Origin of the sequence: Halomonas sp. 3A7M (assembly GCF_014897875.1) — a bacterium.
Classification (GTDB): Bacteria; Pseudomonadota; Gammaproteobacteria; order Pseudomonadales; family Halomonadaceae; genus Vreelandella.
The window spans coordinates 226822-284492 of the sequence record NZ_JABUZD010000162.1 but is presented as its reverse complement, the minus strand read 5'-3'; the positions used below and the strand labels follow the sequence as shown (position 1 = coordinate 284492).

Below are 57671 nucleotides of genomic sequence, written 5' to 3'. Positions count from 1 at the left end.
AACCAAGCATTTGTATTCAAACCCTACCAGAAAAACGCGCATTGTGAGCCAAAGGCACTTATGAATATCCGGTCTCAGCGAAGTCCGCTTTGGGTCGCAAGCCGACATTGCACGTGGAGCTATACACGAGCTCCCCTCTTCCCTGTAACGCGACTCAGCCTTTTACACAAAATCTTCTTAGCCTTAACGCTAGCAGATAATCCTTCTGCCCGTCATTAGTCATTAGCCGCGCATTGCGGTCTTCTGCCACGTCTAGAGCTTGTTCGCTCATAACGCCTTTTAGCTTCTTCTATCACCACAACAAAAAAGCCGATGCCGTGAAGCTGCTGCTCACCTCACCTTCATTTCCTAGTGCTGAACACGGTAAGCTTGGCGACAACACCGCTGTTAATGGCTAAAAATCAACGATGACTTCCCATTGGATACTTGGCCCTGGGGCCATTGGTCGCCTGTTGGCGCATTCGCTTTCCCCCTTCACTGACACCACTTTGATTGGCCGACGTGCGCTGCCTGAACAACAACACCTGACCACCCCTGAAGGTGAAGAGCGAACTCAGCGGCTGGCGAGCGCTACGGTTGCGGAACTAGCCTCTCATCCGCTTCCCGCGCCTGGGTTTGTACATATCACCACCAAAGCCATGGCCGCCGAGGCGGCACTTGCCAGTATTGCCGATGTGGTTGCGCCCACTACCCCACTGGTGCTGTGGCAGAACGGCTTTTTGGCACAACCGCGTATTACACAAACGTGGCCTGGGCCAGTGCTGTGCGCGACCACTACTCAGGGTGCTTATCTCACTGGGGATGATGGTGTGGTTCACGCGGGGCGCGGGCCTACGTTTATTGGTGATTTAGATAATCAGCACGCGGGATTGGCGGAGGCGTTAGCGGCGCTATTGAGTGAGTCAGGCTTTACCGCAACAGCGGTCGGTGATATACGCCAACGCCTGTGGCAAAAGCTGGCGGTGAATGCGGCGATCAACCCATTGGTGGCGCTAAATGGTGTGCGCAATGGTGAGCTGCGCGGTGACGCTTATGCAGGCCGTTTGGCAGCGGTGGTCAAAGAGGTCGCGGCGATTTTAAAGCAGGAAAACATTGCACCACCGAATGGTGACGAAGGTGAAGACGCGTGGTTGGCGCTGGTGTGGCAGGTGGTGGAGAACACCGCTAACAATAAGGCCTCGATGTTGCAGGATGTTGAGGCCAAGCGTCCCACCGAGCGCGGGGCGATTTTAGGGCCGTTGATTGATAGCGCCGAGCGCCATGGCTTGCCGTGTGGGGTGTTGAAGGAACTTAATAGCGAATTGGCTAAATTGGAGGCGAAGTTTTAGGGAACATTTAGTGGCTAAATCATCGCGCTAAAGCGACCTCCCACAATATAAATTGCCCTTATTTACTGTGCTGTCAAGGCTGTGCTGTTCCACTTACAACCGCTGCGCCAGGCTGCCATTGCGGGTGCGCTTCGCTTACCACGCACTACAAACCCCGTATGCTCCATCGCATAAATGCACAATAAAGCCCGTGTATTTAGCCGTTTAGCAAATTGTAGTGCGCTAGAGCGCCCTCCCGTCATCAGGGAGGGCTGCTTTCTACATCACGTAACAGGAATCATCACTACGTTCTGAAAGGCGGGGCGTTCTGCAATCTGTTGGTACCAGCGCTCCAGATTGGGGCGCCGCTGCCAGGTTAACCCAATGTTCCAAAGGTTATAGATAAACGGCGCTAAGGCGATGTCGCCGAGGCCAAACTCATCGCCGGAAAACCAGGGTTGGCTTTGGTTTGCCAGCGCGTTATCTAGCAGTTCGAATGACCTTTCACAGGCTAGCATTCCAGCATCAATAGCGGCGTTGTCGCGCTCTTCTGGCGGTGTTCTTACGAATCCCTGCAAAATAACGCGGTGCCTGGGCGAAAGCGTATTGTTCGCCCAATCCATCCATTTCTCTGCCTGGGCGCGCTTGGCGGGGTTATCTACCCATAAGCTACCTTGGCCATACTGCGCAGCCAAGTAGCGGATAATGGTGTTAGATTCCCATAACACGCTATCGGTCGCGTCGTCTTTAAGTAGCGGCACTAGCCCATTGGGGTTCATGGCCAAGTACGCTGAGGTATTGTTGACCCCGTGCTGCATTCCTGCCGGAATTTGTTCAAACGCCAAGCCGAGCTCTTCGAGCACCCAGCGCACTTTTTTGACGTTAGTGGAGTTATTGCGGCCCCAAAGCGTAATCATGGCAGTCCTTTTTCTGGGCATACATCTGAGAATAGTGAAGAAAATGAGTGTGCCCGCCTTTGAAGCAAGTGACAAGGGGCGGCTATGCCGCCCGCTCGCGGGTGCCTAGTGTTGCTCGTTCCGCGCAAAACTCGCTACCACGCGCGACACCACCACTTACCACTTACCACTTACCATTTTCCATTTTCCATTTTCCATTCACGCCTTACTCTCACTCCTTATCTTGATAAAACTGCAGCAGGCTGGAGAAATCGAGTTTGCCGTTGCCGCTGGCTTTATGCAGGGTGAATAACGAACGTGCGGCAGACCCCATGGGCACTGGTGAGGCGCTTTGCTGACTAACATCCATGGCGAGGCCCAGATCTTTAATCATCAGGTCTACCTGGAAGCCGCCTTGATAACCCTTCGAGGCGGGGGCATTTTCCATCACGCCGGGGTACGGGTTGTAAACGTTTAGCGCCCAGTTTCCCCCCGAGCTTTGTTTCATGATTTCGGAAAGCACCGCTGGATCCAGGCCATTTTTTACGCCCATGTTGATCGCTTCGCAGGTGCCCGCCATCAGAATGGAAAGCAGCATGTTGTTGCACACTTTGGCCACTTGGCCTGCACCGTGGTCGCCAGCGTGGAAGATATTCTTACCCATCACTTCTAGCACGGGCTTGGCCTGCTCAAATTGTGCCGCGCTACCGCCCACAATAAAGCTCAACGTGCCGGCCTGCGCGCCACCTACCCCGCCAGATACCGGCGCGTCGACAAAACCAACGCCTTTTTCAGCGCCAGCGGCCGCAACGCTGCGGGCGGTATCCGCATCAATCGTCGAGCAGTCAATCACTAGAGCGCTCTTTTTGATGACATCAAACAGCGGCTCGTCGCCATCCACATACAGCCCACGTACATGCTTGCCTGCGGGGAGCATGGAAATAATAAAGTCTGCATCGGTGGCCGCTGCTTTTGCAGAGACTGCTACTTCACAGCCTTGGGATTTAGCCGTTTCCAAGGCTTGTTCAGAAAGGTCGAACGCGCGAACGTTAAAGCCCGCTTTCGCCAAGTTGGCCGCCATGGGGCCACCCATATTACCTAAACCGATAAACGCGACAGTGGTCATCTTTATTGTCCTTATTCGAAAATTGACGGTGAATTGGGTTGGGGAAATGGTTTGAAGAAATAGCTTAGTGAAGATCCGCCAGAGGGCTCGTTTGCCACGGCGAAGCCAGCAGCTCATCGATAAAAGTTTGTTCGACGGACGCGACATCTGGGTATTTCCAGGCAGGCTTACCGTCTTTATCGACCAACAGCGCACGTACGCCTTCGGGGAATTCCTGATGACGGCAACACTGCACTGAAAGTGCCAGCTCAAACTGAAACACCTCAGCCAACGACATATGCTTGGCGCGCTTTAGCTGCTCATCAATCAGTTTCACTGATACGGGGCTGCCGTGGGAAAGCGTTTTCTGCGCTTTGCTGAACCATTTGTCATCACTACGAACCGCCAGCACGGCATCCACGGTTTGCTCAACCGTATCATGATCCATTAGCTCACGAATCAAGGCAGCGGATTTTTGAACCGGCGATTCCAGCTCGGCAAATACCTCTTGAGAGGCTTGTTCAAATTCGCGCAGCACGCGATTGACGATACCATGGGCGTCAGTTTGCTTTCCTTCTCCCCAGGTGGCATCCATCAGTTTTTGCGTCAGGTCCGCGCGGTAATGGCTAGCAATCGCACGATCGGCAAGGCCGAGATGAACGGCATCTGGGGCGTTTATTTGGCTGCCGGTCATGGCTAGAAAGCGTCCAGTACCATTTGGCAGGCGGTTTAAAAACCAGCTAGCGCCAACGTCCGGGTAAAGGCCAATCGTCACTTCTGGCATCGCCAGCCGAGAGGTTTCTGTCACAATTCGGTGGCTGCTACCGCTGAGCAGCCCCATTCCCCCCCCCATTACAATACCGCTGCCCCAGCAAATAACCGGTTTGGGATAGGTGTGAAGCAGGTAGTCCAGGCGGTACTCGTGTTCAAAGAAGCGCTCAGGAAAGTCTGGTTCGCCGTCACCTTTAATCGCTTTATACAGATTGACGACATCGCCCCCTGCGCAAAACGCTTTTTCACCGGCGCTGTCCAGCAGAACCGCGACAACTCGCTCGTCGGTTTGCCACGCTTTCAAGCGCGGCAGGATCTCTTCAATCATTTCTAACGTCAGGGCATTCAGCGAACGCTCGGCGTTAAGGGTGATCTCGCCGATAATATGGCCATCTTGGGTGGCGTGTTCAGCAAACAGTACGCTACTCATTCCATTGTCCTTGTGGTGGTTGGCTACAGCTCAGAGGCACCATCAGAGAGCACGCGGCGGGAAATAATCAGCCGCATGATTTCGTTGGTTCCTTCCAAAATACGATGTACACGGGAGTCACGTACATAGCGCTCCATTGGATACTCTTTAATGTAGCCGTTGCCACCATAGAGCTGCAGCGCTTCATCACACACTTTGAAGCCGACGTCAGTCGCAAAGCGCTTAGCCATCGCACAGTAGGTAGTCGCATCGGGGTGACCAGCATCCAGCTTAGTGGCTGCCATACGCACTAACTGACGAGCCGCGACAAGCTCGGTAACCATATCCGCCATACGGAACTGAAGCGCTTGGAAGTCTGCCAAACGCTTACCAAACTGCTTACGCTCCAGCATGTATTCACGGGCTTTGTTGATCGCCTGCTGGGCAGTGCCGATTGAGCAGGTAGCGATGTTGATACGCCCCCCATCCAGGCCCTTCATGGCAATTTTAAAGCCATCGCCTTCGTTGCCTAACAGGTGGTTGGCGGGAACACGCACATCTTCAAAGGTAATCATGCGGGTTGGCTGACTGTTCCAACCCATTTTGTCTTCTTTGCGGCCGTAACTAATGCCGCTTGCTTTGGCATCAACCGCAAAGGCAGAAACGCCGCTGGGACCTTCACCGCCGGTACGCGCCATCACCACCAAAAAGTCGGTGCTACCGGCGCCAGAGATAAACATCTTGCTACCGTTTAGCACGTAGTCATCGCCATCACGCTTGGCGGTGGTTTTAAGCGAGGCTGCATCAGAGCCTGCATTGGGTTCTGTTAAGCAGTAAGAACCCAGTAAATCGCCGGTGGCGAGCTTTTCGCCCCACTGTTCCACTGCTTCGGAGGTGCCGAAGTCAGCCAGCATCCAGGTCACCATGTTATGAATGGTGAGATAGGCGGTGGTTGAGGTACAGCCCATGGAAAGCTGTTCAAAAATAATGCTGGCATCCAGACGGGAAAGACCCAGCCCGCCAACGCGTTCTGGCGCGTAAAGTGAACAAAAACCTAACTCCCCCGCTTTGCGGATAACATCGACAGGAAAAAAGGCTTCGGCATCCCACTGCGCAGCGTTGGGTTCTAATTCATTCTGGGCGAATGCCCGGGCCATATCGGCAAAGGCGACCTGGTCTTCACTTAACTCAAAATTCATGGCGAATCTCCGCAGCATGCGTCGCTGAACAGCCTGTGAGCAGGCTGGGCAGCTTGGCGTTTGCTATTATCTTTATTAGCCGTTGGCGTTATTGGCAATTGTCTTTACTGGCAATTATCTTTACAGGCAACGTTGACGTTTACGTTAACTTATATTCTTACTCTGACAGGTGCAACCGGCTTAGCTCACTACCTTTGGCGTAGAGGCGTGAGTTGGGCAGAAAAAAGGGTGCCCTAGGGCACCCAATCATCGGACAGAAACGGTTATTTGAAGTTTTTGCGATACATTTTGGTGAGTTCACCCACAATGCCGCTGCGGAAGCTAAGTACGCAGACAACAAAGATAATCCCCAGAATGACGCTTACCCAGTTACCCAACGGCGACTGTGCCAAAATGTGCTGCAGACTAACCACAATGCCCGCGCCCATCAGGGGGCCAAGCAGTGTGCCTACCCCGCCCAGCAGCGTCATTAGGATAACTTCACCCGACATGTGCCAGTGTGCATCGGTTAACGACGCCAGTTGAAACACGACGGTTTTGGTAGACCCTGCCAACCCGGCCAGCGCCGCAGAAAGTACAAACGCCAGCAGCTTATAAGCATCAACGTTGTAGCCCAGCGAAATAGCACGCGGCTCATTTTCACGAATCGCTTTAAGCACCTGCCCAAAGGGGGAATGCACGGTGCGTTGGATCAGCGCAAAACCAAATATGAAGATGGCAAAAACGAAGTAATACATCGCTAAGTTGCTGCTTAGACTGATCACACCAAACAAGTCACCGCGTGGCACGCCGTGCAGACCATCCTCACCACCGGTAAACGATGACTGAACAAAGACGAAAAACATCAGCTGAGCAAGCGCCAACGTCACCATGGCAAAGTAAATGCCCTGACGCCGGATCGAAAGCACCCCGAACAGCAGCCCTAACAGGGTTGCCATAAAGGTGCCTGCAATAATCCCCATCTCTGGCGTTAGCCCTGGATAGCTTGCCAACAAGTAGCCGGTAACATAACCACCGGTGGCTAAAAAGGCCGCGTGCCCGAACGAGAGCAATCCCGCATAGCCCAGCAACAAATTAAATGCGCAGGCAAAAAGCGCGAAGCAAAGAATTTTCATTAGAAAAACGGGATAGGCCAAAAAAGGAGCGACTAACCCGATGGCCAAGAGCGCTATATAAAACATGTTACGGCGCATTTTGGCCCGCCTCTGCCGTTCTTGTACGGCTGATGGCGCATTGAGTGTTTGAGAGTCTGCCATGGTTATGCCTCCTTACCGAACAGCCCAGCGGGGCGTAACATGAGCACCAATATCATCACCAAGAAGATCACGGTATTGGAGGCTTCGGGGTAGTACACTTTGGTTAAGCCTTCGATGATCCCCATTCCCAGGCCAGTAAGAATCGCACCTAGAATAGATCCCATACCCCCAATAACGACCACCGCGAACACCACAATCAGCAGGCTTGACCCCATGGTCGGTGACACAGGATATAACGGCGCTGCCAACACCCCCGCAAAAGCGGCTAGCGCTACGCCGAAACCGTAAGTAAGCGTGATCAATAGCGGTACGTTTACTCCAAACGCTTGCATCAGCTGTGAGTTTTCCGTACCTGCACGCAGATAGGCCCCCAAGCGGGTGCGCTCAATCATAAACCAGGTAAATAGACACATGGCCAGTGCCGCTACCAATACCCAGGCCCGGTAGGTAGGCAGGAACATGAAGCCTAAATTCAGGCCGCCTTGCAGTGCTTCCGGAGTCGCGTACCGCGCACCCGAAACACCAAAGAAGTTAACCAGCGTGCCTTCAAAAATGAGTGCTAACCCGAAGGTAAGCAACAATCCATAAAGATGGTCTAAATGGGCAATGCGACGCAGCAAAAAGCGCTCTATTAGCATGCCGAAACTACCCACCACCAGTGGCACCAAAAACAGCGCTAGCCAATAGTTGATGCCTAAATAGCGAAAGCCTAGCAGTGCGGCGAAGGCTCCCAGCATGTATTGCGCCCCATGGGCAAAGTTGACGATCTTCAGTAGGCCGAAGATGACCGCCAGGCCCAAACTGAGCAGTGCGTAAAAGGCTCCATTCACAAGCCCAAGCGTAAGCTGGCCCATGAAAACGGCCAATGGCACGCCGAATATCATCGTCATTGTATGACTCTCCTCGCCGTCAAGCGGTTGGTGGCAAGTTGCCACCAACCAGTTCTAACGTCACTTGCGGTTGTTATTCGACTTAGTTTTGAACCAGTTTGCACTGGCTATCAGAGAGCGGACGGTAGGCTTCATCGGCAGGAATGGTGCTGAGGATTTCATAAAGATCCCACTCACCGGTAGACTCTTCCGGCGTTTTCACTTGGGCAAGGTACATGTCGTGAATCATGCGGCCATCTTCACGAATGGAGCCGTTACGCGCAAAGAAGTCTTCAATGGGCATATCAGCCATTTGGGCACGAACAACTTCAGGATCGTCGGTTCCCGCGGCTTCTACGGCTTTCAGGTAGTGCATGGTGCTTGAGTAGATACCTGCCTGAACCATGGTGGGCATACGACCAACTTCTTCAAAATAACGATCTGACCAAGCGCGAGCCTCTTCATCCATGTTCCAATACCAACCCGTGGTTAGCAGAAGGCCTTGAGTGGATTCCAAGCCTAGCGCGTGTACATCGTTGAGGAAGATCAGCAGGCCTGCTAGCTGCTGGCCACTCTGGGTCAGACCAAATTGGCTGGCAGTAGTGATCGCGTTAACAGTGTCGGCACCGGCGTTAGCCAAACCAACAATCTTCGCGCCAGACCCTTGGGCCTGGAGGATGTACGAGGAGAAGTCACTTGTCGGGAACGGGTGGCGTACGCCGCCGACAATCTCGCCTCCATTGGCTTCAACCACTTTGGTTACATCAGCTTCCAGCGCATGGCCGAACGCATAATCAGCCGTTAACAAGAACCAGCTGTCGCCGCCCTGCTCGACAACTGCTTTTGCAGTACCGTTCGCCAGTGGGTAAGTATCGTAAACCCAGTGAATGTGGTTGGGCGTGCAGTGTTCATTGGTAATGCTTGATGCCGCAGAGCCCGACACAATGCCCAGGCCATTGTTTTCTTCCAACACTTTGGTGACCGCAATAGACACCGAGGACGCCACTAGGCCACCCACCATGTCGACGTTACGCTGATCGATCCACTCACGCACTGTGTTAGCACCGACGTCAGCACTGTTACGATCATCAGCACTAAAAATTACAATGGGCGAGCCGTTAACACTGCCACCAAAATCAGCAATCGCCATTTCCATGGCTGTTTCGCCGCCTGGACCAGCTAAATCACGATAAGTCCCAGACATATCTGCCAAATAACCAATGCGCACCTCATTATCGCTAATTTCGGCGTGAGCGGTTGAGACTGCCATAGTAGAAGCGGCGGCAACGGCGATGCTGGCGGTCAGCGTTTTTTTCATAAAGGTCATGTTCGTCTCCTGGCCCTTGAGGCCTTTGTTGTTGTGTTACGACGTACGAATGAAATGCTTATAGAGCGTTTAGTGTTGTAGTGCACCTACTGCGAAGCTGATGCTGTGTTTATGATCTAGATTGGCGTTATACCCCCAGCATGGTGTTGAGATGGTCTCGACGTGACGGAAGCTGCTCAGCGCTTATCTCTTCAACAATTTGACCGTGGTCCATTACAAAATGGCGATCTGCCAGCGGCGCTGCAAAACGGAAGTTCTGCTCCACCAGAACAATGGTCATACCGCGCTCTTTCAGTTGAATAAGCACTTCGCCAAGTTTTTGCACAATAACGGGGGCTAAGCCTTCGGTAATTTCATCGAGCAGCAAAAGTCGCGCGCCGGTGCGTAGAATGCGTGCCATGGCAAGCATCTGCTGCTCACCGCCGGAAAGCCGCGTCCCCTGGCTTCTGCGGCGCTCGTAAAGGTTGGGAAACATGGCGTAGATTTCATCTAGGCTCATTCCGCCAGAGCGAACCGTGGGCGGAAGTAATAAATTTTCGTGCACATCCAGGCTGGCAAAAATACCGCGCTCTTCGGGGCAGTAGCCGACACCAAGCCTTGGAATATGGTGTGCCTTCATATTCAGTGTTTCGTTGCCATTAATCACAATCGAGCCGGTGCGACGCCCAACCATATTCATAATGGATTTTAGAGTAGTGCTGCGTCCCGCGCCGTTGCGGCCCAGCAGGGTAACCAACTCCCCACGCTTAACATCGAAGTTCACGCCATGAAGTATGTGCGATTCACCATAGAAGGCGTGCAAGTCTTGCACTCTCAGCATTTCTAGCGTTTGGGAATCGGCTAGTTCATTGGTTTCATAGGCCTCAGCGGTATTCATACGGCAGCCTCCTCTTCAGCAGCTTCACTGCCCATATATGCCTCGCGCACTAATGGATTGCGGGAAACCTCGTCATAATTACCTTCGGCCAACACCGCGCCGCGGGCTAATACCGTAATACGATCACAAAGCCTGCTTACCACGCTCAAATTGTGCTCCACCATTAAGACGGTGCGCCCTTTTGAGACACGCTTAATCAGCTCGACGATACGATCAACGTCCTCTGCCCCCATCCCCTGAGTCGGTTCATCCAACAGCATCATCTTAGGGTCAAGCGCCAGCGTGGTGGCAACTTCCAGGGCGCGCTTACGGCCGTAAGGCATTTCTACCGTTAGTGTATCGGCGTACTCACGCAGGCCAACCTCATCAAGCAGCTCTAACGCACGCTCATTAAGGTGATCTAGCGACTTTTCTGATTTCCAGAAGTGAAACGATGTGCCTAATTGACGCTGTAGCGCTACTCGGACGTTTTCCAGCGCCGTCATGTGCGCAAACACCGCTGAAATTTGAAATGAACGTACGAGACCCAGCTGTGCAATCTCATTGGATTTCTTGCTGGTAATGGGCTTACCGCGATAAAGGATTTCTCCACGTGTAGGCGGCAAAAACTTGGTTAGCAAGTTAAAAACGGTGGTCTTTCCAGCACCGTTGGGGCCAATCAGGGCGTGAATGTGCCCTTCTTGAACCTGAAGATTAACGTCATCCACGGCGGTAAAACCGCGGAATTCTTTGGTCAGCCCTCGTGTCTCGAGCACTGGCCCATTAAGAACATCGTCTTCACGCATGGAGTGGTAAGCCTCTTTTTGTTCTTGTGTTCGGGTGTTCTTGTATCCGGGTGTTGGGTGCTGACGTTTCACCAACCGATTCATCAAGTAAAACTCGTTAGCCGGCAACACACCCTTACCTGAACGTAAGGTGTAGGTGCAAACTAGCAATCACTTGAGGGGTATTACAATTACAACTTTGGTCTACGCTTCTTTAACGTTTCTTCACAGAAACAAGCAAAAAATCTATTTTTCAACAGCTTACAAAGAAACCAAGGAAATTACACAAGCGCAACTACTGCTTTACGTTAACGTAAACTTGTTTTAGCCTCATGGTCAGTGTTCCATAGGGACATTCCCCTATCGACGAGAACAATGATCATGAGCAAAACCTACACGATCAGTGAATTGGCCAGCGAGTTCGACGTTACCACTCGGAGTATTCGGTTCTATGAAGATCAGGAGCTACTCCATCCTGCTCGCCGCGGCCAAACACGCATCTACAGCAGCAAAGATCGCGTGCGACTAAAATTAACGCTACGCGGTAAACGGCTCGGATTTTCCTTAGCAGAAATTCGCGAACTTTTTGAGCTATGGGATGAAACCCGTAGCGGCAGCGAAAAGCAGTTGCATCTAATGCTAAGCAAAATCAGCGAGCGTAAAGCCGCTCTAGAACAGCAAATGAAAGATATCACGATGGTGCAGCTGGAACTTGAAAGCGCTGAAATTCGCTGCCGCCAGGCCCTTGAAGAACTCAATGAAAAACCTGCTTTAACGACGAAAAGCCCCCATTAACAATGACAAGGTGATTGACCATGTTTTCACACTATTCAGAACTCAATTTCGGCCTCGACGATGAACTGAACATGCTGCGCGAGCAGGTCAATGCCTTTGCCGCTAGCGAAATTGCCCCACGCGCCGCTGAAATCGACCGCAACAACGAATTCCCAAATGACCTGTGGAAGAAGTTTGGCGACATGGGGCTGTTGGGGATTACCGTATCTGAAGAAGATGGCGGTAGTGGTATGGGCTATCTTGCCCACTGTATTGCAATGGAAGAAATTTCCCGGGCAAGTGCCTCCGTCGCCCTCTCCTATGGGGCGCACTCGAACCTGTGCGTCAATCAGCTAAAGATCAACGCCAGCGCTGCACAAAAAGAGAAATACCTGCCCAAGCTGATCAGCGGCGACCACGTAGGTGCACTGGCAATGTCAGAGCCAGGAGCGGGGTCTGACGTCGTGTCAATGCAGCTACGTGCAAAGCTGGATGGTGATCATTACATCCTTAACGGCAACAAGATGTGGATCACCAACGGCCCTGACGCCGACGTATTAGTGGTGTACGCCAAGACCGACCCGGAAGCAGGCTCTAAAGGCATTACAGCGTTCATTATTGAAAAAGGCATGCCTGGCTTCACTACGGCACAGAAGCTCGACAAGCTGGGTATGCGCGGCTCTAACACCTGCGAACTGGTTTTCCAAGACTGCAAAGTACCGGTTGAAAACGTACTGGGCGAGGTCGGTAAAGGGGTTCGCGTGCTCATGAGCGGTTTGGATTATGAGCGCACCGTTCTGGCTGCTGGTCCTATTGGTATTATGCAGGCCGCCATGGACGTCGTGCTGCCCTATATCCACGAGCGCAAGCAGTTCAACCAGTCCATTGGCGAGTTTCAGTTGGTGCAAGGCAAAGTTGCGGATATGTACACCACGCTGAACGCTTGTCGCGCCTACTTATACGCCGTTGCCGGAGCCTGTGACCGCGGCCAGACCTCGCGCAAAGACGCAGCGGGCGTGATTCTTTACTGCGCAGAGAAAGCCACCCAAGTTGCCCTAGATGCCATTCAGCTGCTCGGCGGCAACGGCTATATCAACGAGTACCCCACCGGTCGCCTTCTGCGCGATGCCAAACTGTATGAAATTGGCGCGGGCACCAGCGAAATTCGCCGGATGCTGATTGGCCGCGAACTCTTCACCGAAACAAAGTAAGGGCCGCGCCATGAGCACACTCTCTACACAGATCAATCCCCGCAGCGATGTCTTTCAAAGCAACGCAGCATCCATGCTGGGGGAAGTTTCCAAGCTACGAGAATTAACCGCTGCCGTCGCCCAAGGCGGCGGCCCCAAGGCACGTGAACGCCACGAAAGCCGCGGCAAGCTATTTGTGCGTGATCGTATCGATCACTTAATTGACGAAGGCTCGCCATTTTTAGAGTTTTCCGCCCTGGCCGCCCATCACGTTTACGATAGCGACGTACCTGCGGCAGGCGTGGTAACGGGCATTGGTCGGGTATCTGGCGTTGAGTGCGTGATTGTGGCCAACGATGCCACGGTAAAAGGCGGCACTTATTTCCCGCTAACGGTGAAAAAACACCTGCGCGCCCAAGAAATCGCCCGCAAGCACCGTTTACCGTGCATCTATTTAGTCGATTCAGGCGGCGCTTTCTTGCCCCGCCAGGATGAAGTGTTCCCCGATCGCGATCACTTCGGACGCATCTTCTATAACCAAGCCACGATGTCGGCAGAGGGCATCCCGCAAATAGCAGTGGTCATGGGCTCCTGCACGGCTGGCGGTGCGTATGTACCTGCCATGGCGGATGAATCAATCATCGTTAAAGAACAGGGCACGATTTTCCTGGGCGGCCCACCGCTGGTAAAGGCAGCCACCGGCGAAAACATTAGTGCTGAAGACCTGGGCGGTGCCGATGTGCACGCCAAAATCAGCGGCGTAGCCGATCATTACGCTGAAAATGATGCCCATGCCCTGCAGTTGGCGCGCGCTTGTGTGTCACGCTTGAATTGGCAAAAGCGCGGCAAATTAGCCATGCAAGCGCCCCAACCTCCCAAACTCGACCCCAGCGAACTTTACGGCATTGTTGGCACCGACCTTAAAAAGCCATACGACGTTCGAGAAGTGATTGGTCGCATTGTCGATGGCTCTGACTTTGACGAGTTCAAGCGCTACTACGGCGACACCTTGGTAACCGGCTTTGCGCATATCCACGGCTATCCGGTTGGCATCGTGGCGAACAACGGCGTGCTGTTTTCAGAGAGCGCGGTAAAAGGCGCGCATTTTATCGAGCTTTGCGCTCAGCGCAAGATTCCGCTGGTGTTCCTGCAAAACATTACTGGCTTCATGGTCGGCTCCAAGTACGAGCATGAAGGCATCGCTAAGCACGGTGCGAAGTTAGTGACCGCCGTCGCCTGTGCCAAAGTACCCAAGTTCACCGTTTTGATTGGCGGCAGTTTCGGCGCAGGAAACTACGGAATGTGTGGTCGCGCCTATGACCCCAACCTACTGTTCATGTGGCCCAATGCGCGTATTTCGGTAATGGGCGGCGAGCAGGCGGCAGGCGTGCTCTCTCAGGTGAAACGTGAGCAGTATGAACGCGATGGCCGCGAGTGGACCAAAGAGGAAGAAGAGGCCTTTAAACAGCCCACTCGCGACCAGTATGAGCACCAGGGTCACCCCTATTATGCTAGCGCCCGCCTATGGGATGACGGCGTCATTGATCCACTTCAAACCCGCGACGTCTTGGGGCTTTCACTAGCCGCAGCAATGAATGCTGACGTCGAAGAGACACGCTTCGGCGTGTTCCGGATGTAAGGGCGAACACTATGGCTTACTCAACGCTACTGATCGAAGAAGGCGTGGCGCGCCTGACGTTAAACCGCCCAGAGGTGCATAACGCCTTTGACGACAGCCTGATCGCTGAACTAAACGCCCATCTAGACGAATTGCACGCGCTGGCCAACGCCGGTGACGTTCGGGTGGTGGTGCTTGGCTCTGAAGGTAAAAGTTTTTCTGCGGGCGCTGATCTCAACTGGATGAAGCGTATGGTCGATTACGGCCTGGAAGACAATCTAGCGGACTCACGCAAACTGTCAGCGCTGATGTTCGGGTTAGATACCCTGCCTTGCCCTACCGTTTGCCGAGTTCAGGGAGCGGCCTTTGGTGGCGCGGTGGGTCTAGCCGCCTGTTGCGATCTGGTCGTCGCTTCAGATAAAGCTAAGTTCTGCCTGTCGGAAGTCAAAATTGGCCTATCGCCCGCGGTGATTAGTCCCTATGTTCAGCGCGCGCTTGGCGAACGCCAAATGCGCCGTTACGCACTCACTGCTGAAGTGATGGATGCGCCAACGGCGATGGCGCTCGGCTTGGTTCACCAAGTGGTGGAGCAGGATGCTTTGGATAGCGCCATAGACGCTATGCTTGACACCCTGCTGGGCGGCTCCCCCCAAGCCCAACGGGCAACCAAAGCCCTGCTAGCAAGCGTGGCTCAGGCCCCCGGCAGTGACGCCACCCGAGAACACACCTGCCAGGTGATCTCCAAACTGCGGGTGAGCCAAGAGGGCCAAGAGGGTTTAGCGAGTTTTTTTGAAAAGCGCCGCCCTGCCTGGACGCAACCGTCTGGCCTTCAAGAACCCAACACTGCTGCGGAGCCACGCTCATGACGCTTGACCTTACTAAATTCGACACGTTGCTAGTGGCCAACCGCGGTGAAATTGCCTGCCGCGTAATGCGCACCGCCCGCCGCATGGGGCTGAAAACGGTTGCCGTTTATTCAGATGCCGATGCCACGGCTCGCCATGTACGCGAGGCTGATGAAGCCGTTCGCTTAGGCCCTGCCGCCGCCCGCGAAAGCTACCTTAATGTTGATGCGGTTATCGATGCCGCCAAACGCACCGGTACTGGTGCCATTCACCCCGGCTACGGCTTTCTTTCGGAAAACAGTGGGTTTGTTAAAGCCCTTGAGCAAGCGGGCATCATCTTTGTTGGTCCCCCTGCGTCGGCGATTGCCGCAATGGGCGATAAATCTGCCGCGAAAGCGCGTATGGCCAATGCGGGCGTACCGCTGGTGCCTGGGTATCATGGTGACGATCAGGATGATGCACTGCTGCGCAGCGAAGCCGACAAAATCGGTTATCCAGTGATGTTGAAAGCCAGCGCCGGTGGTGGTGGTAAAGGCATGCGCGTAGTTGAAAGCGGCGAAGGATTTAAAGCAGCGCTTGATGGCTGCCGACGTGAATCCAAAGCCGCTTTCGGCGACGACCGTATGCTGATTGAGAAATACCTGGTGCAGCCTCGTCACGTCGAAGTACAGGTATTCTGCGACCGCTACGGCAATGGCGTGTACCTATTCGAACGAGATTGCAGCGTTCAGCGCCGTCATCAGAAAGTCATAGAAGAAGCGCCCGCTCCTGGCATGACGCCCGAACTGCGCAGTGCGATGGGCGACGCTGCCGTTCGCGCGGCAAAAGAAATTGGCTATGTGGGCGCAGGTACTGTGGAGTTCCTGCTCGACGCCGACGGTTCGTTCTACTTTATGGAGATGAACACGCGCCTGCAGGTTGAGCATCCCGTTACTGAAATGATTACCGGCCAGGATTTGGTCGAATGGCAGCTGCGCGTTGCGATGGGCGAACCGCTCCCCTGCACACAAGACGAGCTCACCATCACCGGCCATAGCTTTGAAGCGCGCCTGTATGCCGAAGACCCGGAGCAAGACTTCCTACCGGCCACCGGTTTGTTGACTCGCTTCGCCTTGGACCTAGAAGGTGCCGACTTAGATAGCGATCAGGTGCGTTTAGACAGCGGCGTAGAAAGTGGCGATGTGGTTTCCATGCACTACGACCCTATGCTGGCCAAACTGATTGTTCACGGCGCTGACCGTGATGCAGCACTAGCCACTCTCAACCGCGCGTTGGCGGCGTTGGATGTCCAGGGCGTGGTGACGAACCGCGCCTTCCTGCAACGTTTGGCAAATCACCCAGGCTTTAAAAACGTCGAGCTCGACACGCGTTTTATCGAGCGCAACGAAGCCACCCTGTTTGCTCCGCGCAGCTACTCTACCGAGGCGTATGCAAGCGCCGCGCTGATCGGCCTGAACCAACTGGCCCAAGAGTGCGAGAGTGACTCCCCGTGGGATCGCCACGACGGTTTCCGCTTGAATGCTCCACATACCATTCGCATTGCGCTGTGTGACCCGGCAAGTGCCCAGGCAGCCGACAGCGACGAAGCGGTGGTGATTGTTGAAGGTAAGCGCGAAAGCGGCGAATCGCTGTGGAATCTGACCATCGGTGATCAAACGTTGACCGCTAGCCTACAATCGCTGACAGGTGATGCGGTAGCCGTCACGCTAAACGGCCACCGCCGCCGTCTACAGGCACGCCGCGATGGCCATATCGTGGTGATGGCTGAACCTAGTGGCGAAACACGCCTCTTCTGGCGACGCATTGATGCCATTGACCACGGTCACCATGAAGCCGAATCAACGCTGACTGCCCCCATGAATGGCACCGTTGTCGCGCTGCTGGTAGAGCCTGGCGCGGCGGTCGAGAAAGGCATGCCGTTGATGGTCATGGAAGCGATGAAGATGGAGCACACCATGACCGCGCCTGCCGACGGTAGCGTGGAGACGTTCCACTTCCAGTCGGGCGATACCGTGAGTCAAGGTGACGTGCTACTCGACTTTGCCCCCAACGAATAGGAGCTAACCGATGGCACTGCCGACCTCTATTAAACTGTTTGAAATGGCCCCCCGCGATGGCCTTCAAAACGAACCGGGCACCCTGGTGCCCACCGCCACTAAAATCGAACTGATCGAACGGCTGGCGAACGCTGGCCTCAGCCATATTGAGGCCGCCAGCTTTGTCTCGCCAAAATGGGTACCACAAATGGGCGATGCGAGCGAAGTAATGCGCGGTATTGCCCGCAAACCCGGCGTGGTTTATTCGGCGTTAACGCCTAACCTGAAAGGCTTGGAAGGCGCACTGGCAGCCGGCGTTGAGGAAGTCGCGGTATTTGGCGCCGCTTCTGAGGCGTTTTCCCAGAAAAACATCAACTGCTCGATTGCTGAGTCGCTGACGCGCTTTGAGCCCGTGCTTGCGCGAGCCAACGAAGCAGGTGTGCGGGTGCGTGGCTATGTGTCCTGCGTGCTGGGCTGCCCCTATGAAGGGGCTATTTCTCCGCAAAAAGTTGCCGAGGTCGCCAGCGCACTTTATGAGATGGGCTGCTATGAAATCTCTCTGGGTGACACCATCGGTGTCGGCACGCCGCTAGCCGCTAAGCGGATGATTGAGGCTGCCCGTCAGCAGGTGCCCATCGAGCATTTAGCGGCCCACTTCCATGATACCTATGGCATGGCGCTAGCTAACTTATATGCCGTAATGGAAGAAGGCGTGAGCGTGATTGACGCAGCGACCGCAGGGCTTGGTGGCTGCCCTTATGCCAAAGGTGCATCCGGCAATGTGGCCACGGAAGACGTACTTTACCTGCTAGAGGGGCTGGGCATTAACACGGGCATCGACCTCCAGGCAGTGATTGATACGGGCGTCTGGATCACTCAGCAGCTTGGTCGCAAGCCCAGTTCTAAAGTCGCGTTGGCCAAAAGCACGGTTAGCTAATAATAACTATAGAAGCCAACTGCTTTCTTCCCGTTGAGACAAAAAAAACAGTTCGGAGAGACATCCATGGCATCACCTGCACACACCCTACCTAGCTACACCAGCAGCACCGCAGATAAGCCGCTGCTGGGCATGACCATTGGCGATAAATTTGATCAGATCGCCGCACAGTATCCCGACAACGACGCGCTAATCGCCCTTCATCAGAACATTCACTGGAGCTACCGCCAGCTTCAGGAAGAAGTTAACCGCTGCGCCCGAGCGTTGCTGGCCATTGGGGTTAAAAAAGGCGACCGAGTTGCCATCTGGGCACCAAACTGCTGCGAATGGACCCTAACCCAATTTGCCACCGCCAAGATTGGCGCGATTTTAGTCAACATTAACCCCTCTTATCGTACTCATGAGCTGGACTACGCGCTGAATCAATCCGGTGCGCGCTTTTTAGTCACTGCCGATCAATTCAAAAGCTCTGATTACACCGCCATGCTGTTTGAGCTCGCGCCTGAACTAAATAGCAGCACAGAAGGTCAGCTAAAATCACAAAAGCTGCCTGATCTTGAGTGCATCATTAATCTGAGCACTGACAAGCATAGTGGTATGTGGCGCTGGGAAGACTTCATTAACGAAGCCAGCAAGGTCAGCCAGACGGATGTTGATGACCTGCAGGCCACGCTACAGTTTGATGACCCGATCAATATTCAGTACACCTCGGGCACAACGGGCTTTCCGAAAGGCGCGACGCTCTCTCACCATAACATCCTCAACAACGGCTTCTTTGTTGCCGAAAGCATGGGCTTTACCAGCGAAGACCGCTTGGTCATCCCCGTACCGCTCTACCACTGCTTCGGCATGGTGATGGGTAACCTGGGCTGCATGACCCATGGCGCGGCGATGATTTATCCGGATGAAGGGTTCGACCCCGGTAAAGTGCTAAAAGCGGTACACGAGCAAAAAGCCACCGCGCTTTACGGCGTACCCACTATGTTCATCGCCGAACTAGAGCACCCCGACTTTGCCACTACTGATTTTTCCACGCTGCGCACCGGCATTATGGCGGGGTCTATTTGTCCTGCAGAAATCATGAAGCAGGTCATCGAAAAGATGAACATGAAAGGCGTACAGATCGCCTATGGCATGACAGAAACCAGCCCAGTTTCCACCCAAACCGGCGCTAACGACACCATTGATAAGCGCGTTTCTACCGTCGGCCGCACCCAACCCCACCTAGAAAGCAAGATCGTCGATCCTGGCAACGGCGGCATTCTGCCCCGTGGTGAAATTGGTGAACTATGCACCCGTGGCTACAGTGTGATGCTCAAGTACTGGAACAATGACAAAGCCACGGCTGAAGCCATTGACGAAGCCGGCTGGATGCACACAGGCGACCTTGCCACGATGGACGAGGAAGGCTACATCCAGATCGTTGGCCGCATTAAAGACATGGTGATTCGCGGCGGTGAGAATGTATACCCTAAAGAGATCGAAGAGTTTTTATACGCCCACCCTGCGATTTCAGAAGTACAGGTCACCGGTGTTCCGGATAAGAAGTATGGCGAAGAATTAATTGCTTGGGTGAAGCTCAACAGCAGCGCAGGAGAAGTCACTGGAGAAGACCTGCGCGAGTACTGCAAAGGCAAAATCACTCACTTTAAGATTCCCCGCTACTTTAAATTTGTTGATGAGTTCCCGATGACGGTAACCGGTAAAATTCAGAAATTTAAAATGCGCGAAATTTCTATCCAAGAGCTTGGGCTTGAGGATCAAAAATAACCCTTTAATCAACGCCGGCCCGTGGTCGGCGTTGATTTTTGTATGACATTGAGACACCAACATGTCCACTCAACAGCGGCTAGCCGAGCACTACCACCAAGGGTTACGCGATGACGCTATCCTTAACCAAATTCGCACCCACTACCCTGATGGCCCAACGCTTCACCAACTTGCCCCGCTAGACCAGCTACATATCGGTGGTATTGCCGCCTCTAAAAAGCTGCTTAACCTACTTGATCCTTCACAACATACAAAGGTGCTTGATATAGGCTCAGGCTTAGGCGGGTTAATGCGCCAAGGGGCAGCGCTAGGTTTTCAACTTACCGGTTTAGATATCACCCACCGCTTTAACGTACTTAATCAGGCACTGACTAACTTATCGGCTTCTCCGGCAAATTCGTCACTTAGCTGGGTTACCGGAGATGCCTGTGAATTACCCTTTCCAGAGAGCACGTTTGATGCTGTGCTATTTCAGCACAGCCTGATGAACATGCCCGACCCCGCCCGCGTTATTGCCGAAAGCCGACGTGTGCTCCGCCCAGGCGGCAAGCTTGTCATGCATGAAGTCGTTAGTGGTAAAAACTTTGCCGAATTGTGCTACCCGGTTCCCTGGGCAGCATCGCCAGAGCATTCACACTTACTTTCGATGACAGAACTGACGGACTTGCTGGCAGCAAATGGCTTTCAGCTTCAGCACAGTGAAAATTGGAGCAGCACTGCGCTTGAGTGGCGTCAGCGGCAGCGCCAAAAAGAGCAAACTAACACCGTCGCTGTGCTCTCACCCCAATGGGTATTTGGCGAGCGCTTTTTGCAAATGGGTAAAAATCTGCTAGAAAACTTATCAAATAACGCAATTAATGTGGTAGAAATCAGCGCCCGTTGCTAGGCTGATTAAGATAACTTCCTTAGCCAGGGACACGAGGAACGCCAATGAAACGCTTGGCAAGCACCCTGTTGTGTAGTTTTGCTGGCTCCATGCTGCCATTGATGGGCTGTTTAGCCAGCGGCGGAGATACCGACCTCGCCTATGCGTCTCCCAACAGCGAGTTTATGGCTCTGCGCAACGGTGTCGTTTTAGAAGGCAGTGACTTAAGCAGCCTCGATAGCTACACAACAGGTTTCCGCTTTTCGGCAGGTTTTAGCCCATGGCAATTACCACAGCTGGATATTGGTGCTGAAATTGCCTATCGCGAAAGTGAAGAAGTTCCCATCACCTCCAGTGCTGACCCCCTCATCATGGATACTCTCAGCTTAGGCGGAGCGATCGTCGCAGGTGTGCGAATGGGCGCCTTCAGCGTTTACGCTAAGTCTGGCCTCACCGAGTGGCGTGGCGAAACCGATCAGCCACTGGCCGACGACGGCGGCACCGCCTTCCTGCAAGGCTTTGGCGCCACCATGACCATTAATCGTTTGGTAAGCCGCGTAGAGTACGAACGCATCGATGCCCCGACCCTCAGCCACCTCAATATGTTGAGCGCTTCCCTGCACTTACCGTTTTAGCGGTTTTCTGCGGATGCCTGCTCAGGCGGCGTCCATACGGGTTCTTCAGCTTGATTTGGCTCATCCCAGCCGTGCCGCATTGACTTACTCAGCGCTTCTTCCAGTTTCATAAACAGTTCGCCGTAACGCGGGCTAAAGCTAATACCCTCCTCAATCTCTTTCCAGGCTTCAAACAGCTCATCTTCATGGGCACTTTCGTGTTGCTCAAACGAGTCGATCATCTGCTTAGCACGCATAGGGTGTACGCCCATAGCCGTTAACGTATGGCCGCCAAGCTCTAGCGCAGAGTGATAAACCTCTCTGGTTACATCGTCAGCCCCTGCTTCGCGAAGCTGATATCCATGGCCACGGTCAAAGGCACGCGCCAATACCCAAACGTTGGGATGGTAATGTTTGACGTGCTTCACCATATCAACAGCGCGATCGCGATCATCAATCGCTACCACCATCACTCGCGCATGCGCAATACCCGCGGTTTCTAGAAGATCTGAACGACTGGCATCGCCAAAGTAGCTTTTAATCCGAATATGGCGGAGGAGTTCAATTTGCTCAATTTCGAGGTCCAAAGCCACGATGGGAATGTTATTGGCGCGCAACAAACGACATACAATCTGTCCAAAACGACCGACACCGGCGATGATCACTGGCGCTTGCTCTTCGATCTTATCGGCATCGCGCGTAGCGTTTTTAGCTGTTTGGTAGCGCGGCAGTACTAAGCGGTCGTAGGCAATAAACAACAGCGGAGTCGCAAACATGGAAAACGCGACAACCAGCGAAAGTAATTGCGACACATCAACAGGAATAACGTTGCTCTGCACGCTGTAAGTTAACAGCACAAAGCCAAATTCCCCTGCCTGCGCAAGGCTTAACGTAAACAACCAGCCATTGCTATTACGAACCCGGAACAACATGGCTAACCCGAACAGGATAGTGCCCTTTACGACAATAACGCCAAGCACTAATAGCAATACGGTTGGCCACTGCGACGCGAATACCTGAAAGTCGATGCCAGCCCCAACCGTGATAAAAAACAGTCCGAGCAAAAGCCCTTTAAACGGTTCGATATTGGCCTCGATTTCGTGCTTGAATTCGCTATTAGCGAGTACGATACCGGCTAGAAACGCGCCAAGCGCTGGAGATAAATTGACAACCCCCATCAGCGCTGCAATGCCAATAACCAGCATTAAAGCGGCAGCTGTAAACACCTCTCTCAAGCCAGAAGAAACCACGTAGCGAAACAGCATCGGTCCAAGGTAATGCCCACTAATAATGACGATCCCGATAGCCCCAACCACCACCAGCCCGTGGAGCCATCCAGGCATATCCTCGACAAGGCTAAGGCTGCTATGTTCAGCGTAACTACCACCTTCTCCCATTAGTTCGGGCAGCGCCAATAGTGGGATCAACGCCAACATCAGGATCACCGCGATGTCTTGAAATAGCAGCACCGAAAACGCGCTGCGTCCGCCTTCAGTTTTCGTGAGTCCTTTTTCGTTTAGGGTTTGCAGCACAATAGCCGTTGAGGAAAGCGCGAAAATCAAACCGACAGCCAAGGATGTTTGCCAGGCAAGTCCCAGCCACCAAGCAACAGCGGTACCTGCAGCGGCTGTTATCAGCACCTGTAAACCACCCATCCCTATCAAGCTTACCCGCATGGCCCACAGCCCTTTTGGGTCGAGCTCCATACCGACTAAAAACAGCATCATCACCACACCAAACTCGGCGAAGTGCTGAATCGTCGTAGTTTCCTGACCGACTAATCCCAGCATTGGGCCTATCACCACCCCAGCGACCAAATAACCGAGCACCGAACCAAGTCCAAACCGCTTGGCAAGGGGAACAGCGATTACCGCTGCAATGAGATAGATAAACGCTTGAATAAAATAGTCGGTCATCGGGCTTCCTCAAATTAACACGAAGGGCTTGACTTCATTACGCAATAGGATACCGTACTAGTACGCTAGTACAGCAACTTATTTCCTTACTTTTGTGGCAATACGGTGAACTCACTTTATGTCATTTGATGATGACCATCAGGCTGATTTAGTACGCTATTTACTTGCCATTGATTCGCCAGAAGCAATGGACGAGGCACTAGCCAGCCTGTTAACGCCCGCAGAGTACCAAGAAATCTGCAAACGCCTACAGATTTTTAAGCTTTTGCGTGAAGGAGTCCCCCATCGCAAAATCGCTGAAATCCTGGGCGTCGGTATTGCCACGGTATCCCGCGGTTCGCGCGCTTTAACCACGCTACCTTCTTCAACGTTACCTTCATCACTACCGTCACCCACTTCACGGACCGATTAATCATGACGACGATTACGCCTGCTTCATCAGGCCCACAGCCTTTTACGCTGTCGCGCAAGCCTCACTACGTCACCCTGGCAGCGGACTGTGACTTTTTTGCTCTGTTTCAAAAAATTGAACGCCAATTTGATACCTGTTACATGCTGGAATCACTCGGCGAAGATAGCCATATGGCGCGCCACTCGATTATTGGCTTTGACCCTGAGTACACGCTTTACGCCAATGGCAGCACGTTAACTATTGAAGATCGTGACGGTAATTCAAACCACTATCCAAGCGATAACCCTTATGAGCTGCTGCGCAGCTTGATTCCGCAAAATATTATTTCTCGTAAGTATGCGGGTGGGCTAAGTGGTTATCTTGGTTATGACGCCATGCAATACTTTGAGCCTTCGTTATCGTTGAAAGCTAGCGACGATTTCGACACGTTTCGATTTGGCCTTTATAAAGATGGTTTGATCCTCGACAAAATGACCGGGGAAGTCACCTATTTTTATTACGACAACAGTCGCTACGCGTTTCTGCAAACCTTGATCGACGCTGATGATATCTCCCCAGGCGAGCTGCATATTACTGCGCTGGGCGACACCATGAGCCGCGAAGAGCACGCCGAAGCGGTGGCCAAGGTGAAGCAGGACATCATCGACGGTAAGGTTTTCCAGTGCGAAGTCGGCTTTAAAAAACGCTTTAGCATTAAAGGCGATACGCTAGCGCTCTACGATCAGCTACGCACCATTAACCCATCGCCACAGATGTACTACGTGAAATTTGGCGAGCAGAAGCTGATTGGCGCAAGCCCCGAGCTTTTGTTCAGGCTCCGCCAGGGCGAGATGGAGACCTTCCCACTGGCAGGCACCACTACTCGTGGCAAAACCCCGCAAGAAGACACGCAGCTAGCTCGTGCGCTACTCAACGATCCCAAAGAGATTGCCGAGCACAATATGATTGTGGACCTACACCGCAACGATATTGGCCGAGTGGCGCAATTTGGCACGGTGAAAGTACGTAGCCTTATGGACATCAAACGCTTTAGCCACGTACAGCATATCTCCAGTGAAATTGTTGGCATTATTGCCGAAGGCGAAGACATGTTTACATCGCTTGCCAGCAACTTCCCTGCGGGTACGCTGACGGGCGCGCCAAAAATCGAAGCGATGAAAATTATCGATGACTTGGAAACTGACGGTCGCGGCCCTTACGGCGGCGCGGTTGGCCAGTTCTCATTTAACGGCGACTGCACCTTTGCGATTCCCATTCGCACCGTCTTTGTAAACGGTGAAAGTGCTTACGTGCAAACTTGTGGCGGCAACGTGTTTGATAGTAACGCCGAAGATGAGTACGAGGAAATACGCCGCAAATTTGCAGGCACCCGCAAAGCCCTTGCTCCTTTTATGAGCGCGGATATGGACATGGAGAGCCAAGCATGAAGGTGCTAATTATCGATAACTACGACTCCTTCACCTATAACCTGTATCAGTTTATTGGTGAGATTTTAACCACCGAGAAGAATCGCGGCGAACTGCCTCATTTCGAGATTATTGTTAAGCGCAACAATCAAATCGACTTTAAAGCGATAGAAGCCATGGCGCCTGATCGGATTATTATCTCGCCGGGCCCAGGCTCGCCGGATGATCCGCGTTACTTTGGCGTCTGTGCCGACGTTATCGAGAAACTCGGCAAAACCACGCCACTGTTGGGCGTGTGCCTGGGCATGCAGGGCATTGTTCACGTTTTTGGCGGCAAAGTGGTAAAAGCGCCTCTACCGATGCACGGCAAAATCAGTCCGATCAACCACAACAATCGCTCGGTATTTAATGGCGTGCCTGACCAGCTTGAGGTGATGCGCTATCACTCATTGATTGCCGACGCGTTCACCCTGCCTGACTGCCTGGAAGTAACCGCAACAGTGGGCGCGCTAGGTGCTGACAAGTTTGAGCAACGCAGCCACTGGCAAGCAGTAGGTGAGTTTGAATTGATGGGCGTAAAGCACCGTGATTACCCCATTCACGGCATTCAGTTTCACCCCGAATCGTTTGCCACAGAAGGTGGCAAAGAGCTCATTGCTAACTTCTTATTTGCCTGACCCATCAGGCTTAGCGTTGAGATAACTTAGCCACTAACGGCGGGCACTCAGAGCTGCCCGCCCTACTCTCTAACGCTTCCCTTTCGGGCGACCAACACGGCCTTTCCCCACCGGCTTGGCCCCTGCCTTGCTGTTTTTTCCTGCGCCAGCGGTTTTGCCCCTGGGCTGCGGTTTACCCGAAGCACTGGCTTTTGGGCCAGTTCTCACTTTACCGCTGGCGGTTCTTTTACCCTTGGGCGGCGGTTTATTGCCAACCGTTTTAGCACCCGGCTTAGCCGGTTTCTGGCGACCCTGTTTCTGCCGCTCCTTGGTGGCTGTTTTTTTCGGTTTGTTAGCGCCTGACCCCGAATTGTAATTCGGCCTTGCTGTCTGGCGCTTTTCAGGCACTGCCTCAGAGCTTTCTGTCAGCGCAACAATCGTATCAATCTCTTTAGGGGTTAGATCCCGCCAATCGCCCAGAGCCAACCCTTGCAGGGAAACATTCATTATCCGTGTGCGAACAAGCTGGGTGACCTCGTAGCCAAAGTACTCGCACATACGGCGAATCTGGCGGTTCAACCCTTGCACCAGCGTAATAGTGAACACAAACGTCGACGCTTTGGTCACTTTACACTTTTTAGTCACCTGCCCAAGGATCGGCACACCCTTTTGCATGCCGGCAACAAATTCATCGGTAATCGGCTTATTGACCGTCACCACATACTCTTTTTCATGATTATTATTAGCGCGCAGGATTTTATTAACCAAGTCGCCATTATTGGTTAGAAAGATCAGCCCCTGTGAGTCTTTATCCAGCCGCCCGATGGGAAAGATGCGCGTGCCGTGCTTCACGAATTCAACAATATTGTCTTTTTCGCTGGACTCGGTAGTACTGACAATCCCCACCGGCTTATTTAGCGCAATCAGCACTAAATCCTCTTCTTCCTGAGGCTCAATCTCTTGACCGTTGACCTTAACCCGATCACCCGGCACCACTTGGTCGCCTGTTGTTGCCCGACGCCCATTAATCCAAACGTTGCCTTGTTCAACATAGCGGTCAGCCTCTCGGCGAGAACACAAACCGCTTTCGCTGATGTATTTATTGATGCGGGTAGATTTTCGTAACGACATAAAACGCCATAGGCAAAAGTGTGGTGAAGTGATTAAGTAAAATTCAAACGCTAACGTCAAAAGCCTAACTAGAAGCCGGACCCAGGTTGTTTAAGAAACTCTATTTCGGCTGGCGTAGATACCCGGCCCAACACGTCGTTGCGGTGGGGATAACGACCAAAGCGGTCAATGATCGCTTTGTGACGAATCTCGAAATCCAGGTTGTTCTCTAACCCAGGCTGATCAAACAGCTGCATTGCCACCTCATGAATAGCGGCAGACTCACTGTGCATATAAGGCATGTATAAAAAACTACGCTCGACGGGAGCCAGTTCGTTATCCACCGCTAAAGCAACCGCTTCCTGTGCAAGCGCTAAGGCTAACGCGTCACTGGCGAAGGCTTGCGGGTGGTCACGGTAGATATTTCGCGAAAACTGGTCCAACACAATAATTTCGGCCAGCCTACCCTGGGCGGTACTGCGCCACTCATAACACTCACAGGCCGCCGCTTTGGTCAGCAGTGAGCTGAACCGCTGGGTAATCTGCTGATCCATCGATGTGTCTTTTTTAAACCACTGCACTGGCGTCAATTCATTGAACCAAAACGACAGTACTGACTGAGCATCCTGTATCATCGCGCCCCCCAATTCCTAGTAAGGTGATGACGGCGCCGCCACACGCAGTGGCGGCGCACGCTTTGTTAGCCTGTATTGCGTAACCCTGCTGCAATACCTGCCATGGTCACCATGAGCGCGCGAGAGAGATCTGCACTAATGGCGCCGTCGGCGTCCCGATTACGCTGCAGAAGCTCCGCTTGCAAGCCATGAAGCGGGTCGATGTAAGGGTTGCGCACATCAATTGCTTGGCGAATAAGCGGGGTGTTTTCAAGCAGCTTCTCTTGCTGAAGGATATCCAGCACGACGTTTTCAAGCCGTTCAAAACGCTCACGTAGCTTCTTGCCCAGCGCTTTCAGCGAAGGCTCATCGACTAGACGATGCTCATAGTAAGCTGCAATCGCTACGTCCGCTTTGGCCAGCAGCATCTCTAACATATCGAGATAAGTGCCAAAGAACGGCCACTGGCTGCGCATTTCTTGCAACACTTCCCGGCCACCTGGCTGTTCTAGGCGTCGCGAGAACGCCTCACCACTGCCCAACCAAGCGGGTAGCATCAAGCGAATCTGCGTCCAGGCAAAAATCCACGGAATCGCTCGTAAGGTTTCCACGCCACCATCCTGGCGACGCTTGGTTGGCCGCGAACCGAGCGGCAGCCTACCCAGCGCCCCTTCCGGCGTGACCGCACGGAAATACGGAACAAAATCGGGGTCTTCACGCACTACGCCAACATAGGCGGCATGGGCCACTTTCGCCAACTGGTCCATCTCTTCACGCCACTGAGGCTCCGGTGCGGGCGGTGGCAATAGCGTCGCTTCCATGACCGCACAAGCGTAAATTTCCATAGAGCGCAGCGCGATATCTGGCTGACCAAACTTAAAGCGAATCATCTCACCTTGTTCGGTCACCCGTAGGCTGCCATTCACCGAGCCCGGCGGCTGGGAGAGAATCGCCGCATGCGCAGGGCCGCCACCACGACCAACAGTGCCACCCCGGCCATGGAAAAGCGTCAAATCTACCCCATGTTTGTCACATACATCGACTAACGACTCTTGGGCACGGTACTGTGCCCAGGCAGCAGCAAGCTGTCCGGCGTCTTTAGCCGAGTCTGAATAGCCAATCATGACTTCTTGACGGTCTTTCGCCAGAGCGCGGTAACCCGGTAGCGCCAGCAATTGGTCGATGACATCGCCCGCATGGTCAAGGTCGTTGAGGGTTTCAAACAGCGGTGCGATAGGCAGCGTGACTTGGCCACCCACCTCTTTCATCAATAGCGCAACGGTTAATACGTCCGAAGGCTCGGCAGCCATTGAGATAATATAAGTACCCAACGCTTCGGCATGCTCTTGAGCAATCACTTTGAAGGTATCGAGCACTTCGCGGGATTCTGCCGAGCACTCCCAACGGCGTGGAATTAGCGGCCGACTTGATTCAAGCTCTGCGAGCAGGAACTCTTGACGCTGTGCTTCGTTCCAATCCTGGTAGTGTCCCAAGCCCAGTGCACTGGTGAGTTCTTCCATTACCTGGGCATGGCGGCTGGCCTCCTGGCGCAAGTCAAGTTTGGTCAGCGTGACGCCGAACACTGCCACGCGGCGCAAGGTATCAAGCAGCGCACCGTTTGCGATGGTGTCCAGCCCGACATCACACAGTGAGCGGTAACATGCCAGCAGCGGCGCGTAGAGCTGATCGCGGGTTTCAATAATTGGCCCGCCGTCATAGTTACGGCCATCTAGCTCTGCTTTTGCCCAGTCGCGTGTGGCTTCCATTTTATGCAGCAGACGCTTGAGCAGCTCGCGGTAAGGCTCAGCAACTTCTCCCACCTCTGCCTTCAGGGCGCTGTTGGCTTTCCACATGGAAAGCTCGGTTTTCAGCTGCTCAAGATCGCGCAAATAGAGATCGGCGGCCATCCATCGGCCCAATAACAGCACCTCTCGCGTCACCCGCGCGGTGACATTGGGATTGCCATCTCGGTCACCGCCCATCCAGGAAGCGTAGCGAATAGGCGCGGCATCTAGCGGCAAACGCTCTCCGGCAGTATCGAGTAATAAATTATCCAAATCGCGATGGAAGTCTGGCACTGCCTGCCATAAGGAGTTTTCGATAACCGCGAAGCCCCATTTGGCTTCATCAACAGGGGTTGGCCGCTCATGACGAATCTCATCGGTATGCCACGCTTGACTGATCAACTCTTCCAAGCGCCCCTGGGCGCGGGTTCCACGCTCTGGGTAGTCTTCAGAGCTTTCAATCGCGGTTAGGCACTCGTCGATAGCATCATATTTCTGAATCAACGTACGGCGAATAACTTCTGTGGGGTGGGCAGTCAGCACTAGCTCAACGCGCATACTGGCCAGGGTTTCTACTAACTTACGGGGCGAATTACCCGCCTGCTGTGCACGGCTTAGCAGTTCACCAAGCACTGGCTGGGTACCAGGCTTGTAGTCTTCCACCCGGCGAAAGCGCGCCCGGTAGTGCTGCTCAGCAATATTGGCAAGGTTCAAAAACTGGTTAAACGCGCGCGTCACTGGCAGCAGGTCGCGTTCGGGCAACTGGCGTAGATACTCAATAAGCTCACGCTGCTGCAATGAATCGCCCTGACGTCCCCGCTTGGCATGGGCACGAATCGTTTCAATTTTATCAACAAATGACTGGCCTAAATCATCGGCGATCGTACGGCCCAGGCTATCACCGAGAATACGTACGTTATCACGTAGCGATTCGTGTAGGTCGTGACTCATTGGCATGGCCTCCTTGCGGGGTCGCATTAGTTGTTAAGGGATAAGCGTTTTTTCTTGTGCTTTAGCGGCTTGCCAGTGTGCTTCCATTTCATCCAGCGAGGCATCGGTTAGCGGACGCGCAGCGGCGGCAAACTCGCGCTCTACGTAGCGAAAGCGGCGCTCAAATTTGGCATTCGTGGTACGCAAGCATTGTTCGGGGTCAGCACCCAGTGTGCGAGCTAAATTAGTCACTGCAAACAACAAATCGCCGACTTCTTCTTGAGCGTGCTGTTGGTTACCCTCGGCAAGGGCTTCTTCAACTTCAGCGAGCTCTTCACGGATTTTGTCCAGTACACCGCTGGCATCCGGCCAGTCGAACCCGACCCTGGCAGCACGCTTCGAGAGTTTAGCGGCACGACTGAGCGCTGGCAGCGTACGTGGAACATCGTCAAGTACAGAGGGCGTGCTTTGCTGCGAACGCTCAGCGCGCTCATCGGCCTTGAGCGCTTCCCAACGTGAATTAACGTGCTGGGTTTGTACGTCCTCGGCACTCACCCCAGGTGGACGTCGTGACGCTAGCGTGCCATCAGGAAATACATGCGGATGACGGCGCAACATCTTTACGGTCAACGTATCGACGATGTCGTGAAAGTCGAAGCGCTGCTCTTCGGCACCAAACTGGGCGTAGTAGATCACTTGGAACAGCAGGTCACCCAACTCGCCGGGCAATTCATCAAAAGCGCGCCGCTCAATAGCGTCAGCGACTTCGTAAGCTTCTTCCAGCGTATGGGGCACGATGCTGTCCCAATCTTGCTTAATATCCCAAGGACACCCCTGTTCCGCATTGCGAAGTACCGACATCAATGTCAGCAGATCCTCTACGCTATAACGCATCAGGCGCCTCCTCTACGGACGTTTTTCTCTGGGTCGGCATTGCGCAGGCGACGTACTTCCGTCACGTTGGGCAATTGCTGGATACGGGAAAACAAGCGGCCTAGCGCTTCAAGACCGTCGACTTCCAGCGTGATGCGCAGTCGCGCGATCCCCTCGTCAGTATCCGTCAGCGTATTAACAGCTAATACATTAACCTTCTCGTTGCCTAGTAGCCCGGTTACGTCGCGTAGTAAGCCGGAGCGATCCCAGGCTTGAATTTCAATCGTGACGGGATAACGGGTGTGGGCACGTTCGCCCCACTCTACTTCGATAATGCGCTGGGGCTCTTCCATGCGCAATTGAAGGATGTTGCTGCAATCCTGGCGATGGACGGTGACGCCGCGACCTTGGGTAATAAAGCCAACAATCGGTTCGCCGGGCACTGGCCGACAGCAATTCGCCATGCTGGTTTTTAAGTTACCGACACCCAGCACGGTGATGTCGCTTTTAGTTGCTTTGCTTGGCTGGCGGCGTGGCTTCGCCAGCAACCGATCTAACTGTTCTTGGTCGTCCGTTTCACCAAACAGCTGCTGGGCTTGATGAAGTACTTGACCGATACGCAGGTCGCCCGCGCCAAGCGCCGCATACATATCGTCGGCGTTTTGGTAGTTAACAGCAGCGGCAAGCTTAGCAAGGTCAAGCCCTTCAACATCCAAACGGCGCATCTCTCGCTCGAACAGCGCCCGTCCTTCGTCTAGGTTCTGGTCTCGTGCTTGGTACTTAAACCATGCCTGAATCTTCGCCCGCGCGCGTGAGGTGCGCACATAGCCCAAACTGGGGTTTAACCAGTCGCGGCTGGGGCCGCCTTTGGTGGCCGTTAAAATCTCGACTTGCTGGCCGGTTTTTAACTTATAGGTAAGCGGTACTATCCGGCCATTAATCTTGGCACCACGGCAGCGGTGACCAATTTCGGTATGCACGCGATAAGCGAAGTCGATGGGTGTGGCAATACGCGGCAGGTCAATGACATGACCATCGGGAGTGAACACATAGATACGGTCTGGCGCAACGTCGCTGGAAAGACCTTCACGCAGGTCGCCAAAGCCACCCACTTCATCCTGCCACTCAAGCACTTGGCGCAACCAGGCAATCTTTTCTTCATAGCTACGGCTTTTGGCGTTGGTATCATGCCCTTTATACCGCCAGTGTGCGCACACGCCTAATTCTGCTTCGTCATGCATAGCAAAGGTGCGAATCTGGATTTCCAGCACCTTATTTTCTGGCCCCATCACCGCGGTATGCAGTGACTGGTAACCGTTTTTCTTCGGGTTGGCGATATAGTCATCAAACTCGTTGGGTACATGGTGCCAACGCGAGTGAACAATTCCGAGTACGGTATAACAATCGGCCACATCAGGCACTAAGATGCGCACTGCGCGCACATCGTGCACCTGGGAAAAATCAATCCGTTTGCGCTTCATTTTGCGCCAGATTGAGTAAATGTGCTTGGCTCGCCCATCGACGTCGTAGTGGTGAATATTCTGGGCTTCCATCAAGCTCTTGATGGTTTCCACCACGTCATGAATATAGCGATCACGATCTAAGCGCTTTTCCGCCAGCAGCTTAGCAATCGCTTTGTACTCATCTTCATGCAGATAGCGAAACGATAGGTCTTCAAGTTCCCACTTGATTTGGCCTATCCCAAGCCGGTGAGCCAGCGGCGCATAAATATCAGCCACTTCACGCGCAACTTGTAAGCACTTTTCACGGGGCGCATCTTTTACTTGGCGCAAAGCGCAGGTGCGTTCAGCAATTTTGATCAGTGCAACGCGCACATCTCCGACCATGTTAACCAGCATTTTGCGCAGATTTTCCTGCTGATTATGCTGGCTCATACCATGGTTGGGCGCTAGTGGGTAGCTAATGGCTGCCATTTGCAAAACGCCATCAATCAGCTTAGCGACTTCTTCGCCAAACCGTTTGGTAACGGCGTCTATACTCAGCAGCCCTTCGCGAACCGCGCGATACAGCACGGCAGCCTCAAGGGTTGCTTGATCAAGCTTGAGTTCGGCCAGAATGTCGGCCATTTCCAGCCCCATTCGAAAACTTGAACCTGGCGAGAGCCACACACGGTGGGTTTGCGGCGCCTCTCGCTCCAACTGTTCAGCAAGCTCGCATGCTTGCAAAAGTCGTTCGGGGTCGCGTAGGCGCACATCCTCTTGAAGGCGCGCTAACCACTGCTGTATGTCCACCTTTCCGCTTTCGGTAAGCGGCTGGTCTTCACGCACTTTCACCATGACAATCATTCATCCTTTCAGGGTGACGGCTAGCCACTTTCCGTCACCGAGGCTTGATGCAATGGGCAGGCTAGCCCTCGTATTCAAATAGCATCAGCGTTTCCAGGTGAGCAGTGTGTAAAAACATATCGGCCACTGCTACTTGCTTGACGCGATAACCTGCATGCACAAGATGTGCCGCATCGCGAGCAAGCGTTGCCGGGTCACAAGAAATATAGGCCACCCGGGGTACATTGTAACTACCTAATACTTGGCAAACTGCTTCTGCGCCGCTGCGCGGCGGATCCAGCACAATCGCATCAATTTGCTGATGCTCGCTCAATAGCATTTGCACCTTTTTGGCATCACTTAAGTCTGCTTGCTGGGCATGCACATCCAATAGATTAGCATCAGCGTTAGCGGTAATTCGCTCCACCATCGCTGGATTGCCCTCTACAGCAAGCACCTTTGCTCCTGCGGCGGCTAACGGCAAACTGAAGTTACCAATCCCAGCAAAGAGATCTACGAGCTGTTGCCCTGGCGCTGGCTTTAACCATGCTACCACCTGAGCTACCATCTTTTGGTTAACCTCAGCATTTACCTGTAAAAAGTCACCTGGTGAAAAACGTAACGTCACTAGGCGGGATGCTTTATCACCCGGCAAACAGTGTTCACTTGTGGGTGAACTCGCTCTTTGAATTCCGAGTTCATCAAGATTAAGTACTTCTTGTAGAACGGGTGTAGCGCCACCATGTGCACCATTCCAGTGCAAAACAGGCGTTTCCCGCCCTAACCAAGTGCCGAGCGAGACCTGCTGCTGTTCCGCAAACTGCTGCCAGCGAGCCCTATCTTGATCATGGGCTTTTAACTGACGCACTAGCACTACTGTCGCCTCATCGGTCGCCAGTAATTCGACATGGCCAACGAGACGGGGCGAGGCTAATGTTGCCAGCAGTTGCCGTAACGGAAGAATCAATTTGTTCAGCGCTGGCACCAGCACATGGCACTGCTCAATATCAACTAATCGGTGGCTGTTGGGTGCTCGAAATCCCAGTAGAACATTCCCCTGACCATCTACCCTAACCCCCAAACGGGCGCGACGTCGGTAGTGCTCGCTACCACCATCTAACGCAGCAATAGGACCTAGCGTAAGGCCCTGACGCGCCATTAGCTCGGTGACAACGTCGCGCTTATGCTGGCGTTGTGCAGTAAGATTAAGATGCTGTAAATCACAGCCTCCACACTGCCCAAAGTAAGTACAGGGAGGCTCAACCCGCTGTTCTGAAGAGGTGAGCCGGTTTTTTATATGCGCTTCGTCATACCGCTTACGCGTCACGTGTATCGCGACATCGACATGTTCACCAGGAAGCGCTTGGTCAATAAAGACTGTTTTTCCCTCGACACTGTGCGCTACACCACGGCCATCATGAGCTAAACGCTCAACCACCAGCGTTGTCGAGGTATCATCTTTTGACTCAGTTTTACGGCTAGGTTGGCGAACTAGCCCTGAGTGTCCCGAGGCGGGGCGAGATGGCCGCCGCTTACCCAACATGGCCATCTATAACTCCGGGGCAAATAAGCCTGTGGAAAGGTAGCGATCGCCTCGGTCACAAACGATGAAGACAATGACCGCGTTCTCAGTTTGTTCTGCGATACGCAGTGCTCCAGCCAAGCTGCCACCTGACGACACCCCGGCAAAAATACCTTCTTCACGCGCCAGGCGGCGCATGTGGGCTTCTGCTTCTTGCTGAGAGATATCAAGGGTAATATCAACCCTTGGTGCTTCAAAAATCGACGGCAGGTACTCTTTTGGCCAACGACGAATCCCCGGTATGCTCGCACCATCCGCCGGTTGTAAACCGACAATTTGGATCGCTGGATTTTGTTCCTTGAGATAGCGAGACACCCCCATGATGGTGCCAGTTGTCCCCATTGAACTGACAAAATGCGTCACTTCACCGCCGGTTTGCTGCCACACTTCGGGCCCCGTTGTGCGATAGTGCGCAAGCGGGTTATCTGGATTGGCAAATTGGTTTAGCGGTTTACCTTCGCCTCTTGCAATCATCGCATCGGCAATATCTCGCGCCTCTTCCATCCCACCTTCTTTGCTCGCTGACACCAATGTGGCACCGTAAGCCGCCATAGCCTGCTTACGCTCTTCAGAAGCGTTTTCAGGCATGATTAGCGTCATTTTGTAGCCTTTGATAGCAGCGGCCATGGCCAAGGCAATACCCGTATTACCCGAGGTTGCTTCCACCAGCGTATCGCCTGGAACAATATCGCCCCGTGCTTCAGCTTCACTTAACATAGAGAGGGCCGGGCGATCTTTCACCGAACCAGCAGGGTTATTGCCTTCTAGCTTGGCTAGAAGCGTGTTATTACGACCAGCCGTTATGCGCTTTAAACGAACCAGTGGCGTATTGCCAACCACATCTTCGAGCGTCGGATAATTCATCGTACATTCCTTATCATCACCATTATGCTGCATTATATCGGCGCTGCCGTTAGCTTGACAGGCAACCTCATTGAATCAACGAGCTTCTCTCATGTCTTTAAACACGCGCTTACTCTTTGCGTTACTCGGGCTTCCACTTCTTGTCTATGCCGTCATGGCACTATTGCTGGTGGTGCAAAGCGAGACCACCGGCCGTGACATGCTAGAAGAGCGCTTAGTTAGCGCTGGTGAATTACTGGCACCAAGCCTGGGTAACGCCATGATAGATGGCGACTTGCCTCGTTTGGAAGCCATTGCCAGACAGCTTCTGGAGCACAAAGGGTTACGTGCGGTGACGCTTTTCGACGAGCAAGGGAGTCGCTTATTGGTACTGGGACATTCGATACCTCCCCCCCCTCGCCTAAATGTCCCCAATGCTACGACACTCACCATGGATGAAGCTATTTGGCGTTTACAGGTACCTCTAACCACGTCTTACGGCCAACCATTTAATCTCGCTAATACTGGCTGGCTTGAAGCCGAAATGGACATACGCACGCTTAAACTGGAGCGCTATAAGCTCATTGCTAGCCTCAGCTTAGGCGGCATGCTGCTTGGGCTGCTGCTTTTTTTAGTCGCGTTTGCGATCAGCCGCTACGCTACTCGCCCAATTGAAGATGCGAACCAAGCGCTTTACCGCCTATCCCGGGGGGACTACCGGCCTTATATGGCGGCTGCCCGCCCTACCGAGTTTCGGCAACTGGCAGAACATATCAATGGGTTAGCGGAACATTTTCGGCAAGCTCAGCATGATATGCAAAGCCAAATCGAGCAAGCGACCAGTGAACTGCAAGAGTCCATGGAGACGATTGAAGAGCAAAATATCAAACTCGACCTTGCTCATCGAAGCGCACTACGCGCGAATGCAGTGAAGTCCGAATTTTTGGCTAATATGAGCCACGAAATCCGCACCCCTTTAAATGGCATCATTGGTTTTTGCCGTTTATTAGGCCGCTCGTCTCTCGACGCTCGGCAGAAAGAATGGCTAGAACATGTGCACCGTGCGTGCGATAACCTGTTGATGCTAGTCAATGATGTGTTGGATTTCTCGAAACTAGAGGCCGACCGGCTGACGTTAGAAGAAGTCGATATCGATCTTGTGTCGCTGATGGATGAAGTTGTTGGCCTTCATGCACCTGAAGCTCAGCGCAAACGGCTGCATTTAGTGGCGATGGTTTATGACGATGTGCCGTCAACGCTTTGCGGCGACCCGCTACGCATCCATCAAGTCCTCAATAATTTGACCAGCAATGCCCTGAAATTTACCCAGAAGGGAGAAGTCATCATTCGTGTCATGCTGGACAGTCAGGAGGGCCAGCATGTTGTGCTGCGTATTAGCGTTAGTGACACAGGCATTGGCTTGAACGAACAACAACAAAAGCAGCTATTTAGCGCCTTTTCCCAGGCAGATCCTAGTCACTCCAGACAGTTTGGCGGCAGTGGTTTAGGGCTGACGATTTGCAGGCAATTAGTTCAACGAATGGGGGGAGAGATTTCTGTTGATAGTGAGCCTGGAGAAGGTGCAACCTTTTCATTTACGTTGCCACTACTTGCCGACATGAGCAAGGAACGGCCACAGGAACTCTCACTCGACGGCTCAATTATTCGTTTACATGAGCCCCATCTACCCACTCGCAATGTGTTGGAACACTTAATGGAACGCTGGGGCGCAACGGCCGTCTCTTTCATTGAATCTGGCAACGAGCAACTGCTACTGCTGAGCCTAGATCATGATGACTTCAGCGGTGAGCGAAAGACCTATTGGCAGTCAGTAATTGCTCAAGCGCCCTGCCCAACACTCATCCTTGCAAACGCCACTAGCTTTGAACTGCCTCACTGGGAGCTTCCTAATGGGGGGGATATACTGTGTAAACCATTTACCAGAACTCAATTGATAGCCACGTTCAAACAACTACTGGAACCTGTCACAGCCACTATTTCTGCCAACGCACAAACGGTTAAAGCGCTCCCTTCGTCAACATTCACGGTGCTGATCGTTGACGATAATGCGCCCAACCGCGAGCTATTAAAGGCTATGCTCGAAAATGAGCATATCAACATTGTATTGGCTGCCAGCGGCCAGGAAGCGTTGGATTACGCGCGTCAGAACGAAGCAGACATGGTGCTAATGGATATTCGTATGCCTGATATGGACGGCGTTCAAACCACCCAGGCTTTGCGGCGTATTAATAATAGCTGGGCGCGCTGCCCAATTATTGCCGTGACCGCACACGTGCTAAGCGATGAACGTCAGCAGTGGCTTGTGGAGGGTTTAGACGACGTATTAGTGAAGCCTATCAATGAAACTCAACTGCAACAGCAATTTCAACGCTTCTTGGGCATTACGCTGCCAATCAGTCCGCTGTTACAGACGTCCCCAAAAGCCCCTGCTCTTGGATATACACCTGCTGCGTTATCCGTCATTGATCTTGAGCTCGGCACGCGCCTAGCAGGCGGCAACCCCGAGTTCGCCAAACAGCAACTAAAGCGACTGATCGATAGCCTAAGTGAATGCGAACAGCAAATTCGCAGCGCTTTCGAAGAAAACAACCTGACGGCCTTGCTCGATCATGTTCATGCGCTCAATGGTGCCAGCCGTTACTGCGGAGCACCCGAGCTCGCGCTAACGGTCGAAACGTTGGAGACACGCTTACGCACCGGGGGCTTGGAACAGGCTGAAAATTTACTTGATAAGCTGTATGCCGCCATCAAACGCCTCAGGGAGCAGCGGAGCACGTTAAATCAGCGCTAGTCCGTTAGCGCTCAAGTACTAGCGTTCAAGTACTAGCGTTCAAGTACTAGCATTCAAGTACTAGCATTCAAGTACCACAAATGCCACCGCGTAATCTGCTTCATCACTGAGCGTTATATGAGTAGCCGAGGCGCCGCTAGCTTGAAATAGACGAAGCGCCTCACCACTTAGCTGCAGGCTTGGCTTGCCCAGCGAATCATTGAGGATCTGAATATCGCCCCATTGCATACCGTTTCGCAAACCAAGCCCAAGCGCTTTAACATACGCTTCTTTTGCTGCAAAACGCTTTGCCAAATAGCTAGCGGGATGACCTTTTGTCTGCCACACAGCTTGCTCTTCAGGGCCTAAAATTCGCTGGGCAAAGCGTGGCCCATGGCGTTTTACTGCCTTAGCAAAGCGCTCGACCCGGGCGATATCCGACCCAATTCCGACAATCATCTTAGTGGCTACAGCAACCGTCATGCTTGTGTTCGTGCTCATGTTCATGCTCATGAGCATCTAACGCCGCCATTAACCCAGCTTCCTGACCAGCAATGATCAAGCGTTTCATTTCTTGAATGGCGCCCTTCAAGCCGACAAAAAGAGCTCGAGCAATAATTGCGTGACCAATATTGAGCTCATTAACACCCGGCAGCGCAGCAATCGCCTCAACGTTGTGGTAGTGCAAGCCATGCCCAGCATTAACCACTAAGCCAGCAGAAACAGCGTGAATGGCCGCTGCACTCAGGCGTTCATATTCAGCAATAGCAGCCGCACTGCCAGGTTTTGCTTCTGCATAGGCACCTGTATGCAGCTCAATCGTTGGTGCCCCTGCACGAATGGCAGCGTCAATTTGCGCGTTATCAGGATCGATGAACAAAGACACGTCGCAACCGGCTGCGCTTAAGCGCTGACAGGCATTGGCAATAAGATCAAAACCACCCACAACGTCCAAGCCACCTTCGGTGGTTAGCTCTTCACGCTTTTCTGGTACTAAACACACGTGTGCCGGGCGTATTTCCTCAGCCAGCAGTAGCATTTCTTCAGTGACAGCCATCTCTAAATTCATGCGCGTATTAAGCATTTCTGCCAATAGGCGAACGTCTCTAGGCTGAATATGGCGACGATCTTCACGCAGGTGAACCGTGATGCCGTCAGCGCCCGCTTCTTCTGCTAATAGTGCCGCTTGAACGGGATCAGGGTAACGAGTACCACGCGCTTGGCGTAGCGTCGCAATGTGATCGATGTTAACGCCTAATAAAATCCGCGGAGGATGCATCGCGTGTCTCCAATAAGTGATATCAAAATGCCCACCTAGCGCTGTCGGCGGCGGGCCAAATCGAGCATTAGTTCTCGGGAACGTAAAGCAGTCGCGCCTAAATGAGGCGCAAGCGCTGCCCGCATCACCGCTTTTAATGCACTTGCTAAGCCAACGGGCTTCCAATCGCCTTGATCAATATAGCGCAGCGTGCGACCTTCGATGCCCTGCTCAGCAGGTACAAAAGCACGACTTGCTGCATCAAATCGATAACGCGTTTGGGGATCAAGCGCACCGCCATCGTAAGTACAAAAACGCGGCGTTGCCTCTAACGTCTCCAACAGCGCCCATTCAAAACGTCGCAGCGCCAAGGCGCGGTTCGCCGGTGTTGGCAATGCCTCTAACAGCGCGCTATAAAATGCAAAAACCTCTGGCGCTGCAAGCTCCAAAGGCAGTAGACGCGTGGCTATTTCATTCGCATATAAGCCGCAGAGCAACCCTTCTCCAGCTAGCAATGCCGTCTGGCCTCGCGACTCCATCAGCATTAATCGTTTTAGCTCACGCTCGCCGCGCCACGACACAAACAAAGGGGTAAAGGGTTGCAGCCGTTGACGCGACTTAGAACCTGGCCGCTGCCCTCCATGGGCAACGGCGCGGATACGACCATGGTTAAGGGTTAACAAATCCACCAGCGCACTGGTTTCACGGTAAGGCCTGCGATGCAGTAAAAACGCTGGCTCTGCCGACATGGAAGCACTCAATCGAGATCGTAACCCAAGCTCTTTAATGCCCGCTCATCATCAGACCAGCCGCGCTTCACTTTCACCCATAGATTGAGCATTACCTTGGTACCCAAGGCGCGCTCCATATCTAGGCGGGCTTCGCGACCAATGCTTTTAATACGCTCGCCATTCTCACCGATCAAGATAACCTTTTGCCCCTGACGTTCGACCAGGATTAAGGCACTGATATGGGTCACACGCTCGGTTTCACGGAACTCTTCGATTTCCACGGTCATTTGATACGGCAGCTCATCACCAAGCTGACGCATGACTTTTTCACGCACCAACTCAGCCGCCATGAAGCGCAAGCTCTTGTCAGTGATTTGATCTTCCGGGAAAAAGTGAACGCTCTCTGGCAAGTATTTGGCAACTTCCTGCTCGAGCGTATCAACTTGGGTGCCATGCTTGGCAGAAATAGGCACAACCGCAGCAAACTCACGGCGTGCACCTACTTCAGCTAACCAGGGTAACAAGTCACCTTTATCGTTTAAGCGATCTACCTTGTTGACCGCTAGAATCACTGGTGCTTTCACGTGCTCAAGCCGCTTTAGCACGGCTTGGTCTTCATCCGTCCAACGAGTGCGGTCAATAATAAACACCACACAGTCAACATCACGTAACGCCTGTGTTGCGGCTTGATTCATAAAGCGGTTGATCGCTTTATTGCGGTCTTTGGACATGATGTGCATGCCAGGCGTATCAACATAGATGAACTGTGTCTCTTCTACCGTCTTAATACCCATTACCTGATGCCGCGTGGTTTGAGGGCGACGCGAAGTAATAGAGATCTTTTGCCCTAGAATCCGGTTCATGAGGGTTGATTTGCCTACGTTGGGCCGCCCAACGATGGCCACGAAGCCGCAGGTTTGACTCATGACTTGTCTCCAGGTGTTTTTTCAAGGTGGAATAGCGCTTCTTCAGCTGCCTGTTGTTCAGCATGGCGGCGGCTGGGACCTTTACCAGTGGTATGCTCGGTTAGCAAATCAATGTAGCACTCCACGGTAAAGGTCTGGGCATGCGCCTCCCCCTTTACAGAGACTACTTCATAGCGTGGCAACGCTGCCTGACGCGATTGCAAAAATTCTTGCAAACGTGTTTTGGGATCTTTCTGGGTATCTTGTAGCGAAATATTTTCAAGCCGCTCGGCGTACCATGCCAGCACACGTTGACGAACTACGTCCATGCCCGCATCTAAATAAATAGCGCCAATCACAGCTTCTACTGCATCAGCCAAAATGGATTCGCGGCGATGCCCGCCGCTCTTCATTTCTCCCGAGCCAAGCCGTAAGCATTCGCCGAACTCCATTTCTCGAGCCAACTCAGCCAATGTCTGGCCTTTTACCAAACGCGCTCTAAGACGTGATAATTGTCCTTCCCTAGCCTGAGGGAAACGTTGAAAAAGCGCCTCAGCGATTACAAAATTGACGATAGAGTCACCCAGAAATTCCAGGCGCTCATTGTTACGACCACCGTAGCTACGATGGGTCATGGCCAGTTCCATCAGCGTAGGGTCACCGAAGGTATGGCCGATTCGTCGGCAAAAAGCGGTTAAGGAATTACTCACAGTGCTCCTACGTCGTTGACGTTAACTAATATGACAGCATTAACAATTTCTAAACTATTTTTCATTCAATACGCCGCACGCTGGTAAAGCTAGGCAAGCCACCGTCCCAATGCATCCAAACGGCAAACGCTCTTCCAACAATATTATCTTCAGGAACAAACCCCCAATAACGGCTATCGTTGGAGTGGTCACGGTTATCACCCATCGTGAAATAGTGCCCATCCGGAACAACCACTTCGCGCATCTGGGGGCCAGGATCGCGGGGGTTATTATATATATAGTGGCTAATGCTACCTAATTGCTCTTCCAATAATAGCTGTTGCGGCGAAAGTTCGGGGCCTTCTTCAATCAATGCTTTAGTGACTGGCTCACCGTTAACATACAGCTGTTTTCCCTCATAGCGAATACGGTCACCCGGCAAACCAACCACACGTTTAATAAAGTTGACCGATGGCTCCTCTGGAAAGCGGAACACCATCACGTCGCCGCGCTCGGGATCATCAACTTCTAAAAAACGGCTGTGCAGCACCGGTAATCGCAGGCCATAGGCAAACTTATTCACCAAGATAAAGTCACCCACTTCAAGCGTCGGCTTCATTGATCCAGATGGAATTTGAAACGGCTCAATAATAAAACTACGTACGACCAACACCACCAGCAGAACTGGAAAAAATGAGCGTGAGTAGTCAATCGGCCATGGCTCTTTGAGCAACGTCTCTCGAGTCGTTCCATCCAGGCCTTCCGTGGTAGCTGCTTCAGCAGCGGCCAATCGCTCACGCCGCTTAGGTCTAAGCCAAAGCACATCCAGCAAATATATTGCCCCAGAAAGTGCAACGGCAATCACCAGTAATAATGAAAAATCCATGTGGGGTAAGTATCCCTAGTCGTTTACCTTGAGCACAGCAAGGAAGGCATCCTGGGGAATTTCAACACGCCCCACCTGTTTCATCCGTTTCTTACCGGCCTTCTGTTTTTCCAATAGTTTCTTCTTACGGCTTACATCACCGCCGTAACATTTGGCCGTCACGTTTTTACGCAGCGCTTTGACTGTTGAGCGCGCGACAACCTGGCCACCAATAGCGGCTTGAATAGCCACATCAAACATTTGCCGCGGAATCAGCTCTTTCATTTTTTCCACTAGCAGGCGACCACGGTTATGCGCATGGTCACGGTGGATAATGACGGCCAGTGCGTCAACTTTATCGCCATTGATCAGCACGTCCAGGCGAACCAACTTAGCCGCTTCAAAACGTTCGAAGTTGTACTCAAGTGATGCATAACCACGAGAAATAGACTTCAAACGATCAAAGAAATCCATGACCACTTCTGACATGGGCAGTTCATAGGTTAACTGGATCTGATTACCCAGAAACTGCATATCTAATTGCGTACCGCGACGCTGCTCACACTCAGCAATCACGTTACCAACATACTCCTGAGGAACCAGAATACTGGCACGCACGATGGGTTCACGCATCTCATCAACGTCTGCCATATCAGGCAATTTCGAGGGGTTCGATACGTATTGAATCTCGCCGTTTTTCATGGCGAGTTCATACACCACCGTCGGCGCTGTGGTCAGCAGATCAAGATCATATTCACGCTCTAAGCGCTCTTGAATGATCTCCATATGCAGCGTACCCAGGAAGCCGACGCGGAAACCAAAGCCCAATGCATCCGAGTTTTCCGGCTCATATTCAAGCGAAGCATCATTGAGCGCAAGCTTCTCAAGCGCGTCCCGAAAGTCTTCGTAGTCATCGGCACTAACCGGGAACATACCTGCATATACCTGCGGCTTCACTTTTTGGAAACCAGGCAGGCGGGGAACATCAGGGGTTTTGGTGTGGGTGATTGTATCGCCCACCGGTGCTCCGTGGATCTCCTTGATGCCAGCGACAATAAAGCCTACTTCACCAGCACGCAAAATATTGGTCTCTTTGCGAAGCGGTGTAAAGATCCCTACTTCGGTGGCCCCCCAGTCACGCCCTGTGGACTTGATGCGGATTTTGTCGCCTTTGCGCAATGTTCCGTCGAATAAGCGCACTAGCGAGACAACCCCAAGATAGTTATCGAACCAAGAGTCGATAATAAGCGCTTGCAAGGGTGCTTCCGGGTCACCTTTAGGTGGCGGAATATCCCGCACTAACCGCTCTAATAAGGCGTCGATGCCGATACCGCTTTTAGCCGACACTTGGCAGGCATCGGTGGCATCCAAACCGATAATTTCTTCGACTTCCTGTGCGACACGATCAGGGTCAGCCTGGGGCAAATCAATCTTGTTAAGTACTGGGAGTACTTCCAAGCCTTGTTCAATTGCGGTGTAGCAGTTGGCAACCGATTGAGCCTCCACACCTTGTGCGGCGTCTACCACCAACAACGCCCCTTCACAGGCATAAAGAGAACGCGACACCTCGTAAGAGAAGTCCACGTGCCCAGGCGTGTCAATGAAGTTGAGTTGATAGACTTCACCGTCTGCAGCCGTGTAGTCAAGCGTGACGGACTGCGCCTTGATGGTAATACCACGCTCGCGCTCAATATCCATGGAGTCGAGCACTTGCTCCTTAAGCTCTCGCTCGGTCAAACCGCCGCAGGTCTGAATCAAACGATCTGATAGCGTCGATTTACCATGATCAATATGCGCAATGATGGAGAAGTTGCGTATGTGCTTGAGCTTTCCGCTGGAAACGTCTTGAGACATCGAGTGTGTTCTGCCTTATGGGTGTGCAAGGTTGTAGCTGGCTTTATAGAGCCAATGTGCGCAGGCAATAAAGATTGCCGCACGACTACTTTGCCAATGTTCGTCAAAAAGATAAGCGCTATTGTAGCGATATGCGGGGGATAGGAACAGCAGTCCGGCGAGAACCGCCGGACTGGAGAGACAATCAGTGGATTACTCTAGACGTAAAGCCACAAATAGCGAGCGTCCATCTCGATACAAGCGCAATGGAATTGCGCGATCATCTGGCAGTTCTTCAACAATTCTCAACAGCTCATCTGCCGAAGCAACGCTGCGATGGTCAATACTGACTAATATATCGCCCACACGCAGCCCCGCTTGCGAGCCAACACTGTCGGGTTCGACCTGACGCACTTCCACGCCACCACCAATATTTAGGCGCTCACGGGTTGCCTCATCAACTTCTACCACAGCCACACCCAGACGAACCTGATTATTGCTGCTCGAACTATCGCTATGACCAGCTTCTAAATCAGGCCAACTACCCAGTTCAAGCGTTTCGGTTACCTCTTCGCCATCGCGCATCAGCGTTAAATCCACATCACTGCCAGGAGCAACGCGACCAATCAGACGCGGTAACGTGCTGGAACGATCAACCTCTTCACCGTTCACTGCAATAATGACGTCCCCTGCTTGAAGACCACCTTGCGCCGCAGGCCCATCCGGATCTAGGTCAGCAATCAGCGCGCCAATGGCTTCCTCCATGCCAAACGACTCAGCAAGATCACGAGACACAGGCTGAATCATTACGCCCAACCATCCACGATTCACATGTCCGTCTTCACGTAGCTGATCGGCCACATCCATGGCTACGTTAATGGGAATAGCAAAAGAGAGCCCCATGAAGCCACCGCTACGCGTCAGTATTTGTGAGTTAATACCGACGACTTCCCCTTCAAGATTAAATAAGGGGCCACCGGAATTACCTGGATTAATAGCAACGTCGGTTTGGATAAAAGGTACATAAACATCACGGGGCAGCGTGCGGTTAATAGCACTTACAATGCCAGCAGATACAGAGTGGTCAAAACCAAAGGGTGAGCCTATGGCAGCCACCCACTCACCGACTTTTAATTCATCGGAGTCGCCCAGATCAAGCACTGGTAAATTGTTGGCATCCACCTTCAGTAGCGCAACATCTGTTTGCGTATCGCTACCCACTAGCTCTGCGGTTAGTTCTCGACGGTCGTTTAATCGCACAAGAATTTCATCAGCATCTTGAACCACGTGGGCGTTCGTCAGCACGTAACCATCTGCACTAATGACGAAACCAGAACCAAGTGACTGGCGCTCTTCACTGCGGTTCGGCCCTCGACCAGGGGGAGGCGTAGGAAAACTATCGCCAAAAAAGTGGCGGAATATTTCAGGGATATCCTGGCCACCGAACCCTTGAATAGAAGGCCCAGAGCTACGCTGAATCGTCCTGCTAGTAGAGATATTGACCACACCAGGGGCAGCGTCTTCTACCAATTTGGTAAAGTCTGGCAAGTTCTGCGCGTGGGCATTTTGCCCAACGACCAAAAGCACAATAAAGCACAACCAAAGTGCGGAAGGAAAAACCAAGCGCTTCATGCAACAGCTCCTAATCAAGCAAAAGTACTAACTACGTACTAAACACAAGGGAGTGCAACTCTCAGCGAGTTACAGGAGTATTAACTGACCAGACGCGGGCGGAAGCGTTCCACTCGTCCGCGTAGTAGATATTTCAGGATGACGACAGCGCCAATTAAGGTACTAAAAAATAGCATCGCACAAACCCCATTACTCGCCCCCATTCCTGACGCCGTACCAGAAATGATGATGGCAAATAGGAGTGGTAATGCATAAACGAGCAGCGCCAGAATATTTACATCACTCTTAGTAACGGTGAACGAAACTGAGCTACCTATTGGATAAAGGCTTGAATATTGCGAGGGCAAACCGCCCGGATCAATGACGGTGCGTGGTTGACGGCGAGCTAACAACCCTGCGCCACACCCACGCCCTTCAGCACACTGCTGACAAGCGACACTGCTCGACACATCGACCACTAATCCTGCTCTAGAGTGAGCAATGACGGTGCCTGAGCGTACGATAGCATTGCAATCTGTAGTGTTCACAACGATGTACCTGGTTATTCAAATTGCACTGACTGAACAATGCGCTGCAACAATTCAACGGGCAGCTCGCCGATGCCCACTAATTGCCAGCTCTGATCTCCGACATCAATCAACGACACAGCAGCGTTAGATACACCGACTCGATGAAGACCTTCCTCCAACGCTGGCTGACTGGCGGGCGATACAAACACGCTCACAGCCGCTAACCCGTCGCTATACACACGCTGGCCGCTTTGCTGCCCTGGCTCCAAGGGCTGCTCGACAAATCCTTCAGGCAGCCAAGTTACTTGCCAAGGCTGGTCAAGCATCTGCTCATCGCTGGGGCTGGGCACTTCACCACTATAGGCGGTAGGAGAGTGAAGCTGGGTAACCTGGAAGGTTTCAAGGACACGGCCTTGAGCATCGCTAAGCACATGCTTAAGCAACAGTCCTGTCGCTCGATCGATCCACCAAGTATGTTGATATCGCTGGCTATCGATAGGCGAAAAGCGAAGCTCTACAGCATCACGCTCAGCTACGCGTGTTTTATCCTGAAGCGTTATGTCATAGTACTCGGCAACATGCTCTGCCCATGCTTCTGGTGCAGATACTGAGTCAGACTCGCCAGCTGGAAACCAAGCTAAATGCCCAGCGATGGAACGGCGTTCAACGCTAACGGACGGGCCATCCAGGTGCTGCACAACTTGTTGGCGAACGCCATCTCGAACACGGTGGGAGAGCGCCAGTGTTCTCACCCCTATCGCATCAATAGAAACCGCACGCGCTTGAAACTCAAAGCAGTGCCCAGCATAGACACTGGCCACTAGCCACTCATGAGCAGTAGTGTAAGGGGCTTGGCTGGGAGCATCTGCGCAGGAAAGCGATGGGTAGCTATCAGCTTTCAAATGGAGAGGCAGTAAACTGGCGCTCAATACACACAGGCCAACTACCAACTTACCTCTCCCGTATAGATATTTACCTATCACGTTTCCAGCCACGCGGGCCCTCACTTGGTTAAAAAAGTTGGCCAACGCACCTAATATTAACGTTGTCCTAAAGGCTCCGTTACTGAAGAAGAGCGCATTAATGGCATCCAGCTATCACCACTTCCACCGGCAGCACCTTGCGCGTGCTGCTCAAGGTACGTCTTAAGCAGGCGAATCTGGTCAGCATCAATAGCCAGTGTCTGCTGGGCCATGTCCCCTTGGGGCGCATGAGGTGTTGAGAACCCAGCGTCGCTGACATTCATAAAGCCGCCTTGTCCAGATTGGCCATTCACACGAAACGGCGTTTGTTCAAACATCGGCATTTCTGATGGCGTCATGGAAGCGGGTTTAGAAGCCGCGAGATTAACAGGCTGAACCTGCACACCACTGCCGGACTGGGCAGCAATGCTATCGCCTGCATTCTGCGCGCTACCAGACGTTGTGTTGCCGTTGTTAAAGAACTGCACCCCGGTAATAACCATCAGTGAAACGGCAGCCGCTACCCCGGCACCACGGGCAAAGGAAAGTCCACCAGAACGAGTGGGAATAACCACGGTGTCGTCTTCAAGGGCTGGAGCAGGTTCATCGCGCAATCGATCCATAATGCCAGCAGAAAGATCGATGCTCACATCGACATTTCTTTCACGCTGCATCATGCTGCGCGCCAAATGGTAGCGCCGCCATGTCTCCGCCGCATCAGAATCGTCAGGCAATGACTTCAACACTCGGCGCAATTCAAGCTCGTCACTTTCGCTATCCATCAATGCTGAAAGCGACTCCCGTGTGTTATGACTCATACTTCACACCCTCACACTGTGTTGTTAGAAGCGCTGCGGTGACACTGCTACCCAGTGTTTACCACCACAGCCACTCCACAGGCCAAGACCTTGTTTCAAATCGCCAATTCCTAAACGCTTAATTATCAGCAGATTAAACTGTTTGACTACTGAACATTGAACGTTCACTTGGCGCTTACTCGACCCAACTAAGATCGTCAGGTTCTATGACGCTTCACTTTCCAGACAGTTCACAAAAAATCTAAAAACGTAATCAAATGTGAATTTAGCGCCCTAAACCTACCACCATCTGCCCCTTACTCATCACGACTGTTCCGGGCCGTTGTCACTAATGGGCGTATATGCTCATCAACCGCCTCACGGGCGCGAAAAATACGCGAACGCACAGTTCCTACGGGGCACTGCATCACTTGGGCAATATCCTCATACGCAAGACCATCCAGTTCACGCAGCGTGATCGCCGTGCGTAAATCATCTGGCAGATTTTCGATGGCTTCGTAAACGGCTGCCTCCAACTGATCCCGAGCAATCGATGCCTCTGGCGACTCAGCGTCAGCCAACCGTCCGCTCTGGTCAACCATTTCAGCATCGACAATATCTAGATCACTGCCGGGCGGTCTACGCCCCCGAGACACTAAATGGTTTTTGGCAGTGTTGATCGCGATACGGTACATCCATGTGTAAAACGCACTTTCCGAGCGAAATTTCCCCAGTGCTCGATACGCTTTGATAAAGGCTTCTTGCGCCACGTCTTGTACTTCGGAGTGATCGTGAACATAACGACCGATCAGCCCAATAATTTTGTGCTGGTATTTTTTGACCAATAGATCGAAAGCGCGTGTATCACCTTTTTGGGCACGTTCAACCAACTGCTGGTCTGTTTCACGAGTGCCCATTCACACCCCCCTCCCGCTCGTGCGACGCACGCCGAGCGCTATTTCTCTTCGCCCTTTCATGTGGGCCTTCACAGCAAGCAGCATAGTGTCCCTTGGGCATTGGTTAATCTTAATGATGACAGATAATAATGAATGATTCGCCTACCACATTCAGTGTAAAAAAGTATTCAGTGGTGCTTAGTGTTGCGCGTTCTTAGCGAGGCATCAAGCGCTTACACACACTCCCCCTCATTCCTCTCAACTTTCTTCACAGCCCCCACAAAATCTTGACCGTGACACTTTTCGACAAGATCAAGTTCCGTAACAATTGATTTTTACCTGCCTGACACGCCATAGTAGAGCCACTTTTAAGTCCATAGCGCATGCACAGGTAGCACGATGTCAGATCAGCAGGTTAATAACCTTAACGTCCTCGCACAGGATGTTCTCACCACCCCCGAAGCCCTTAAACAGACTATTCCGCTTACAGAAGCTGCGGAACGCTCTGTTATTGAGGGTCGCCATACCATCCAAAACATCCTCGATGGTAAAGATCACCGGCTTCTCGTCGTTGTAGGTCCATGCTCCATCCATGATGTCGATGCCGCACTGGACTATGCTCGCCGCCTGCGTAAATTGGCAGACCAAGTGAGCGACAGCCTGTTCATTGTCATGCGCGTCTATTTCGAAAAACCCCGTACCACAGTAGGTTGGAAAGGGCTGATAAACGACCCTCATCTTAACGACTCTTTCGAAATTGATGAAGGCCTCCATATCGCGCGCAAGCTACTTGTCGATCTGGCTGAGCTTGGCCTGCCGCTCGCAACGGAAGCGTTAGACCCGATCTCCCCCCAGTATATGCAAGACTGCATTAGCTGGTCTGCAATCGGCGCACGCACCACAGAATCGCAAACCCATCGTGAAATGGCATCAGGGCTCTCCTGCCCCGTCGGCTTCAAAAACGGCACCGACGGCAGCCTCGACGTCGCTATTAATGCCCTGCAGTCTGTTGCCAGCCCGCATAACTTCCTGGGTATCAACAACGCAGGCCAAGTTGCCATTATCCGTACACGGGGTAACGCTTACGGCCACGTCGTGTTGCGCGGCGGTAATGGCAAGCCAAATTACGATAGCGTCAGCGTTGCTCTGGCAGAAAAAGAGCTTAAGAAAGCTGATCTTTCAGCCAACATTATGATCGACTGCTCTCACGCTAACTCTAATAAAGATGCTGGCCTACAGCCGCTGGTGCTCGAAAACGTCACCAACCAAATCCTAGAAGGCAACAGGTCCATTATTGGCCTGATGGTCGAGTCAAATATTGGCTGGGGCAACCAGAAAGTTCCTGCCGACCTTAGCCAGCTAACCTATGGCGTTTCCATCACCGACGCCTGCATTGATTGGGACACAACGGTTGAGACCTTTACCCGCATGAACGACAAGCTTGCGCCAGTGCTCGCCCAGCGCATCGCACAGTAAAAAACGGCTAGCAACCATAAGCGCCCCGCAAGGTAATTCGCCTTAGCGGGGCGTTTTTATTGCTGCCTTTTAATACTACCTTTTATTACGGCATGATCTCTCGTTTGAACGGCGGCAGTGCATCTAGCAACGCCTGGCCATATCGACGCGTAATCACCCGGCGGTCCAACAGCGTGATAACACCGCGGTCGCTCTCCTTACGGATCAATCGCCCACAGGCCTGCACTAGCTTGATTGACGCATCTGGAACGCTAATCCGCATAAACGGGTTACCGCCCTGGCTTTCAATCCATTCGGCAAGCGTAGCCCCCACAGGATCATCTGGCACTGCAAATGGCAGTCGGGTAATCACCACATGGGTGAGGTAGTCGCCAGGCAAGTCGATACCTTCAGCAAAACTAGCCAAGCCAAAAATGATGCTCCCATTGCCATCGTCGACAGCCGCGCGATGACGCTCAAGCAATTCATGCTTGGGTAACGCATCCTGCGCTAACACGCGCCCCTTAGCCGCCGCAGGCAAGGCTTTTTCCACTGCTCGCAATTGCGCCCGGGAAGAAAACAGCACCAGTGCCGCTTCGTCGTCTCCCAGTTGGGTCACGAAATTAACAATGGCGCTTTCATGGGCATCACGATCACTGGGATCGGTCGCCTCCTTCGGCACGCGCAGAATGGCCTTGGCGTAATCAAAGGGGCTCGGCAACGCCTGATAGCGGTAGCGGTTTGCTAGCCCAGCACGCTCTTGAATTCGCTCAAAACGCCCCAGCGCGGTTAGTGTTGCTGATGTTACTACCGCGCCATGGCAGCGCCCCCACAAATGTTTCGCGAGGGTATGCGCTGCGGATACGGGGCTTGCCGAAAACTCAATTTCCGGCTCTCCCGCCACACGACTAAGCGTGATCCAACGAGCACTGGGCGGCGCATTGGCAGCATCCTGCTCACTGAACGCTTGCCATAGTGAATGGGCATCAAGCGAACGCCCATGCAGCAGTGCAATCAGCGGCAACCACGTGTCGGCTTGATCCCTATCCAACCCTGTTTGCTTCTCAGGGTCGAGGCTTTCGCGCAGAATATCGCTAATGCTCTCCAGACTGCGTGACAGCGTGGCGAACATAACCAGTAGTTGCTGAGCTTGTTCGCGAAGCGCTTCTGGTACCTGACCTTTTTCAAAACGAAGTTGATGATTAGCTTCTTCATCCGACAAGCCGTTTTCCCGCCCAGCCAGCTGGTGCCCCATGCTAAATACATCGCCTAAAGCGGGCTCTAAGCTATGCAGCAGCTCAGGTAGCCCAGCGAGCAAACGCGCAATCGTCGGCTGAACTGCTAACCCTTGATGCAGATCGGTTAGGCTGCTTTTCAGTGTTTTTAACCACCGCAGGCAGCCATGCACCGCAAAGCGATGGGCAAAGTGGGAAAGCGCCTTATCCGGCAGGTGGTGGCCTTCATCAAAGACAAAAATGCAGTCAGCGGGATCGGGTAGAATCGCCCCACCACCCAGCGCTAGGTCAGCAAGAACCAAGTCATGGTTGGCCACGATTATATCGGCATCTTCCAGATCACGCCGGGAACGGAAAAAGGCACAGGCACCGAAATGACCACAACGACGCCCGGTGCACTGACGATGATCCACCGTAAGCTGTCGCCAATGACCGTCGTCGATCGACGCCGACCACGTATCGCGATCACCTGCCCATTCACCTTTTCCGTAAGCTTCGGCCAGATCCGTGGCTAATAGGGAAAAGTCACTACTGTGGGATTGAAGTAACTGCTCAAACAGCGACAGTGTTGGGTTTGGCTCAGAGCCTTCTAACGCCTGATCAAGGCGCGCAACACATACGTACCTGCCGCGCCCTTTTGCCAAGGCGTAACGAAAGGCAATACCGCTATGACTGGCAAGCGAAGGCAAGTCCTGATTAAGCACCTGCTCTTGCAGTGCCACCGTCGCGGTGGAAACAATCAATCGCTTTCCCTGCGCCTTAGCAATCGGCAATGCGGCAATCAGATAGGCAAGCGTTTTACCGGTTCCGGTACCCGCTTCCAGCACACATACATGATTATCGTTTGTGCGCTTGCCTTCACTATCCTGCTCAATGCCACCTAGCGTACGAGCGATTTCTGCGATCATCAGACGCTGGCCGTAGCGTGGTGTCAGCTCAAGCTTCTCCACCACGCGACGATAGGCGTCTTGAATATCGCTTTTCAGCGCATTATCGAGCATGCGCGTTACAGCATGCCTTCCGGCGGATGTTCGCAGGGCAACTTACCGTTAATGTAGCGCTCAATTTCTGGTAGCGAGAACGCATCTTCTTCGCCAACAAAACTAATCGAGACGCCTTTGGCACCCGCACGACCGGTACGTCCAATGCGATGAACATAATCTTCCGGATCTTCAGGCAACGTGTAGTTAATCACGTGGCTGACATCTTCAATATGAATACCACGCCCTGCGACATCAGTTGCCACCAGCACTTGGATTTCTCCTTCACGGAAGCTTTCCAAGGTTTTGATGCGCTGATTTTGCGGCACATCGCCAGATAGCATAGCGACACTGACGCCTGCTTTTTTCAGCAAATCATCTAGCTTGCGCACGAGATCACGACGGTTACCAAACACCATCACGCGCTCGAAGCTCTCTTGCGTCAGCAGATTCACCAACAGTCGCTGCTTATCGTCATCAGAGACTAGATAAACGCGCTGATCGATATCTGCCTGGTTCTCAACGGTGACTTCAATCTCTACATGAGCAGGATCGAGCGTCCATTGACTCGCTAGGTTCAAGATATCGTCGGTAAAGGTTGCCGAGAACAGAAACGTCTGGCGCTCCTCTTTTTTAGGCGTATAGCGAATGATGCGCTTCACATCGGGAATAAAGCCCATGGAAAGCATGCGATCCGCTTCATCCAATACCAACACTTCAACTTCGGAAAGGTCGATATCGCGCTTCTGGTGGAAATCCAGTAAGCGACCGGGTGTTGCCACCAGAATATCGATCTTCTTACCCAAGCTGTCGCGCTGCTTTTGATAGTCCATGCCGCCGACAACACTGGCCACATTGAGCTGCGTGAAGCGAGCAAGCGCTTTAGCATCTTTTTCAATTTGCAGTGCCAGCTCCCGGGTAGGCGCAATAATCAACGCACGGGGTGCGCCTTGTTTTTGGCCATCAGGGGTCGGCTCTTCCAGAAAATAAGCCATTACCGAGATCAAAAAGGCGGCGGTTTTTCCGGTGCCTGTCTGCGCCTTGCCGACAATATCGCCACCCAGCAACGTGTGACGCAGTGCCTCTGACTGAATAGGCGTGCAGTATTCAAACCCTTGGGCATGAATGGCACGCATTAAAGGCAGCGGCAAATCAAAGTCATGGAAGCGCCACTTGCCGGCAACGGCGGGCACCTGAAACTGACGAAGATCCCAGTTCGATTGACGACGACGCGGCTTCCGACGGCGGCGTTTAGGCTTGCGGTTCTGGGCCGATGCTGTGGTCTGTTCCGACTCGCTCATAGGCTGTGTATCTGTCCATTGCTGTGGATGTTAGGCATCACGAAGTGCGCATTGTACCAGGGGTTGGCGATAAGAGCGCGTCCTGCTGTCGAAGGAGTGCGCTTGCCTGTTAGAATGAGGCATAAATTAACCCAAGGAGCGCGACATGACGCGTAAGAAAAAAACTCGTTCGCTAGCGGATAAGGTAACTATCCGCACTGGTCGCCGCAAAGATTACAAAAAATGGCGCCATGACAACCCTGACCAAGTGGCTCCTTCACGCCGCTTTGTGGCTAAGAAGCAGCAACAACGCAAGCTTCAAGCCGTGCGTAAATTGGCACGCCAGCAAGACGGACAGAATATTGCCATCCATCCTGATAAAGAAGGAGACAACCCTTCAGGAGATCGTTCGTAATGCGTTTGGTCTCGTTTAATATCAATGGCATTCGGGCACGGCTTCATCAGCTTCAAGCGCTGATTGATACGCAGCAGCCAGACGTCATTGGCCTACAGGAAACCAAAGTACAAGACAGCGAGTTTCCCCTGGCTGACGTTGAAGCCATGGGCTATCACGTTTTTTATTACGGTCAAAAAGGCCACTACGGGGTTGCCTTAATGTGTCGGCAAAAACCCCAAGCGGTATTTTATGGCTTCCCTGATGATGAGGAAGACGCCCAACGCCGGATGATTGGCGTACGGTTACTAGCCGATAATGGTGAACCGGTCACTGTTTGGAATGGCTACTTCCCCCAGGGTGAAAACGTTGAACACCCAACTAAATTCCCACATAAAGCGCGCTTCTATCGGCAGTTGGCAAGCCTGCTACAAAACCAGCACCATCCTGAAGAGCAACTGGCGATCATGGGGGATTTCAACATATCGCCGGAAGATCAGGATATTGGCATTGGTGAACCGAGCCGCAAACGCTGGTTGCGCGAGGGCAAAGCCAGCTTTCAGCCTATCGAGCGAGAATGGCTTGAAGGTATAAAAGCGTGGGGCCTTAGCGACAGCTATCGGCTGTGCCACCCAGATAACAGTGAGTGGTTCAGCTGGTTTGACTATCGCTCAAAAGGTTTTGACCGCGAGCCAAAACGCGGCCTGCGCATTGACTACATTCTGGTGACTAAACCGCTTGCCGAATGCGTCACCGGTGCAGGCATTGATTATGAACTGCGCGGCATGGAGCGACCTTCCGATCACGCTCCTACCTGGAGTGATTTTGCGCTGACGCTTTCCCAGACAGACTAAGCACAAACAAGCTAAGCACACGTACGCCCCTTACGTTATTCGAGGGGCGTCTACTGTGGGCTTTTCACTTCACTCCTCAAAATTCGCCAACCACTGCTCTGCCTGATCATCACCAAGATTCGCCGCCTTGATAAGCGCTTCCTCAGCCTGACCATCTTGCCCCCAGCGGTAAGCCAGCTGCCCGTACTGCCGCCAGTCTTCCGCTTGCTGAGTGTTTTCAGCAAGTGCTTTCCAAGCGCTTAACGCCTTATCAACATGCCTAGCCTGCTGCCACGCCCTCGCCAGCAGCCGTAACGTTTCTTCATCACGCGCCAACACACCTTCTTGAATAGCCGCTTCTAAGTGCTCACCAGCCCTAGCTGGCGTACCACCCGCTAAATGCAGACGAATCAACGTTAAGCGATCTTCAGTCGTGGTGAACTTCCCCAGCTGCCATGCCATCTCCCACACACCAGCCGCCACACCAGCCTGGCCTGCTTGCTGAGCAAGCCCTGCCGCCTGACGCCAAGCATCAGGCTCGCTCTGCGCATTCAAATCACCCACTAGCCAACCGAGAGCTTGCTCGTTTTGTCCCGCATTGCGTAACACCACCGTGGTTAGTGCCTGCTGCGCGTCAGTCAATCCACCTTTTTGCAATAGCGGGAACAGCCATTCAGCGGCGTCATCCCAGCGCTCCACTTCCGCCAATAAGCGAATCAGTCGCCATGCTGATTCATCGTAGTGAGGACTGCCCTGGGATTGGGTTAGCCACTGCTCATATAGCGTGATGGCTTCAGTACGCTGGTTACCTGCGCGACGCAGCGACGCCTCATCACGCAGCCAGCGCAAAATTTGGCTGCTAGGCACGCTAGGGCGCTGCCGTGCGCTGGCTAACTCATCAGCTGCCGCAACGTGATCACCTTGACGCACCAACGCACTCGCAGCGAGCTGATGATAGAGCGCACTTGCCCACTGGTCCGCACGATTGCCGCCAGCGAGGCGCGCCGCCTGAGATCGCGCATGTCGCGTAATACGGTTGAGCACATCGCTATCAGCCTCGCCGCTGGGCTGCTCAGCTAATTGGCTTTGTAACCCATTAAGATCGCGAACAATGTCACCCGGCAGCGGTTCGTTCGCGTGCGCCATGACGCTTAGCGCGCTTAATACGACGATTCCCACCCAACGCTGCATACTCTTTCCTCGACTGGCATTTTCAATGGACTGACTCAACGAACCATTCCAACAAACCATTTCAACGAACTATTCCAACGAGCTGTTCCAACGGACTAGCTCAACGGGCTATCTCAACCGGAACTCAATGCGCTGCGTGGCGCGACGAAGCTGCTGACCGGGTTCGAACTGCCAGCGCGCGATCGCTTCGCGGGCTGCATCTTCAAACACTCGCCTCGGCTGCGCCCGCGTCACGCGAATCGTGCCGTTATCGACGCTACCATCTCGGCGAATAACAAACTCCACCTCAACAAAGCCTTCCATGCCCCGCCGCTGAGCACGCGGCGGATAAGAAGGATTCACGCGACTGGTCGGGGCAACTTGCCCGACACTGACAGGCTCATTCGATGGCGCTGGCTCTGCCACTGGCGCGGCCTCTCGCTGCGCTGTCGAAGGCGCAGGAGAAGGCGCTGCCGTTTCTGCTGGCTGTGGCGCAGGGTCAGGTTGCGGCGCTGGTCGTGGAGACGGCTTCGGCGCGGGCTGCGGGGTGGGTTCGGGAGTAATCTCAGTCAGCTCTGGTAACTCACTCTCCAACTCAACCGGCTCCACTGGCTCC

50 protein-coding genes are annotated in these 57671 nt (G+C 53.0%); 17 read left to right on the top strand and 33 right to left on the bottom strand.

Annotated features, from left to right (window positions below; translation table 11 throughout):
* Positions 1-407: 407 nt before the first annotated feature.
* Positions 408-1328, top strand: coding sequence for a ketopantoate reductase family protein (locus INT19_RS15205; protein ID WP_193061372.1), 921 nt, complete (start codon positions 408-410; stop codon positions 1326-1328).
* Positions 1329-1591: 263 nt separating this feature from the next.
* On the opposite strand, the gene INT19_RS15200 is transcribed toward INT19_RS15205, so the two are convergent.
* The 9 genes from INT19_RS15200 to INT19_RS15160 all read right to left on the bottom strand — a co-directional run bounded on the left by INT19_RS15200 (position 1592) and on the right by INT19_RS15160 (position 10801).
* On the bottom strand, positions 1592-2224 hold the full coding sequence (locus tag INT19_RS15200; RefSeq protein ID WP_193061371.1) for a glutathione S-transferase family protein: 633 nt from the start codon (positions 2222-2224) through the stop codon (positions 1592-1594).
* Between the two features lie 211 nt (positions 2225-2435).
* On the bottom strand, positions 2436-3446 hold the full coding sequence (gene mmsB, locus INT19_RS15195; RefSeq protein WP_264299060.1) for a 3-hydroxyisobutyrate dehydrogenase: 1011 nt from the start codon (positions 3444-3446) through the stop codon (positions 2436-2438).
* Positions 3394-4509 carry an enoyl-CoA hydratase/isomerase family protein gene (locus INT19_RS15190; RefSeq protein ID WP_193061369.1) on the bottom strand — a complete coding sequence of 372 codons (1116 nt, stop codon included), beginning with the start codon at positions 4507-4509 and terminating at the stop codon, positions 3394-3396. The genes mmsB and INT19_RS15190 overlap by 53 nt, the downstream gene beginning before the upstream one ends.
* 23 nt (positions 4510-4532) lie before the next feature.
* Positions 4533-5687 carry an acyl-CoA dehydrogenase family protein gene (locus INT19_RS15185; protein WP_193061368.1) on the bottom strand — a complete coding sequence of 385 codons (1155 nt, stop codon included), beginning with the start codon at positions 5685-5687 and terminating at the stop codon, positions 4533-4535.
* Between the two features lie 263 nt (positions 5688-5950).
* The gene (locus INT19_RS15180; RefSeq protein WP_089037879.1) at positions 5951-6943 is read right to left on the bottom strand and encodes a branched-chain amino acid ABC transporter permease; all 993 of its coding nucleotides are present in this window, start codon (positions 6941-6943) and stop codon (positions 5951-5953) included.
* A 2-nt stretch (positions 6944-6945) separates the two neighbouring features.
* Positions 6946-7833, bottom strand: a complete 888-nt coding sequence (locus tag INT19_RS15175) for a branched-chain amino acid ABC transporter permease (RefSeq protein WP_125748811.1) — start codon at positions 7831-7833, stop codon at positions 6946-6948.
* 82 nt (positions 7834-7915) lie between these two features.
* The gene (locus tag INT19_RS15170; RefSeq protein ID WP_125748814.1) at positions 7916-9139 is read right to left on the bottom strand and encodes an ABC transporter substrate-binding protein; all 1224 of its coding nucleotides are present in this window, start codon (positions 9137-9139) and stop codon (positions 7916-7918) included.
* Between the two features lie 127 nt (positions 9140-9266).
* Positions 9267-10016 (bottom strand): ABC transporter ATP-binding protein, encoded by a 750-nt coding sequence (locus tag INT19_RS15165; RefSeq protein WP_125748817.1) that lies wholly within the window; start codon positions 10014-10016, stop codon positions 9267-9269.
* A complete protein-coding gene (locus tag INT19_RS15160; RefSeq protein WP_146944876.1) occupies positions 10013-10801 on the bottom strand; it encodes an ABC transporter ATP-binding protein in 789 nt (262 codons plus the stop codon). Before INT19_RS15160 ends, INT19_RS15165 begins: the two co-directional genes overlap by 4 nt.
* A 360-nt stretch (positions 10802-11161) precedes the next feature.
* On the opposite strand from INT19_RS15160, the gene INT19_RS15155 reads away from it, so the two are divergent.
* The 9 genes from INT19_RS15155 to INT19_RS15115 all read left to right on the top strand — a co-directional run bounded on the left by INT19_RS15155 (position 11162) and on the right by INT19_RS15115 (position 21450).
* The gene (locus INT19_RS15155) at positions 11162-11575 is read left to right on the top strand and encodes a MerR family transcriptional regulator (protein ID WP_120387359.1); all 414 of its coding nucleotides are present in this window, start codon (positions 11162-11164) and stop codon (positions 11573-11575) included.
* 20 nt (positions 11576-11595) lie between these two features.
* Entirely contained in the window at positions 11596-12765 is a 1170-nt protein-coding gene (locus INT19_RS15150; RefSeq protein ID WP_038485126.1) for an isovaleryl-CoA dehydrogenase, read from the top strand.
* Between the two features lie 10 nt (positions 12766-12775).
* A complete protein-coding gene (locus tag INT19_RS15145) occupies positions 12776-14383 on the top strand; it encodes a carboxyl transferase domain-containing protein (RefSeq protein WP_193061367.1) in 1608 nt (535 codons plus the stop codon).
* Between the two features lie 11 nt (positions 14384-14394).
* On the top strand, positions 14395-15228 hold the full coding sequence (locus INT19_RS15140; protein WP_193061366.1) for an enoyl-CoA hydratase/isomerase family protein: 834 nt from the start codon (positions 14395-14397) through the stop codon (positions 15226-15228).
* Entirely contained in the window at positions 15225-17264 is a 2040-nt protein-coding gene (locus tag INT19_RS15135) for an acetyl-CoA carboxylase biotin carboxylase subunit (protein ID WP_193061365.1), read from the top strand. Before INT19_RS15140 ends, INT19_RS15135 begins: the two co-directional genes overlap by 4 nt.
* 10 nt (positions 17265-17274) lie before the next feature.
* Complete coding sequence (locus INT19_RS15130) at positions 17275-18180, top strand: hydroxymethylglutaryl-CoA lyase (protein ID WP_193061364.1); 906 nt, start codon at positions 17275-17277, stop codon at positions 18178-18180.
* Positions 18181-18246: 66 nt separating this feature from the next.
* Complete coding sequence (locus tag INT19_RS15125; RefSeq protein WP_193061363.1) at positions 18247-19950, top strand: AMP-binding protein; 1704 nt, start codon at positions 18247-18249, stop codon at positions 19948-19950.
* 61 nt (positions 19951-20011) lie between these two features.
* Positions 20012-20836: a class I SAM-dependent methyltransferase gene (locus tag INT19_RS15120; RefSeq protein WP_193061362.1), complete on the top strand. Its 825-nt coding sequence runs from the start codon at positions 20012-20014 to the stop codon at positions 20834-20836.
* 44 nt (positions 20837-20880) lie between these two features.
* Positions 20881-21450, top strand: coding sequence for a hypothetical protein (locus tag INT19_RS15115; protein WP_193061361.1), 570 nt, complete (start codon positions 20881-20883; stop codon positions 21448-21450).
* Here the strand turns inward: INT19_RS15115 and INT19_RS15110 are convergent.
* Positions 21447-23345 carry a monovalent cation:proton antiporter-2 (CPA2) family protein gene (locus INT19_RS15110; protein ID WP_193061360.1) on the bottom strand — a complete coding sequence of 633 codons (1899 nt, stop codon included), beginning with the start codon at positions 23343-23345 and terminating at the stop codon, positions 21447-21449. The genes INT19_RS15115 and INT19_RS15110 overlap by 4 nt on opposite strands.
* Positions 23346-23463: 118 nt before the next feature.
* Here INT19_RS15110 and INT19_RS15105 point away from each other — a divergent pair, with 118 nt between their 5' ends.
* From INT19_RS15105 to INT19_RS15095, 3 genes are read left to right on the top strand one after another with little or no spacing between them, the layout of a single operon-like run.
* Positions 23464-23757 carry a Trp family transcriptional regulator gene (locus INT19_RS15105; protein WP_038485152.1) on the top strand — a complete coding sequence of 98 codons (294 nt, stop codon included), beginning with the start codon at positions 23464-23466 and terminating at the stop codon, positions 23755-23757.
* Between the two features lie 2 nt (positions 23758-23759).
* Complete coding sequence (locus tag INT19_RS15100; RefSeq protein WP_089037867.1) at positions 23760-25184, top strand: anthranilate synthase component I family protein; 1425 nt, start codon at positions 23760-23762, stop codon at positions 25182-25184.
* Positions 25181-25840: an anthranilate synthase component II gene (locus INT19_RS15095; RefSeq protein ID WP_193061359.1), complete on the top strand. Its 660-nt coding sequence runs from the start codon at positions 25181-25183 to the stop codon at positions 25838-25840. The genes INT19_RS15100 and INT19_RS15095 overlap by 4 nt, the downstream gene beginning before the upstream one ends.
* 69 nt (positions 25841-25909) lie before the next feature.
* On the opposite strand, the gene rluF is transcribed toward INT19_RS15095, so the two are convergent.
* The 7 genes from rluF to cysM form a co-directional block, all read right to left on the bottom strand.
* Positions 25910-26950, bottom strand: coding sequence for a 23S rRNA pseudouridine(2604) synthase RluF (gene rluF / locus INT19_RS15090; protein WP_193061358.1), 1041 nt, complete (start codon positions 26948-26950; stop codon positions 25910-25912).
* Between the two features lie 68 nt (positions 26951-27018).
* Positions 27019-27564: a DUF924 family protein gene (locus INT19_RS15085; RefSeq protein WP_193061357.1), complete on the bottom strand. Its 546-nt coding sequence runs from the start codon at positions 27562-27564 to the stop codon at positions 27019-27021.
* Between the two features lie 65 nt (positions 27565-27629).
* Entirely contained in the window at positions 27630-30278 is a 2649-nt protein-coding gene (gene ppc, locus INT19_RS15080) for a phosphoenolpyruvate carboxylase (RefSeq protein WP_089037863.1), read from the bottom strand.
* A gap of 33 nt (positions 30279-30311) precedes the next feature.
* Positions 30312-31151 (bottom strand): nucleoside triphosphate pyrophosphohydrolase, encoded by an 840-nt coding sequence (mazG, locus tag INT19_RS15075; protein ID WP_193061356.1) that lies wholly within the window; start codon positions 31149-31151, stop codon positions 30312-30314.
* Positions 31151-33427, bottom strand: a complete 2277-nt coding sequence (gene relA, locus INT19_RS15070) for a GTP diphosphokinase (protein ID WP_089040838.1) — start codon at positions 33425-33427, stop codon at positions 31151-31153. The genes mazG and relA overlap by 1 nt, the downstream gene beginning before the upstream one ends.
* Positions 33428-33497: 70 nt before the next feature.
* On the bottom strand, positions 33498-34964 hold the full coding sequence (locus tag INT19_RS15065) for a TRAM domain-containing protein (RefSeq protein ID WP_193061355.1): 1467 nt from the start codon (positions 34962-34964) through the stop codon (positions 33498-33500).
* Entirely contained in the window at positions 34965-35861 is an 897-nt protein-coding gene (gene cysM / locus INT19_RS15060) for a cysteine synthase CysM (RefSeq protein ID WP_193061354.1), read from the bottom strand.
* A gap of 91 nt (positions 35862-35952) precedes the next feature.
* On the opposite strand from cysM, the gene INT19_RS15055 reads away from it, so the two are divergent.
* Positions 35953-38652 carry an ATP-binding protein gene (locus INT19_RS15055; protein ID WP_193061353.1) on the top strand — a complete coding sequence of 900 codons (2700 nt, stop codon included), beginning with the start codon at positions 35953-35955 and terminating at the stop codon, positions 38650-38652.
* Positions 38653-38712: 60 nt separating this feature from the next.
* Here INT19_RS15055 and acpS read toward each other — a convergent pair whose 3' ends face one another.
* The 12 genes from acpS to rpoE form a co-directional block, all read right to left on the bottom strand.
* Positions 38713-39090 carry a holo-ACP synthase gene (gene acpS, locus INT19_RS15050; protein WP_193061389.1) on the bottom strand — a complete coding sequence of 126 codons (378 nt, stop codon included), beginning with the start codon at positions 39088-39090 and terminating at the stop codon, positions 38713-38715.
* Between the two features lies 1 nt (position 39091).
* Positions 39092-39910 carry a pyridoxine 5'-phosphate synthase gene (gene pdxJ, locus INT19_RS15045; protein ID WP_193061352.1) on the bottom strand — a complete coding sequence of 273 codons (819 nt, stop codon included), beginning with the start codon at positions 39908-39910 and terminating at the stop codon, positions 39092-39094.
* Between the two features lie 35 nt (positions 39911-39945).
* Positions 39946-40638: a DNA repair protein RecO gene (recO, locus tag INT19_RS15040; protein WP_193061351.1), complete on the bottom strand. Its 693-nt coding sequence runs from the start codon at positions 40636-40638 to the stop codon at positions 39946-39948.
* Positions 40639-40646: 8 nt separating this feature from the next.
* Positions 40647-41546 (bottom strand): GTPase Era, encoded by a 900-nt coding sequence (era, locus tag INT19_RS15035; protein WP_038485185.1) that lies wholly within the window; start codon positions 41544-41546, stop codon positions 40647-40649.
* Positions 41543-42235, bottom strand: coding sequence for a ribonuclease III (rnc, locus tag INT19_RS15030; protein ID WP_009722084.1), 693 nt, complete (start codon positions 42233-42235; stop codon positions 41543-41545). Before rnc ends, era begins: the two co-directional genes overlap by 4 nt.
* 61 nt (positions 42236-42296) lie before the next feature.
* The gene (gene lepB, locus INT19_RS15025) at positions 42297-43100 is read right to left on the bottom strand and encodes a signal peptidase I (protein ID WP_193061350.1); all 804 of its coding nucleotides are present in this window, start codon (positions 43098-43100) and stop codon (positions 42297-42299) included.
* 15 nt (positions 43101-43115) lie between these two features.
* On the bottom strand, positions 43116-44933 hold the full coding sequence (lepA, locus tag INT19_RS15020; RefSeq protein WP_038485191.1) for a translation elongation factor 4: 1818 nt from the start codon (positions 44931-44933) through the stop codon (positions 43116-43118).
* Positions 44934-45125: 192 nt separating this feature from the next.
* Positions 45126-46544, bottom strand: coding sequence for a DegQ family serine endoprotease (locus tag INT19_RS15015; protein WP_193061349.1), 1419 nt, complete (start codon positions 46542-46544; stop codon positions 45126-45128).
* 80 nt (positions 46545-46624) lie between these two features.
* Positions 46625-47071 (bottom strand): SoxR reducing system RseC family protein, encoded by a 447-nt coding sequence (locus INT19_RS15010; protein WP_193061348.1) that lies wholly within the window; start codon positions 47069-47071, stop codon positions 46625-46627.
* Positions 47072-47085: 14 nt separating this feature from the next.
* Positions 47086-48003 (bottom strand): MucB/RseB C-terminal domain-containing protein, encoded by a 918-nt coding sequence (locus tag INT19_RS15005; RefSeq protein WP_226916728.1) that lies wholly within the window; start codon positions 48001-48003, stop codon positions 47086-47088.
* Positions 48004-48092: 89 nt separating this feature from the next.
* Positions 48093-48833, bottom strand: coding sequence for a sigma-E factor negative regulatory protein (locus INT19_RS15000; RefSeq protein ID WP_193061346.1), 741 nt, complete (start codon positions 48831-48833; stop codon positions 48093-48095).
* Between the two features lie 296 nt (positions 48834-49129).
* A complete protein-coding gene (gene rpoE, locus INT19_RS14995; protein ID WP_038485199.1) occupies positions 49130-49729 on the bottom strand; it encodes an RNA polymerase sigma factor RpoE in 600 nt (199 codons plus the stop codon).
* A gap of 378 nt (positions 49730-50107) precedes the next feature.
* Between rpoE and INT19_RS14990 the strand changes: the two genes are divergently transcribed.
* Positions 50108-51184, top strand: a complete 1077-nt coding sequence (locus INT19_RS14990) for a 3-deoxy-7-phosphoheptulonate synthase (RefSeq protein WP_193061345.1) — start codon at positions 50108-50110, stop codon at positions 51182-51184.
* Between the two features lie 85 nt (positions 51185-51269).
* Here INT19_RS14990 and dinG read toward each other — a convergent pair whose 3' ends face one another.
* Complete coding sequence (dinG, locus tag INT19_RS14985) at positions 51270-53399, bottom strand: ATP-dependent DNA helicase DinG (RefSeq protein ID WP_193061344.1); 2130 nt, start codon at positions 53397-53399, stop codon at positions 51270-51272.
* Positions 53400-53404: 5 nt separating this feature from the next.
* A complete protein-coding gene (rhlB, locus tag INT19_RS14980; protein ID WP_089037774.1) occupies positions 53405-54679 on the bottom strand; it encodes an ATP-dependent RNA helicase RhlB in 1275 nt (424 codons plus the stop codon).
* Positions 54680-54824: 145 nt separating this feature from the next.
* Here rhlB and INT19_RS14975 point away from each other — a divergent pair, with 145 nt between their 5' ends.
* Positions 54825-55073: a hypothetical protein gene (locus tag INT19_RS14975; RefSeq protein ID WP_038485210.1), complete on the top strand. Its 249-nt coding sequence runs from the start codon at positions 54825-54827 to the stop codon at positions 55071-55073.
* Positions 55073-55906, top strand: coding sequence for an exodeoxyribonuclease III (xthA, locus tag INT19_RS14970; RefSeq protein ID WP_193061343.1), 834 nt, complete (start codon positions 55073-55075; stop codon positions 55904-55906). The genes INT19_RS14975 and xthA overlap by 1 nt, the downstream gene beginning before the upstream one ends.
* Before the next feature lie 69 nt (positions 55907-55975).
* On the opposite strand, the gene INT19_RS14965 is transcribed toward xthA, so the two are convergent.
* Together INT19_RS14965 and INT19_RS19540 are read right to left on the bottom strand one after the other, a co-directional pair.
* Entirely contained in the window at positions 55976-57115 is a 1140-nt protein-coding gene (locus INT19_RS14965) for a hypothetical protein (RefSeq protein ID WP_319022019.1), read from the bottom strand.
* A gap of 69 nt (positions 57116-57184) precedes the next feature.
* A partial coding sequence (locus INT19_RS19540) for a TonB family protein (protein WP_226924666.1) occupies positions 57185-57671 on the bottom strand: 487 nt, incomplete at its 5' end.

Coding starts and splice junctions, on each gene's coding strand:
- INT19_RS15205 (WP_193061372.1), top strand. CDS start 408: ATGACTTCCCATTGGATACTTGGCCCTGGGGCCATTGGTCGCCTGTTG.
- INT19_RS15200 (WP_193061371.1), bottom strand. CDS start 2,224: ATGATTACGCTTTGGGGCCGCAATAACTCCACTAACGTCAAAAAAGTG.
- mmsB (WP_264299060.1), bottom strand. CDS start 3,446: ATGAGCTGCTGGCTTCGCCGTGGCAAACGAGCCCTCTGGCGGATCTTC.
- INT19_RS15190 (WP_193061369.1), bottom strand. CDS start 4,509: ATGAGTAGCGTACTGTTTGCTGAACACGCCACCCAAGATGGCCATATT.
- INT19_RS15185 (WP_193061368.1), bottom strand. CDS start 5,687: ATGAATTTTGAGTTAAGTGAAGACCAGGTCGCCTTTGCCGATATGGCC.
- INT19_RS15180 (WP_089037879.1), bottom strand. CDS start 6,943: ATGGCAGACTCTCAAACACTCAATGCGCCATCAGCCGTACAAGAACGG.
- INT19_RS15175 (WP_125748811.1), bottom strand. CDS start 7,833: ATGACGATGATATTCGGCGTGCCATTGGCCGTTTTCATGGGCCAGCTT.
- INT19_RS15170 (WP_125748814.1), bottom strand. CDS start 9,139: ATGACCTTTATGAAAAAAACGCTGACCGCCAGCATCGCCGTTGCCGCC.
- INT19_RS15165 (WP_125748817.1), bottom strand. CDS start 10,016: ATGAATACCGCTGAGGCCTATGAAACCAATGAACTAGCCGATTCCCAA.
- INT19_RS15160 (WP_146944876.1), bottom strand. CDS start 10,801: ATGCGTGAAGACGATGTTCTTAATGGGCCAGTGCTCGAGACACGAGGG.
- INT19_RS15155 (WP_120387359.1), top strand. CDS start 11,162: ATGAGCAAAACCTACACGATCAGTGAATTGGCCAGCGAGTTCGACGTT.
- INT19_RS15150 (WP_038485126.1), top strand. CDS start 11,596: ATGTTTTCACACTATTCAGAACTCAATTTCGGCCTCGACGATGAACTG.
- INT19_RS15145 (WP_193061367.1), top strand. CDS start 12,776: ATGAGCACACTCTCTACACAGATCAATCCCCGCAGCGATGTCTTTCAA.
- INT19_RS15140 (WP_193061366.1), top strand. CDS start 14,395: ATGGCTTACTCAACGCTACTGATCGAAGAAGGCGTGGCGCGCCTGACG.
- INT19_RS15135 (WP_193061365.1), top strand. CDS start 15,225: ATGACGCTTGACCTTACTAAATTCGACACGTTGCTAGTGGCCAACCGC.
- INT19_RS15130 (WP_193061364.1), top strand. CDS start 17,275: ATGGCACTGCCGACCTCTATTAAACTGTTTGAAATGGCCCCCCGCGAT.
- INT19_RS15125 (WP_193061363.1), top strand. CDS start 18,247: ATGGCATCACCTGCACACACCCTACCTAGCTACACCAGCAGCACCGCA.
- INT19_RS15120 (WP_193061362.1), top strand. CDS start 20,012: ATGTCCACTCAACAGCGGCTAGCCGAGCACTACCACCAAGGGTTACGC.
- INT19_RS15115 (WP_193061361.1), top strand. CDS start 20,881: ATGAAACGCTTGGCAAGCACCCTGTTGTGTAGTTTTGCTGGCTCCATG.
- INT19_RS15110 (WP_193061360.1), bottom strand. CDS start 23,345: ATGACCGACTATTTTATTCAAGCGTTTATCTATCTCATTGCAGCGGTA.
- INT19_RS15105 (WP_038485152.1), top strand. CDS start 23,464: ATGTCATTTGATGATGACCATCAGGCTGATTTAGTACGCTATTTACTT.
- INT19_RS15100 (WP_089037867.1), top strand. CDS start 23,760: ATGACGACGATTACGCCTGCTTCATCAGGCCCACAGCCTTTTACGCTG.
- INT19_RS15095 (WP_193061359.1), top strand. CDS start 25,181: ATGAAGGTGCTAATTATCGATAACTACGACTCCTTCACCTATAACCTG.
- rluF (WP_193061358.1), bottom strand. CDS start 26,950: ATGTCGTTACGAAAATCTACCCGCATCAATAAATACATCAGCGAAAGC.
- INT19_RS15085 (WP_193061357.1), bottom strand. CDS start 27,564: ATGATACAGGATGCTCAGTCAGTACTGTCGTTTTGGTTCAATGAATTG.
- ppc (WP_089037863.1), bottom strand. CDS start 30,278: ATGAGTCACGACCTACACGAATCGCTACGTGATAACGTACGTATTCTC.
- mazG (WP_193061356.1), bottom strand. CDS start 31,151: ATGCGTTATAGCGTAGAGGATCTGCTGACATTGATGTCGGTACTTCGC.
- relA (WP_089040838.1), bottom strand. CDS start 33,427: ATGGTGAAAGTGCGTGAAGACCAGCCGCTTACCGAAAGCGGAAAGGTG.
- INT19_RS15065 (WP_193061355.1), bottom strand. CDS start 34,964: ATGGCCATGTTGGGTAAGCGGCGGCCATCTCGCCCCGCCTCGGGACAC.
- cysM (WP_193061354.1), bottom strand. CDS start 35,861: ATGAATTATCCGACGCTCGAAGATGTGGTTGGCAATACGCCACTGGTT.
- INT19_RS15055 (WP_193061353.1), top strand. CDS start 35,953: ATGTCTTTAAACACGCGCTTACTCTTTGCGTTACTCGGGCTTCCACTT.
- acpS (WP_193061389.1), bottom strand. CDS start 39,090: ATGATTGTCGGAATTGGGTCGGATATCGCCCGGGTCGAGCGCTTTGCT.
- pdxJ (WP_193061352.1), bottom strand. CDS start 39,910: ATGCATCCTCCGCGGATTTTATTAGGCGTTAACATCGATCACATTGCG.
- recO (WP_193061351.1), bottom strand. CDS start 40,638: ATGTCGGCAGAGCCAGCGTTTTTACTGCATCGCAGGCCTTACCGTGAA.
- era (WP_038485185.1), bottom strand. CDS start 41,546: ATGAGTCAAACCTGCGGCTTCGTGGCCATCGTTGGGCGGCCCAACGTA.
- lepB (WP_193061350.1), bottom strand. CDS start 43,100: ATGGATTTTTCATTATTACTGGTGATTGCCGTTGCACTTTCTGGGGCA.
- lepA (WP_038485191.1), bottom strand. CDS start 44,933: ATGTCTCAAGACGTTTCCAGCGGAAAGCTCAAGCACATACGCAACTTC.
- INT19_RS15015 (WP_193061349.1), bottom strand. CDS start 46,544: ATGAAGCGCTTGGTTTTTCCTTCCGCACTTTGGTTGTGCTTTATTGTG.
- INT19_RS15000 (WP_193061346.1), bottom strand. CDS start 48,833: ATGAGTCATAACACACGGGAGTCGCTTTCAGCATTGATGGATAGCGAA.
- rpoE (WP_038485199.1), bottom strand. CDS start 49,729: ATGGGCACTCGTGAAACAGACCAGCAGTTGGTTGAACGTGCCCAAAAA.
- INT19_RS14990 (WP_193061345.1), top strand. CDS start 50,108: ATGTCAGATCAGCAGGTTAATAACCTTAACGTCCTCGCACAGGATGTT.
- dinG (WP_193061344.1), bottom strand. CDS start 53,399: ATGCTCGATAATGCGCTGAAAAGCGATATTCAAGACGCCTATCGTCGC.
- rhlB (WP_089037774.1), bottom strand. CDS start 54,679: ATGAGCGAGTCGGAACAGACCACAGCATCGGCCCAGAACCGCAAGCCT.
- INT19_RS14975 (WP_038485210.1), top strand. CDS start 54,825: ATGACGCGTAAGAAAAAAACTCGTTCGCTAGCGGATAAGGTAACTATC.
- xthA (WP_193061343.1), top strand. CDS start 55,073: ATGCGTTTGGTCTCGTTTAATATCAATGGCATTCGGGCACGGCTTCAT.